The sequence below is a fragment of the Brevibacillus sp. BC25 genome (genome assembly GCF_000282075.1).
Classification (GTDB): Bacteria; Bacillota; Bacilli; order Brevibacillales; family Brevibacillaceae; genus Brevibacillus.
The window spans coordinates 1-51863 of sequence record NZ_AKIX01000088.1; the positions used below are offsets into that span (position 1 = coordinate 1).

Annotated in this window: 50 protein-coding genes, 2 riboswitches and 1 other annotated feature; of the genes, 34 read left to right on the top strand and 16 right to left on the bottom strand. The window is 48.8% G+C overall.

From position 1 onward, the window contains the following. The 4 genes from PMI05_RS21550 to PMI05_RS21565 form a co-directional block, all read right to left on the bottom strand. A partial coding sequence (locus tag PMI05_RS21550; RefSeq protein ID WP_007726278.1) for a pyrroline-5-carboxylate reductase occupies positions 1 to 401 on the bottom strand: 401 nt, incomplete at its 3' end. 20 nt (positions 402 to 421) lie between these two features. After that, positions 422 to 1690, bottom strand: coding sequence for a glutamate-5-semialdehyde dehydrogenase (locus PMI05_RS21555; RefSeq protein ID WP_007726281.1), 1269 nt, complete (start codon positions 1688 to 1690; stop codon positions 422 to 424). Positions 1691 to 1730: 40 nt separating this feature from the next. Continuing rightward, positions 1731 to 2831 (bottom strand): glutamate 5-kinase, encoded by a 1101-nt coding sequence (gene proB / locus PMI05_RS21560; RefSeq protein ID WP_007726283.1) that lies wholly within the window; start codon positions 2829 to 2831, stop codon positions 1731 to 1733. Between the two features lie 46 nt (positions 2832 to 2877). Further along, positions 2878 to 3125 (bottom strand) — a binding site (T-box leader). Positions 3126 to 3181: 56 nt separating this feature from the next. Continuing rightward, positions 3182 to 3799, bottom strand: coding sequence for a hypothetical protein (locus tag PMI05_RS21565; RefSeq protein ID WP_007726285.1), 618 nt, complete (start codon positions 3797 to 3799; stop codon positions 3182 to 3184). 152 nt (positions 3800 to 3951) lie between these two features. Between PMI05_RS21565 and PMI05_RS21570 the strand changes: the two genes are divergently transcribed. The 6 genes from PMI05_RS21570 to PMI05_RS21590 all read left to right on the top strand — a co-directional run bounded on the left by PMI05_RS21570 (position 3952) and on the right by PMI05_RS21590 (position 11707). Next, entirely contained in the window at positions 3952 to 4368 is a 417-nt protein-coding gene (locus PMI05_RS21570; RefSeq protein WP_007726287.1) for a hypothetical protein, read from the top strand. Between the two features lie 60 nt (positions 4369 to 4428). After that, the gene (locus tag PMI05_RS30890; RefSeq protein WP_193375270.1) at positions 4429 to 4587 is read left to right on the top strand and encodes a hypothetical protein; all 159 of its coding nucleotides are present in this window, start codon (positions 4429 to 4431) and stop codon (positions 4585 to 4587) included. 229 nt (positions 4588 to 4816) lie between these two features. Then, a complete protein-coding gene (locus PMI05_RS21575; RefSeq protein WP_007726290.1) occupies positions 4817 to 5938 on the top strand; it encodes an S-layer homology domain-containing protein in 1122 nt (373 codons plus the stop codon). 358 nt (positions 5939 to 6296) lie between these two features. Then, complete coding sequence (locus PMI05_RS21580) at positions 6297 to 8705, top strand: 3-hydroxyacyl-CoA dehydrogenase/enoyl-CoA hydratase family protein (RefSeq protein WP_007726305.1); 2409 nt, start codon at positions 6297 to 6299, stop codon at positions 8703 to 8705. A gap of 18 nt (positions 8706 to 8723) precedes the next feature. After that, positions 8724 to 9902, top strand: coding sequence for an acetyl-CoA C-acetyltransferase (locus PMI05_RS21585; RefSeq protein WP_007726308.1), 1179 nt, complete (start codon positions 8724 to 8726; stop codon positions 9900 to 9902). A gap of 26 nt (positions 9903 to 9928) precedes the next feature. Further along, the gene (locus PMI05_RS21590; RefSeq protein ID WP_007726310.1) at positions 9929 to 11707 is read left to right on the top strand and encodes an acyl-CoA dehydrogenase family protein; all 1779 of its coding nucleotides are present in this window, start codon (positions 9929 to 9931) and stop codon (positions 11705 to 11707) included. Positions 11708 to 11776: 69 nt separating this feature from the next. Here the strand turns inward: PMI05_RS21590 and PMI05_RS21595 are convergent, their stop codons facing one another. After that, the gene (locus tag PMI05_RS21595) at positions 11777 to 12088 is read right to left on the bottom strand and encodes a Ger(x)C family spore germination C-terminal domain-containing protein (protein WP_007726315.1); all 312 of its coding nucleotides are present in this window, start codon (positions 12086 to 12088) and stop codon (positions 11777 to 11779) included. 64 nt (positions 12089 to 12152) lie between these two features. On the opposite strand from PMI05_RS21595, the gene PMI05_RS21600 reads away from it, so the two are divergent. Genes PMI05_RS21600 through PMI05_RS21610 form a run of 3 tightly spaced genes read left to right on the top strand, consistent with a single transcriptional unit; the run spans position 12153 to position 15912 of the window. Beyond that, positions 12153 to 13697: a spore germination protein gene (locus tag PMI05_RS21600; protein ID WP_039961164.1), complete on the top strand. Its 1545-nt coding sequence runs from the start codon at positions 12153 to 12155 to the stop codon at positions 13695 to 13697. Then, positions 13697 to 14797 carry an endospore germination permease gene (locus PMI05_RS21605; protein WP_007726317.1) on the top strand — a complete coding sequence of 367 codons (1101 nt, stop codon included), beginning with the start codon at positions 13697 to 13699 and terminating at the stop codon, positions 14795 to 14797. The genes PMI05_RS21600 and PMI05_RS21605 overlap by 1 nt, the downstream gene beginning before the upstream one ends. Further along, positions 14794 to 15912, top strand: coding sequence for a Ger(x)C family spore germination protein (locus PMI05_RS21610; protein ID WP_007726318.1), 1119 nt, complete (start codon positions 14794 to 14796; stop codon positions 15910 to 15912). The genes PMI05_RS21605 and PMI05_RS21610 overlap by 4 nt, the downstream gene beginning before the upstream one ends. Before the next feature lie 52 nt (positions 15913 to 15964). Here the strand turns inward: PMI05_RS21610 and PMI05_RS21615 are convergent, their stop codons facing one another. The 4 genes from PMI05_RS21615 to PMI05_RS21630 are packed head-to-tail and all read right to left on the bottom strand — an operon-like array spanning position 15965 to position 19030. Further along, the gene (locus PMI05_RS21615; protein WP_007726319.1) at positions 15965 to 16477 is read right to left on the bottom strand and encodes an acireductone dioxygenase; all 513 of its coding nucleotides are present in this window, start codon (positions 16475 to 16477) and stop codon (positions 15965 to 15967) included. 13 nt (positions 16478 to 16490) lie between these two features. Beyond that, positions 16491 to 17147, bottom strand: a complete 657-nt coding sequence (locus PMI05_RS30570) for a methylthioribulose 1-phosphate dehydratase (RefSeq protein WP_007726322.1) — start codon at positions 17145 to 17147, stop codon at positions 16491 to 16493. A gap of 3 nt (positions 17148 to 17150) precedes the next feature. Beyond that, entirely contained in the window at positions 17151 to 17819 is a 669-nt protein-coding gene (locus PMI05_RS30575; RefSeq protein WP_007726324.1) for a 2-hydroxy-3-keto-5-methylthiopentenyl-1-phosphate phosphatase, read from the bottom strand. Further along, positions 17816 to 19030, bottom strand: a complete 1215-nt coding sequence (locus tag PMI05_RS21630) for a 2,3-diketo-5-methylthiopentyl-1-phosphate enolase (RefSeq protein WP_007726326.1) — start codon at positions 19028 to 19030, stop codon at positions 17816 to 17818. Before PMI05_RS21630 ends, PMI05_RS30575 begins: the two co-directional genes overlap by 4 nt. 85 nt (positions 19031 to 19115) lie before the next feature. Continuing rightward, positions 19116 to 19293: riboswitch (SAM riboswitch) on the bottom strand. Positions 19294 to 19421: 128 nt separating this feature from the next. Here PMI05_RS21630 and PMI05_RS21635 point away from each other — a divergent pair. From PMI05_RS21635 to PMI05_RS21670, 8 genes are all read left to right on the top strand, one after another. Beyond that, the gene (locus PMI05_RS21635) at positions 19422 to 19937 is read left to right on the top strand and encodes a sigma-70 family RNA polymerase sigma factor (RefSeq protein WP_039961166.1); all 516 of its coding nucleotides are present in this window, start codon (positions 19422 to 19424) and stop codon (positions 19935 to 19937) included. Next, positions 19937 to 21127 carry an anti-sigma factor gene (locus PMI05_RS21640; protein WP_007726328.1) on the top strand — a complete coding sequence of 397 codons (1191 nt, stop codon included), beginning with the start codon at positions 19937 to 19939 and terminating at the stop codon, positions 21125 to 21127. Before PMI05_RS21635 ends, PMI05_RS21640 begins: the two co-directional genes overlap by 1 nt. 96 nt (positions 21128 to 21223) lie before the next feature. Beyond that, positions 21224 to 21369, top strand: a riboswitch (SAM riboswitch). A 134-nt stretch (positions 21370 to 21503) separates the two neighbouring features. Continuing rightward, entirely contained in the window at positions 21504 to 22733 is a 1230-nt protein-coding gene (gene mtnK / locus PMI05_RS21645) for an S-methyl-5-thioribose kinase (RefSeq protein WP_007726329.1), read from the top strand. Continuing rightward, on the top strand, positions 22730 to 23770 hold the full coding sequence (gene mtnA / locus PMI05_RS21650; protein WP_007726330.1) for an S-methyl-5-thioribose-1-phosphate isomerase: 1041 nt from the start codon (positions 22730 to 22732) through the stop codon (positions 23768 to 23770). Before mtnK ends, mtnA begins: the two co-directional genes overlap by 4 nt. Positions 23771 to 23869: 99 nt before the next feature. Beyond that, the gene (locus tag PMI05_RS21655) at positions 23870 to 24442 is read left to right on the top strand and encodes a GNAT family N-acetyltransferase (protein WP_007726331.1); all 573 of its coding nucleotides are present in this window, start codon (positions 23870 to 23872) and stop codon (positions 24440 to 24442) included. 138 nt (positions 24443 to 24580) lie between these two features. Next, entirely contained in the window at positions 24581 to 26323 is a 1743-nt protein-coding gene (locus PMI05_RS21660) for an ABC transporter ATP-binding protein (protein ID WP_007726332.1), read from the top strand. Between the two features lie 19 nt (positions 26324 to 26342). After that, positions 26343 to 28427, top strand: a complete 2085-nt coding sequence (locus PMI05_RS21665; protein WP_007726339.1) for an ABC transporter ATP-binding protein — start codon at positions 26343 to 26345, stop codon at positions 28425 to 28427. 28 nt (positions 28428 to 28455) lie between these two features. Next, positions 28456 to 29640: an MFS transporter gene (locus PMI05_RS21670; RefSeq protein ID WP_007726342.1), complete on the top strand. Its 1185-nt coding sequence runs from the start codon at positions 28456 to 28458 to the stop codon at positions 29638 to 29640. Positions 29641 to 29991: 351 nt separating this feature from the next. Here PMI05_RS21670 and PMI05_RS21675 read toward each other — a convergent pair whose 3' ends face one another. From PMI05_RS21675 to sppA, 3 genes are all read right to left on the bottom strand, one after another. Then, positions 29992 to 31002 carry a CAP-associated domain-containing protein gene (locus tag PMI05_RS21675; RefSeq protein WP_007726344.1) on the bottom strand — a complete coding sequence of 337 codons (1011 nt, stop codon included), beginning with the start codon at positions 31000 to 31002 and terminating at the stop codon, positions 29992 to 29994. A 117-nt stretch (positions 31003 to 31119) separates the two neighbouring features. Then, on the bottom strand, positions 31120 to 31611 hold the full coding sequence (locus PMI05_RS21680) for an RDD family protein (protein ID WP_007726346.1): 492 nt from the start codon (positions 31609 to 31611) through the stop codon (positions 31120 to 31122). Between the two features lie 33 nt (positions 31612 to 31644). Then, positions 31645 to 32610 (bottom strand): signal peptide peptidase SppA, encoded by a 966-nt coding sequence (gene sppA, locus PMI05_RS21685; RefSeq protein ID WP_007726348.1) that lies wholly within the window; start codon positions 32608 to 32610, stop codon positions 31645 to 31647. 202 nt (positions 32611 to 32812) lie between these two features. Here sppA and PMI05_RS21690 point away from each other — a divergent pair, with 202 nt between their 5' ends. After that, positions 32813 to 33541, top strand: coding sequence for an amino acid ABC transporter ATP-binding protein (locus PMI05_RS21690; protein ID WP_007726350.1), 729 nt, complete (start codon positions 32813 to 32815; stop codon positions 33539 to 33541). A gap of 58 nt (positions 33542 to 33599) precedes the next feature. On the opposite strand, the gene PMI05_RS21695 is transcribed toward PMI05_RS21690, so the two are convergent. Further along, positions 33600 to 34301 carry a polysaccharide deacetylase family protein gene (locus tag PMI05_RS21695; RefSeq protein ID WP_007726352.1) on the bottom strand — a complete coding sequence of 234 codons (702 nt, stop codon included), beginning with the start codon at positions 34299 to 34301 and terminating at the stop codon, positions 33600 to 33602. 141 nt (positions 34302 to 34442) lie between these two features. Here PMI05_RS21695 and PMI05_RS21700 point away from each other — a divergent pair, with 141 nt between their 5' ends. The 6 genes from PMI05_RS21700 (at position 34443) to gcvH (ending at position 38047) form a co-directional block, all read left to right on the top strand. Further along, positions 34443 to 35255, top strand: a complete 813-nt coding sequence (locus PMI05_RS21700) for a DUF2797 domain-containing protein (protein ID WP_007726354.1) — start codon at positions 34443 to 34445, stop codon at positions 35253 to 35255. A 47-nt stretch (positions 35256 to 35302) separates the two neighbouring features. Beyond that, positions 35303 to 35476 (top strand): hypothetical protein, encoded by a 174-nt coding sequence (locus PMI05_RS31160; RefSeq protein WP_007726356.1) that lies wholly within the window; start codon positions 35303 to 35305, stop codon positions 35474 to 35476. 92 nt (positions 35477 to 35568) lie between these two features. Next, positions 35569 to 35934, top strand: a complete 366-nt coding sequence (locus PMI05_RS21705; RefSeq protein ID WP_007726358.1) for an arsenate reductase family protein — start codon at positions 35569 to 35571, stop codon at positions 35932 to 35934. Then, entirely contained in the window at positions 35931 to 37121 is a 1191-nt protein-coding gene (locus tag PMI05_RS21710; protein ID WP_007726360.1) for an aminotransferase class I/II-fold pyridoxal phosphate-dependent enzyme, read from the top strand. The genes PMI05_RS21705 and PMI05_RS21710 overlap by 4 nt, the downstream gene beginning before the upstream one ends. Positions 37122 to 37154: 33 nt before the next feature. Further along, positions 37155 to 37607 (top strand): redoxin domain-containing protein, encoded by a 453-nt coding sequence (locus PMI05_RS21715; RefSeq protein WP_007726362.1) that lies wholly within the window; start codon positions 37155 to 37157, stop codon positions 37605 to 37607. A gap of 59 nt (positions 37608 to 37666) precedes the next feature. Then, positions 37667 to 38047, top strand: coding sequence for a glycine cleavage system protein GcvH (gene gcvH / locus PMI05_RS21720; protein WP_007726364.1), 381 nt, complete (start codon positions 37667 to 37669; stop codon positions 38045 to 38047). Positions 38048 to 38102: 55 nt separating this feature from the next. Here the strand turns inward: gcvH and PMI05_RS21725 are convergent, their stop codons facing one another. Continuing rightward, positions 38103 to 40157 (bottom strand): methyl-accepting chemotaxis protein, encoded by a 2055-nt coding sequence (locus PMI05_RS21725; protein ID WP_007726366.1) that lies wholly within the window; start codon positions 40155 to 40157, stop codon positions 38103 to 38105. Positions 40158 to 40462: 305 nt separating this feature from the next. Here PMI05_RS21725 and PMI05_RS21730 point away from each other — a divergent pair, with 305 nt between their 5' ends. The 10 genes from PMI05_RS21730 to sufB all read left to right on the top strand — a co-directional run bounded on the left by PMI05_RS21730 (position 40463) and on the right by sufB (position 50904). Further along, positions 40463 to 40903, top strand: a complete 441-nt coding sequence (locus PMI05_RS21730; protein WP_007726368.1) for a hypothetical protein — start codon at positions 40463 to 40465, stop codon at positions 40901 to 40903. Positions 40904 to 40925: 22 nt separating this feature from the next. Next, positions 40926 to 41318 carry a VOC family protein gene (locus PMI05_RS21735; RefSeq protein ID WP_007726371.1) on the top strand — a complete coding sequence of 131 codons (393 nt, stop codon included), beginning with the start codon at positions 40926 to 40928 and terminating at the stop codon, positions 41316 to 41318. A 462-nt stretch (positions 41319 to 41780) separates the two neighbouring features. Beyond that, positions 41781 to 42122: an SCP2 sterol-binding domain-containing protein gene (locus PMI05_RS21740; RefSeq protein WP_007726372.1), complete on the top strand. Its 342-nt coding sequence runs from the start codon at positions 41781 to 41783 to the stop codon at positions 42120 to 42122. A 58-nt stretch (positions 42123 to 42180) separates the two neighbouring features. Continuing rightward, positions 42181 to 43323, top strand: a complete 1143-nt coding sequence (locus tag PMI05_RS21745; RefSeq protein ID WP_007726373.1) for a M20 peptidase aminoacylase family protein — start codon at positions 42181 to 42183, stop codon at positions 43321 to 43323. Between the two features lie 292 nt (positions 43324 to 43615). Then, positions 43616 to 45199, top strand: a complete 1584-nt coding sequence (gene pckA, locus PMI05_RS21750) for a phosphoenolpyruvate carboxykinase (ATP) (protein WP_007726374.1) — start codon at positions 43616 to 43618, stop codon at positions 45197 to 45199. Between the two features lie 509 nt (positions 45200 to 45708). Next, positions 45709 to 46497: a Fe-S cluster assembly ATPase SufC gene (gene sufC / locus PMI05_RS21760; RefSeq protein ID WP_007726376.1), complete on the top strand. Its 789-nt coding sequence runs from the start codon at positions 45709 to 45711 to the stop codon at positions 46495 to 46497. Between the two features lie 21 nt (positions 46498 to 46518). After that, the gene (gene sufD, locus PMI05_RS21765; protein WP_007726377.1) at positions 46519 to 47817 is read left to right on the top strand and encodes a Fe-S cluster assembly protein SufD; all 1299 of its coding nucleotides are present in this window, start codon (positions 46519 to 46521) and stop codon (positions 47815 to 47817) included. After that, complete coding sequence (locus PMI05_RS21770; protein ID WP_007726378.1) at positions 47817 to 49043, top strand: cysteine desulfurase; 1227 nt, start codon at positions 47817 to 47819, stop codon at positions 49041 to 49043. Before sufD ends, PMI05_RS21770 begins: the two co-directional genes overlap by 1 nt. Further along, a complete protein-coding gene (gene sufU, locus PMI05_RS21775) occupies positions 49030 to 49467 on the top strand; it encodes a Fe-S cluster assembly sulfur transfer protein SufU (protein WP_007726380.1) in 438 nt (145 codons plus the stop codon). The genes PMI05_RS21770 and sufU overlap by 14 nt, the downstream gene beginning before the upstream one ends. Before the next feature lie 39 nt (positions 49468 to 49506). Beyond that, positions 49507 to 50904 carry a Fe-S cluster assembly protein SufB gene (sufB, locus tag PMI05_RS21780; RefSeq protein ID WP_007726382.1) on the top strand — a complete coding sequence of 466 codons (1398 nt, stop codon included), beginning with the start codon at positions 49507 to 49509 and terminating at the stop codon, positions 50902 to 50904. A gap of 403 nt (positions 50905 to 51307) precedes the next feature. Here sufB and PMI05_RS31665 read toward each other — a convergent pair whose 3' ends face one another. Further along, complete coding sequence (locus tag PMI05_RS31665) at positions 51308 to 51433, bottom strand: hypothetical protein (RefSeq protein WP_255344513.1); 126 nt, start codon at positions 51431 to 51433, stop codon at positions 51308 to 51310. Between the two features lie 72 nt (positions 51434 to 51505). Further along, positions 51506 to 51658, bottom strand: coding sequence for an Arm DNA-binding domain-containing protein (locus PMI05_RS31670; protein ID WP_255344514.1), 153 nt, complete (start codon positions 51656 to 51658; stop codon positions 51506 to 51508). Between the last annotated feature and the right edge of the window lie 205 nt (positions 51659 to 51863).

Genomic DNA, 51863 nt, shown 5'->3' on the forward strand with positions numbered 1-51863 from the left:
GCAGACGAAGTATTGGGCATCGTGCGGATGATCGGGCACTCTGCACCGAGCCACTCTCCGATCAAGCTGGTAGAGACGCCAGCGACCACGGAAATGATCAATTGGTCGGAACGAACGACCCCACGCAAATCCTGTAAAGCTTCAGCTGTATCCTTCGGTTTGATGGCCAAAATTAAAATATCGGAAGAGCGAACTACCTCAAATTTGTCTTGGGTAGCAGTTACCCCGTAATCATTTGTCAACTGCTCCAAACGCTCCATATTGTTGCGGTTCGTAACGGAAATACGCTCAGAAGGGAGTAAGCCTTTCTTTACGATACCGGAAAGCATAGCCTCCACGATTGAGCCTGCACCGAGAAAACCGATCCGCCCTTTTGTAATCGCTGTTGCTTGGTTACTCATGGTGATTCCCTCCTATTGGACTATCGGATTTGGCCGTTTCCGCGTACGACATACTTGTAAGAAGTGAGCGCTGGCAAGCCCATTGGCCCACGAGCGTGAAGCTTTTGCGTGCTGATGCCGATCTCGGCACCGAAGCCGAATTCTCCACCATCTGTAAAGCGGGTAGAGGCGTTATGATAAACCGCTGTGGCATCGATTGCAGTCAAAAACTGACGGGCTGCGATTTCATCTTCCGTTACGATTGCCTCGGAATGGCCGGAAGTATGCGCTGTAATATGTTCAATGGCATCGCTCAGGCTATCGACAGTGCGCACTGCCAGAATTAGCGCAGAGTATTCCGTATCCCAGTCTTCTGCCGTTGCATGGTGCAATTGACCGGCGAGGTCGGAATGCAGCTCTATCGTACGCTCACAAGCACGGAGCTCAACGCCCTTCGCCAGTAGCTTTTGGAGCAAGGCTCGTTGATTTTCCTGTGGCCAACTGCGGTGCACGAGGAGTGTTTCGGCAGCATTGCATACGGCTGGCCGACTTGTTTTGGCATTGAGCACGATGCTTTCAGCCATGTCAAACTGAGCCGCTTCATCCACATAAATGTGGCAATTGCCAACGCCTGTTTCGAGTACAGGAACGCTTGCGATTTGCAGAACCCGCTGGATCAGTCCTGCACCACCTCGAGGGATGATGACATCGACGAGACCATTGGCGGTGCACAAGTAATCGACAGAGACATGTTCGGCAAAAGGCAAATACTGCACCGCTTCTGCGTCAAGTCCGGTCGCAGTGAGCGCTTGACGAATGCTAGTCACCAACGCGAGATTGCTGTAAACAGCGCTGTGGCTGCCGCGCAAGACGATCGCATTGCCTGTTTTGATGGCGATAGCTGCAGCGTCAACGGTGACGTTCGGTCTGGCTTCGTACACCATTCCAATGACACCGAGAGGGACGCGGATTTGTTCGATGAAAAGTCCGTTTGGCTGTGTCCACGAGTCAATTCGTTCCCCGACCGGATCATCGAGGGATACCAGCTGCGCCAGGCTATCCACGAGTTGTGCAATTCGCTCAGGCGTCAACAGGAGACGATCCAGATAGGAGGCAGGCTGACCGTCTGCTTCCGCGCGGGCGATGTCCTTGGCGTTTTCTGAGAGAATGACGGCTTCATCAGCCAGCAGCTGGTTGCCGATTGCGACGAGCACCTCGTCTTTTTCTTTGCGAGAGAGTATTGCCATTTTTCGTGAAGCCTGTTTGGCCAGAATTATTTGTGTATGCACTTTTTCTTTCAAGCTTTCCATGGTTTCTCCAACTCCTATCTTTCTAACTACATGGATTCGTTTAGATGACAGGCGTCCATTCATCTCGATGTATAACGGTACCGCTGTGTCGCGTTACGTTATCAGGGGAAAGAAAATCACTTAACTGTGTGGCAGTGAATCTGCTGATACCGCGACCGATCAACATACCCTCACAGTAAACCTCGATAACCTCACCTTGCTCGAACATGCCGGATACATCGCGGACACCTGCCAAGAGCAAGCTTTTGCTGTTTTCCAAAATCGCTTCCGCTGCACCGCTATCAACCGTGATTTTCCCGCGGGTAGGGGAGTGAAGCGCAATCCATTGCTTGCGTGTAGGAACGCCGTTCGTTGCAGGCGCTTCTGGATGATAGTTGACGTAGGTGCCATTCCCGTTGCCAGTAAGGACATCCACCAAATCAGTGGTATTCGTCAATTTTCCGATAAAGCTCGAAATTCCTAATGATTGGGCGGTTTTTGCTGCGATCAGCTTGGAGCGCATACCACCTGTTCCCAGTTGGGAAGCTCCGCCTGCAAGTGCCTCGATTTCGTCCGTCACACATTCGAGCCAGCCCATGTGTTTGGCATCAGCATGATAACGAGGGTCTTTATCGTACAAGCCATTCGTATCAGTCAGGATCGTGTACAAATCGGCATGGATGAGACCAGCGACGAGTGCGCCAAGCATATCATTGTCTCCGAAGGTCAATTCCGCTACGGATACCGTGTCGTTTTCGTTGATAATTGGCAAAATATTTTTATCCAATAGCAGTGACAGCGTGGAGAATGCGTGCTGATACCGTTCCTTGTGTGAAAAGTCACCTCGTGTCAGCAAGATTTGCGCCACGCTGAAATTATGGGCGCCGAACATCTGCGTATAGGTTTGCATCAACAAGCTTTGCCCGATGGCCGCTGCTGCTTGCTTGGCTGCCAAGGATCGCGGTCGCTGTTGGTAGCCGAGACTTTGATAGCCGCTGGCGACAGCTCCCGAGGAGACTAAGACAACCTGATGACCCGCTTCGCGCAATTGGCTGATAGCAGAGACGAGCAGCGACATTTTCGCCGGATCAACACCGCCTGTAGCTGCTGCAATCGAACTGCTCCCCACCTTTACTACCAAACGCAACTTCCCCTTTTTCATGCGTAAAACCCCCTTCTTGCATACAAAAAAGCCCTCTCGTCTCTTTGATAAGGACGAAAGGGCTTGATAACCTCACGCGGTACCACCTTATTTGACGTTTTGGACTGAAGGCATACTTCAGCCAAGAAACGCCCGGCTCTCTTTCTTTGATAACAGGTGAAAGAAACCTGTCCAGGTCTTCCCTGGATGCTCTGGGGTGGGTTCAAACCGATTCAAGGACGAAACCTCTCAGCCGGTGGATTTCGCTCTCTGGACCTGAAGGGCGGTTTTACTATTCCCCGTCATTGCCGCTCACTATGTGCTTATTAATTCACTATTATTCGCTTGGTCCGCAAGAAATGTCAAGAGGCTTATTGAAATTGTTCATTCCCATAAGTGCCCATCCGTGATTTGATTTCGAACCGTTTGGTCTTTTGATCGCGCACGAGTCGGTAGCGCAGCGTGCGGTCAGAAGCAAAGGAGGAATCGGTTACATCTTCCACGGTCACACTGAGTTCTCCATTGCTTTTTTGGACATTCGTGTTTCGTACCGAGATCAAAGTCGGATAGTCGACACGGGGGATCGCTACGTATACTTTTTCCTTCACCAGCTTGGTTGTCATGTTGTCGTACATGGCTTCTGCCAGTGGACGGCTCCAAAAACGACCGAAGTAACCCGTTATCTTGTCTTTACTGTCGAAGCGCTTAGGCAATTCACGAAAGACGAGACCATCCTCAAACACAGTTTTGCCCTTCGCATTGTCCGCAGCAGCATAATAGACATTTTCCAACTGATGCTCGGCTTGCTTCAAAAAGAGGACGACATCCGTTTTGTTATCGCCAAGCTTTTGGATGGCAGACTGCTTGGCAGGCTTACTCTGTGTTTTGGCCTTGGTTTTTGCATGCTCCTGCTTTACTTGTGTCAAGCATCCTGTGACGAGCAAAGAAAGAGCGAGAATAAACATCCAGTTTTTCCAGTTGACTTTCATGGCGCACCTCACTTGGGAGCAGTCGTTTTACGTTAGCGTGTGTGTCAAAAAAGACAAATAGCCCAGTTAATATATGGATAGGGGTTGTCTGACTCTCGGATTATGTCTATCATGGAGAGAGTTGGACAGATCGAACAATTGAGGTGGAATATATGTTTGGGTTTGGCAAAAAAGCAAAAAAACTGGACGGTATTGATGTTTTGATTATCAAAACCGAGGAAGCGAAAAATCGCAACTTTTATCAGGTTGCTTTTCCAAGCGTGGTAGCGAATGATATTTTGTCCATGCTGCAAAAATTGGAGAAATCAAAAATGAACAAGCAAGAGTTCCTAGGGGAAATCGGCGGTTTCCGTATCGTGACCCACTTGGAAGCCTTGACTAGTTTTGAAGTTTTGGATGAGGCGGATATGGAGGCACATCCAGTACAGATTCAAGATTTTGCCAACATGCTTCTGCGTCGTTTGGAATCGTTAGAAGAAAGTGGCAAGTTGGACGGAAACGAAGATTTAGCATTCATCATGGGCGAGTTGACTATGCTGCGTGATGGCAGCTTTGTACCACAAAACTAATCATGAGGGCCGTTGGGATAACCGACGGCTCTTTTTCTTTTCAAGCTGGTAATAGGCCTTATGGCAGGAGGCTTAGTCGTCCTCGCCAGTTTATCGTTGGGGACATCCATGTTAGGGACCGCTCTTGGGATTTTCGTCCTGTTCACTCTCATCAACATTTTCTTATATCGGCTGCTTGTGACCAAGGGACCAGGCTGGTTAGAGCAGATGGAAGGATAGTCAGCTCATAAAGAAAAAGGATATAATTGGGCCGCTCATACAAAGTGCGGCTCTTTTTCATTTGTTTTGAAAAAGTATAACAAAGTTCCGTTTTCATCCCGATACAAGAAAGGGAGAGATCAGACCCAGGAAAATAGACCAATATGGCAGGAATGGATGCTACTGGGGACGAATTCCAAAAAAAGGGAGTAAGGGAACGATCATGAAAAGAAAGGAGTTATCGTAAGTCATGGTAAAGCGTTTTGCTATCGTTTTTCTCTTGGCACTGTTAGTGGTGCAAAGCGTTTTTTCAGGGAGTGCGAATGCGGCTGCAACTGGCATGTATACAGACATACAGGAACATTGGGCGCGTGAGCAAATCAACGAAATGGCGGATCTGGGCATCGTAAAGAGGAAGGGATATCAGCCTTTTTACCCAAACAAGCCAGTTACTAGAGGCGAAGCTTTGGCTATGCTGAATCGCGTATTTGAGACGGTATATGGACCGATTGAAAAGCCAGAACGCAAGCCAAACCTGGATCACCGCTATCTACTCCGGGGGGAAGTAGATCAACTGCTGAGCAATCTAAAGACCATGATGAAAATCGAAACGGACGATCTGGGCAAGTTTGATCCAGGAGACCGGATGTTATACTATCTATATTTGGCTGAAACCGGGCACCTGATGAAAAAGCAAGAGAAGGAAAATCCGGACTGGTGGATGTCCAGTGCCGGGATGCAGTGGCCATTGACGAAAGAAGAGGCCAGCTTGATGCTGTTTCATATGCTGGCACCACAAAAATTCCGTACAGCCAATATTAAACCACAAGATACAGTCTCTTTCTTTAACAGCCATTACGAATGGAAGCGCGACCGATTCTATCGGGATACATATTCACCGTACCCACTGGCGATCCGAGAATTCAATCTGTTTCTGACGGACAAGACCTTTTCTCCGAACAAGATCCTGACGCGTGCAGAATACGTCGTTGTGATGGATCGACTGATTGATTATTACCGGATGGATGCAGCTTCGCAGTTCCGTGGTTCATCTGCGAATCAGCAGCACATCGCGCAGGTGTATTTACGAGCAGCGAATTTGGCGTACGAAACAAAAAATCAGAACCAGCTGTCTGCTCTCTTTACAGACGATGCGCTCAAAAGCATGGCAAAGCTGGAGCAAGTGCCCACGTACAACGGACCGGTAAAAGTATCGGTCAAGGCTGACGAAAACATTTCAAAAGCCCTCTGGGTGATTGCTCATTATTTAGACCCGAAAAACGGTGACTTCCAGATTGAATACCGATTGGAAGAAGACGCGTCCAACGCTTACGGACGCAAGATTACCACGCTGATTTACTCGCAAAAATAGCACAGAAAATGGGGCACTGGACAATTGATGCCCCTTTTCTTTTCTTTCATGAAGTGACGATTGCAACTGACAGAATTTTCGATTACAATAAAAACTGAACGGTGATTCAGTTGGTGGGAGCGTAACATCTCCGGGCTTGTTAGACAGCCAAAACGTGGGATGTCATTTTTTAACCCACATACTGAATGAGCATTCATTCAATGGAAGGCATGTGCTGATGTACACAGGAATATCTATGGAGAAAGTAGAAGTTTTAAAAATGATCTGCTAGTCTGAATATTAGGTATTCACTGTTGCGAGGCCATTCTTTTGACCATGAATAAGCCATGACTAGGTTTTTTAAAAGGAGGATTTGGAGATGGAACGCAAAATTCGCAAGGCGGCAGTTCTCGGTTCAGGCGTCATGGGCGCAGGGATCGCAGCACATTTAGCCAACGTCGGTATTCCCACTTATTTACTGGACATCGTGCCGCGTGAATTGACAGCAGAAGAGAGTACAAAAGGACTTACTTTGTCTGATAGCGTGGTGAAAAACCGGATAGCACAAGCGGGCCGTGACCGACTTTTGAAGGAGAAGCCGGCGCCGCTCTACGATAAAAAGAACATCGATCTGATTACAGTTGGTAACTTCGAAGACCATCTCTCTTGCTTGAGAGAGGTCGATTGGATTATTGAGGTAGTTGTCGAGAACATCGAGGTGAAGAAAAGCGTCTTCGCTATGGTAGAAGCGCATCGCAAGCCAGGGACAATCGTGTCTTCCAATACGTCTGGGGTTTCTATCAACGAAATGGCAGAGGGACGCTCTGATGACTTCCGCAAGCATTTCCTCGGCACACACTTTTTTAACCCACCGCGCTACTTGAAACTGTTGGAGCTGATTCCAGGTCTAGATACAGACCCGCAAGTCATCTCTTTCATGAAGCATTTTGGTGAGCATGTGCTCGGAAAAGGAATGGTCGTTTGCAAAGATACACCTAACTTCATCGCCAATCGCATCGGTACATATGGATTGCAGGTTTCGATCCACGAAATGGTGCGACTGGGGCTTGGGGTAGATGAGGTAGATGCGTTGACAGGACCGGTCATCGGCCGTCCGAAGAGCGCTACGTTCCGCACACTCGATGTCGTCGGACTGGATACGTACGTGCATGTGGCGGGTAACGTCAGGAACAAAAGCACGAATGAGCAGGAGCGCTCGGTTTTTGAAGTGCCGGAGTTCGTTCTACAAATGGTGGAGAAAAGATGGATCGGGCAAAAGGCTGGTCAAGGCTTTTTCAAGCAGGTGAAGACGGAGAAAGGCAAAGAGATTATGGCACTGTCGGTTGACACGTTGGAATACCGACCAAGTGTGAGGCCGAAGTTCGCTTCCCTCGAAACAGCCAAAACAGCCAAGACATTGCCTGAGAAGTTGAGAGCGCTCGCATACGGCAAGGACAAGGGCAGTGAGTTTGTCTGGAGTGTCTTCAAAAAGGTACTGCTGTACTCTGCTGAAAAGGCTCATGAGATCGCAGACGATATCGTCTCTGTTGACCAGGCCATGAAGTGGGGCTTCGGCTGGGAGATGGGGCCGTTCGAAACATGGGATGCCATCGGTCTCGAAAAGTCAGTGGCAAAAATGCGTGAGGAAAACGAGAAGATTCCGGCACTCGTGTCGGAGCTGCTCGCGAGTGGGAATACCTCCTTCTACCAAAAAGAGCAAGGAAAGCGCAGTGTGTTTTCCATCGGAGGCACCTACAAGGACGTCGAAGAGAGCAAGGAAAACATTAACTTGGCAGCACTTAAGGAGCAAGGCAAGCTGATCAAGAAAAATGCGGGTGCCGCCTTGATCGATTTGGGAGATGGAGTCGCATGTCTGGAATTCACCTCCCCGCACAATGCGCTCGGGATGGATGTCTTGCAAATGGCAAGTCAGGCCGCAGATGAAGTGCAAAAGAACTTCGCTGGCCTGGTTATCGGTAATCAAGGCAAAAACTTCTGCGTCGGTATGAATCTCGCCATGGCGTTGATGGAAGCACAGGATGAGAACTGGCTGGAGCTCGATATGCTCGTCACGAACTTCCACAAAACAGCACGGGCACTGCGCTACATGCATCGTCCAGTCGTTGCAGCACCGTTCGGCATGACGCTTGGCGGCGGTGTCGAGGTGGTCTATCTCGCGGATCGTGTACAGGTATCGGCAGAGACGTACCTTGGACTGGTAGAGGTGGGAGTAGGGCTTCTGCCAGGTGGCGGAGGAACGAAGGAGATGCTGTTCCGAGCAATGGAAAACGTTCCAGAGGGAGGCAGCATGCCAGTTGATCCTTTCCCATTCGTGGCGAAGGCGTTTGAAGCCATTGCTATGGCAAAGGTATCTACGAGTGGTCAGGAAGCCATCAATCTGGGGTACCTGCGACCGACTGACCGCATCAGCGTGAATGCCGATCATCTGTTGTACGATGCGAAGCAACTGGTGCTCGCGATGGATAAAGAGGGCTACACGCCGCCAGCGTCACGCAAAATTCGCGTCATTGGAGAAACGGGTTATGCGAACCTGCGCCAAAATATTTATGCCATGAAGAAGAGTGGATATATTTCCGAGCATGATGAGCTGATCGCAAGCAAAGTTGCCTATGTCATGTCCGGTGGTAACGTGCCAGCGGGTACAGAAGTGACAGAGAGCTACATTCTGGAGCTGGAAAAGCAAGCGTTCCTCGAACTGATCAAGACACCGAAAAGCCAGCAACGGATGCAGCACATGCTGACCAAAAACAAGCCTTTGCGTAACTAGGGAGAGGGAGGGATAACGATGAGAGAAGCAGTTATTGTCGCGGGCGCCCGCACCGCTATCGGTAAATCGAAAAAAGGAAGTCTCAAGGATTTTCACCCAGTCGATATGGGAGCCGCAGTTGTAAGCGACCTGTTGCGCCGCGTGCCACAGCTCGATCCGGCTGATATCGAGGATATCATCATGGGGACGGCTGTACCGGAAGCGGAGCAAGGCATGAATATGGCTCGCTTGATCGGACTGCGTGCCGGATTGCCGACAAATGTATCGGGAATCACGATCAATCGCTTTTGCTCCTCCGGTTTGCAGACGATTGCTTACGCTGCACAGCAGATCATGGTCGGCAGCTCCGATGTGGTTGTCGCTGGCGGGGTGGAGAGCATGAGTCTGGTGCCAATGCTCGGTCACAAAATCGCACTCAATCCGACTTTGGTGGAAACGAAGCCGGAAGCGTACATGAGCATGGGTCATACCGCTGAAGAAGTAGCGAAGAGGTACAACATTTCTCGTGAGGATCAGGATGCTTTTGCTCTGCAAAGCCATCAGCGTGCGACGGCCGCCATTGCTTCAGGGAAATTTCAGGATGAAATCGTCCGATTGACAGTCAAGCAGCATTTTGTAGATGAAGCTGGCAAGGTTCACGTCCAGGAACGTGTTTTCGACAAGGATGAAGGAGCGCGTTCGGACACGACGATGGAGGCACTCGCCAAACTCAGGCCGGTTTTTCATGTGCAAGGTAGCGTAACGGCAGGAAACTCCTCGCAAACGAGCGACGGCGCGGCGGCAGTTCTCGTGATGTCTGCCGAGAAAGCAGCCGAGCTGGGTGTCGAGCCGATTGCCAAGTTCCGTTCCTTTACGGTTGGCGGCGTAGACCCTGATGTCATGGGGATTGGTCCGGTTGTCGCGATTCCAAAAGCATTGAAGCTAGCGGGAATCAGCTTGGAGGATGTCGATCTGTTTGAGTTAAACGAAGCGTTCGCTTCTCAATCGATTGCCGTCATTCGCGAGCTGGGACTCGATCCTGAAAAGGTCAATGTAAATGGTGGGGCAATCGCATTAGGGCATCCACTCGGTTGCAGTGGTGCCAAGCTGACCGTCCAGCTTTTGAACGAAATGAAGCGCAGAGGCGGCAAATATGGAGTCGTTACGATGTGTATCGGTGGTGGAATGGGAGCCGCTGGCGTTTTTGAGATGATCTAATTTTAAAATAAGGGAGAGGGATAGTAATGGCAGAAACAAAAGATTTGATCCGCGGTGGAAGCTTTTTGATCGATGCAGGTTCAGCTGATGATGTATTCGTGCCAGAAGAATACACCGAAGAGCAAAAGATGATTGCCAAGACGACAGAGGATTTCGTCAACAAGGAAGTTCGTCCTCATCTGGAAGAGCTTGAAAACCACCAATTTGATATTTCGGTTCGTCTGTTGAAGGAAGCAGGGGAGCTCGGTCTGTTGGCTGGAGACGTTCCAGAGAAATACGAGGGACTGGGGCTGGATAAAGTCAGTACTGCACTCGTAACAGAGAAGTTCTCGCTGGCTCGCGGCTTTGCGCTCAGCTACGGCGCCCATGTCGGTATCGGGTCACTGCCGATCGTGTACTTTGGAAACGAGGAGCAAAAACAGCGCTATCTGCCTGATCTGGCATCTGGAAAACGAATCGCTGCCTATTGCCTGACAGAGCCAGGCTCTGGCTCAGATGCACTGGGTGCGAAGACGACAGCGACTCTCTCCGCAGATGGCACGCACTATATTCTTAACGGAGAGAAGCAATGGATCACAAACGCTGGCTTTGCAGATGTGTTTATCGTATACGCGAAAATTGATGGCGAGAAATTTACTGCCTTTATTGTCGAGCGCACATTCCCAGGTGTTTCGTTTGGACCGGAAGAGAAGAAGATGGGGATCAAATGCTCTTCGACACGCACGGTCATTTTGCAAGATGTACCTGTGCCGGTAGACAATCTGCTCGGTGAGCCTGGAAGAGGTCACGTGATCGCGTTCAACATCTTGAACGTTGGTCGTTACAAACTCGCGGTGGGCGCAGTCGGCTCCGCGAAAAAAGCGGTGGAACTCGCGACGAACTACGCAAAAGAGCGTAAGCAGTTCAAAACGCCAATTGCCAACTTTACCTTAATCAAAAACAAACTGGCGAACATGGCAGTGAAAACGTATGCGGCTGAAAGCTCCGTCTATCGGACAGTGGGTCTGTTCGATACAGCGCTGACTCGCTTGGGTGAAAAAGCGGATGATGGCGCGGAGGTTGCGAAGGCGATTGCCGATTATGCAATCGAATGCTCGATCAATAAAGTATTTGCCACTGAGGTCTTGGATTACTGCGTGGACGAAGGCGTGCAAATCCACGGTGGATACGGCTTTATGTCCGAGTATGAGATCGAGAACATGTACCGTGACTCTCGGATTAACCGTATTTTCGAGGGAACGAACGAAATCAACCGCATGCTCATCCCAGATACGCTCGTGAAAAAGGCGATGAAAGGCGAACTACCGCTCATGCAAGCAGCAAGCAGCCTGCAAGCAGATCTGATGAGCTATTATCCAGAAGAGATTGAAGATGCACCTTTGGCTATGGAGAAGCATCTGATCAACATCACGCGCAAAATCATTTTGATGGTGGCTGGTTCTGCGTTGATGAAATACCAACAAGCGATGTCCAAAGAACAGGAACTCTTGGCATTCGCGGCTGACATGCTGATCGAGCTGTATGCAATGGACAGCATCGTGAAGCGGACAGAGAAAGCAATGGCGGCAAATGGGCTCGAAGCCGAGCAGCAAAAGCTGGAAATGACCGCTGTCTATGTGCATGAGGCATTCGACCGTATCGAAGGCTGGGCAAAAGAAGCAATGGCGGCGATGGAAGAGGGCGACGAGCTTCGTCTGCGCCTCTCGATCCTGAAAAAACTGACCCGCCGTACGCCGATCAACACGGTGGCACTCAAACGTTCGATTGCGGATCGTGTGATTGAAGCGGGAGCATATGTGGTGTAGTTCTTAATAAAAGACGAAAAAAGGAGCAAAGCACAATGCTTTGCTCCTTTCGCATTTAACGCACTTGCTTCACCTTTGATATCCCGCCATCGTAAATTTGACATTCACCGCCTCCAGAGAAGACGACTGTAGCGGTAGCGCTTCATTTTGCTGCATTCGTTTCCATTCTTGCGGATATTTGCGATAAAGGGTGTGACCGAGCTGGAGCGTGTCCATCTGCTGCTTCCGACCTATTTCGTACAACCCCCGAATCTCCGCTTCGATTTTTTTCGCGGCTTCTTTCTCGATTTCCCCGCCAAAGTAATCTCGTACTCCCCACAGTATTTGCAGGGCATTGGGATTTATTCGATTCAGCGGTAGAATGTGCCAAGTCACATGCATATTTTGGGAAGCTCTCACGAACGCTAATGGAACATACTTCGTAAAAGGGCGGGAGCTGTAGGAGATGGCGATGAGAGGGTGGCTGAGAAGAAAAAAGACATCTGTCAAAGACAGGATGAGCCTCTCGGGTGAGCCTATCCGTGTTCGTGAGATCAGTGAGCAATTAAGTGATAACATTGCGGAGCTGAATGCGATTTTCACGCTGACACCCGATTTGGTCATTCGGACGTTTACGAGTCATCAGATAGAGGGCAAGGTTACACTCGTCTACCTGAATGGCTTGGTTGATAAAAACTCGATTAACAACAATGTGCTTCGTCCGCTTTTGTCACACCCAGACGGTGAGAAATCGAGTGTTTTTGACCTGTTATCTGTTGGAAAGGTATCAGTTGTCTACGACTTTCGGAAAGTAGAAACCGAGATTTTGCTTGGGAGCAGTCTTTTATTTATCGAGGGTCGAAAAGAAGTGCTTGTGATCGAAACGAATGGATGGCCGCAGCGGGCGATAGAAGATCCGCAGTTGGAAGCTGCGCTGAAGGGAGGCCACCAAGGGTTTGTCGAAACGGACTCGCACAACATTGCCCTCATTCGCCGCTATATTCCCCACCGTGAATTGAAAATAAAAGAAATGTGGTTAGGAGAACGAGGCCTTTCAAAGCTCTCGATCATCTATTTGGCTGATGTGGCGAATCCGGAAATATTACAGGAGTTGGAAGATCGGCTCAAGAGCATCAAGGTTGACTCGATTCTTAATGCGTCTGAACTGGAGGAGTATATCGAGGATAATCCTTACTCTCTGTTTCCGCAGTTTTTGACTTCAGAACGGCCGGATACAGTCGCCTCTCACATCTTGCAAGGGAAGATTGTTGTCGTTGTCGATCGCTCTCCAAGTGTATTAATCGGTCCGGCTACTTTCGTTTCCTTTTTTCAAAACGTTGACGATTACGGTACACGTTGGCCTGTTGCCACGTTTATCCGCTTGCTTCGGTACTTGGCTTTCTTGATTGCTACTTTTTTGCCCGCGATTTATATTGCGTTGATTTCTTTCAATTATGAGGTCATCCCACTCGATTTGATTTTGTCAGTCGGAGAGTCTCGCGAAAAGGTTCCATTCCCTCCCTTGTTAGAGGCATTCATTATGGAGCTCACACTGGAAATGCTTCGGGAATCGGGAATTCGCTTGCCGGCGCCTATCGGACAAACAGTCGGTATCGTAGGGGGTATCGTGATCGGTCAAGCGGTCGTACAAGCGGGGATTGTGAGCAACATCATGGTGATCGTCGTTGCATTTACAGCGATCTCATCCTTTATTATCCCAAACTACGATATGGCCTCGGCAGTTAGGCTTATTCGATTTCTCATGATGATCCTCGCTGCGATGTTTGGTTTTGTTGGCATTATTGTCGGATTGATGGCATTGATCGGCCATTTGATTACGCTGGAATCATTAGGTGTTCCTTATGGAAGCCCTCTTGCCCCTGTGCGTTTCGGAGATTGGAAAGATTTGTTTGTCCGCCTGCCACTATGGAAAATGAAAGATCGTCCCCTTTCAGCCCACACGATTGAGGAGCAAAGACAAGGAGATAATCGGCCAAGGGAGGACGGGTGATGAAAAAGTATACGTACAACCAATTGAGCATCCTCCAGTACATTCTCCTCATTCATGGGGCACAAGTAGGGATCGGAGTATTGACGATTCCCAGAGAATTGGCGGAGAAGGCGAGCACCGATGGATGGATATCGCTTTTGATTGGATGGCTTGCGGCAACGCTAGTCAGTCTCGTCATCACGAACATGATGAAGCAGTACCCGGAGAAGACGATTATCGATATATTTCCATTGATCCTGGGCAAGTGGCTCGGTCGTGTCGCTATTGCTTTGATGTCCATTTATTGCGGGATAGCGGCGTTCGTTTTGATGATAAATGCCACGGGAATCATTAATGTTTGGCTCCTGTCTCAGACACCGGCCTATGTCGTCGTATTCCTTTTTGCTCTGCCGACCTATCTTGTTCTCCAGGGAGGGCTTCGCGCCATTGGAAGGTACGCCGAGCTCGTGTTCTATCTTACACTTTGGATACCTTTTGTTCTCACGACAGCTTATCGAGAGGTTCATTGGTTAAACTTGCTGCCAGTAATCAAGGACGGCTGGCACCCGATATGGGAAGCAAGTAAATCCACGGTACTCTCTTTTCTGGGATTTGAGTTTGGCTATTTCGCCTATCCTTTTCTTCAAAAAAAGGAATATGCGTCACTTGGCATTGTCATTGCGAATACATTGACGATGCTCGTGTATATGTCTGTCACCATCGTTTGTTTTGCTTACTTTAGCCCCGATGAAATCACACAGTATACATGGCCTACGCTCAATTTATGGAAAGCCATTGAGTTCCGCTTTTTGGAACGTGTCGATATTCTTTTTCTCTCTTCTTATTTGTTTATATTGTCAACGACTGCCTTGCCGTACATCTATTTTTGTGTCTTCTCATTCAGTCAGTTATTCGGCATGAAGGATCACCGCAAGCATTTGCGTCTGTTCCTTCTACTGGTTCCAGTGGCGGTATGGTTTTATACGCCATCCTTTATTGATCTGAAGAAATCAACACAAATTTGGAGCTATACAGGCTTAGGCTTTGCATATGTGCTTCCTTTACTGGCTTGGGTGCTGATCAGGCTATCGAAACGAACAGAAGGGGAGGAAAAAGCATGAGGGCATTTGCTCAGATTCTGTTATTGAGCTTGCTGGTAACCATGCTGGCAGGTTGCAGGGATCAAATCAATTTGGAGGATGCCACTTTATCGTTGATGGTCGGAATTGATTTGAACGAAAAAAACGAGCTTCTCTTTTATATCTCAAGTCCGGTGTTCAGTCGGGAGGCAAAGGAAAAATCTGAGGAATACGGTATTCGGTCATCTACGATTAGAGAGTCAAGAATGGGCTTTGATGAGCGAGTGACAGGCTTGACCCAAGCAGGCAAAATTCAGGTGCTTGTGTTCGGGAAAAAGCTGCTGGCTCACCCGGACTGGTTTCGGTTGCTGGATGTCGTTTTTCGGGATGCAAAATTCAGTGTCAACGCACGCATGGCTATGCTTGATGGTCCATTGCATGAGTTATTTGATTTTAAACCAAAGGACAAGCCCCGTTTGTCCATTCATGTGACAACGCTGATAGACACAGCCAATAAAAGAAATCTGACGGTAAAGACGAGGGCACAAGAGCTCCATCGGCAAATGTATGAAAAAGGGATGACACCCACCATGACTGAGTTGAAGAAAGAAAAGCGGGCGGTCAAGGCAGTGGGGACGGCTTTGTTAAAAAAAAATGGGACGTACGCAGGCCTGATAGAACCGCGGGATACGATTCTATTGCAAACGCTACTCCATGAAAAACAAGGGGAACTGTCCGTCACCATCCCGATTAAAGATCCGAACGATCACAAGCAAATTGTGAAAGACAGGATCAGTTTTTTTATCAAGGGAGTCCAAAAAAAAATAAAAACAACCTATCAGAACGGTCGGTTTCATTTTGACGTTCATTTCAAGTTGCGAGTGTCCATATCGGAGCGAATGTTTCCGTTCGACATGGAAAAGGACTACAAAAAGATGGAGCGAATGATCAGTGACGAGTTACAGAAGGATTACATGAAGTTAATCAAGAAATGCCAGGATATCGGTGTAGACCCGTTTGGGTTTGGTATCTATGCGCGTGCCTATGAATATAAGGAATACAAAAAGGTAGAGGATGATTGGATGAAGGCTTTTTCCAATGCCACAGTTGAAATCAAGCCTGACGTATCGATTAAGGGAAATGGCGTCGTAAAGTGAAGGGTGAAAGACAAAACCCCCTGGCAATCAATAAATGCCAAGGGGTTTGTTATTAATAGATCGCTTCCCAGCCTGCAGGAGTGACGAACAAGCGAATCGCCTTAATTTTGCGGTCGTCCATCAGGGTGAAGTAGTGGCGGTAGTTCGGTGGTACGGAGATCAGATCGCCTGGCTCCAGCTCGACGTCGAAGTAGCGATCATCTTTGCCTTTGATGGCGAAAATACCGTGGCCATCGACGCAGAAACGGCACTCATCGTCGGTGTGGTGATGCTCGCCCTTGAATTTCACCAGCAGCTCGTCGAGGTTAGGCGTTTTGTCAGAGAGGACGATAATGTCCGCTGTCAAGTAACCGCGACGTTGGCTGATCGCCTCGATTTCCGGCTTGAAAGTGTCGAGAATCTCTTGTTTTTCCTCGTCTGTCGGGCTGTAGTTATCACGGTGCTTCGGATCAAGGCGATCCACGCCCCATTTTTCGTAAATGATCTCTTGGGTGTCTAGGAAGGAGACAACTTCCTCGGGTGCTGAGATGTACTCATTGTTGTCGTGAAAACGAATTTGTGCCATCGTTTATTCCTCCTTAATTGGTGGTTGTAGTGGACACGACTGCTTGGCGCAATTGCAGCCAGCGGGCGTGATACTCGAATAGGAATTCAAAAGCTTCCAGGTGGCGCTTGGCTTCGAAGTCATTGCCGCCCCACGTGTAGATACCGTGGTTACGGATGAGTACGCCGGGAACTTCTGGTGTGATTACTTTTTCAATAGCGGCAGCCAAGGTCGGAATATCGGCAAAGTTCTCAACAATCGGAACAGTAATGCGCGCGTTTTCTTCCCAGATTCCGAGTCCCTTGATCAGCTCTTGTCCTTGAATGGAGAAGGCTCGTTGTCCAAAGTACAGCTCGGAAATAAGATTGTTCCACACGGTATGGACGTGGAAGCAAGCACCCGCCTTCGGGAACGATTTGTAGACGACGGCGTGGATGAGCGTTTCGGCGGAAGGCTTGAGCGTTGTTACATCCACCGGACGCGAGTCTTGGTCCACGACCAGATAATCTTCGGGGGACAGCTTGGTTTTGTCTTTGCCGCTTGCCGTTACGGCAAATTGCAAGGGATCGTTTTGTATCTTAATGGAGAGATTGCCACTAGTGCCGGGAAACCAGTCCCGGCGGGCAAATGTCAGCTTGGCGTCATCCAGACGGCGAAAGGCATCCAGACGTTGTTCGAGTGTTGCGGTCATGAGTTAAACAACCTCCTGTTGGACTTGCTGTAAAATGCGAATCACGTCGTGGAATGTGGCAAACTTGCTATGCGGCAATTGCAGCTCTTCCGCCTTGTCAGCGAGGAAGTGACGGGCAATCACATAGTCAGCGATTTTGGCTCCAGCCAAATCAGTGATGGAGTCGCCGATGACGATTCGGAAATGGGTTGCTGGATCGTAACGGCGGATGATTGTCGTCTTGCACATGCCGCAGCCGTTTGTGCAATGCTCGTCGCAAGCGTTAGGCCACGTAATGGTGATCCGTTCTCCGCTGAAATCACTGCCGTTGCAGTAAATAGGCACATCGGAGAGATCGAAAGGTGCCAGGATAGGTTCCAGGAAAAAGTCGATGCCGCCACTCGTGATCAACAGTTCAATGCCTTGTTCGCGGCAATAGCTCACGAATTCAGCAAATCCCGGGCGAATCGTCGCTTCTTTGACAATAAAATCAATAATGTCCTGGCGCAAGGAGGAGGGCAATAGTTGAAACAGTTTGCCTACTCCTTCCTGAACGCTTATTTTTTGCGAAAGGATTTGCTCCGTCAAGGCTTCCCACTCAGGGGGAGCAAACTTTCGGACAATCGCTACAATGTTGTCTTTTTCGGTAATCGTTCCGTCGAAATCGCAGAACAGGACGAGCTTCTTGCTCATCGTGCGCCACCCCACTTTTCCAAGGCGATCGCCAGCTCTTGTGATTCCGCGGCAGCTTCTTCCAATGTTCGGCCTGCGGTGACTGCCTCAATCGCTGCAACGAATGCTTTCGCTCCTGCGGTTGCTCCACCGGGATGACCGTGAATTCCGCCTCCTGCATTGACGATTTGATCTAAACCAAAGTCTTGATACAGCTGTGGAACCAACCCTGGATGAATGCCAGCGGACGGAACCGGGAAGGAACGTCGCACTCCATTCAGTGGGTCGGTCAAATGCTTGGCGAGCTGCAACGCTTCTGTTTTGTCCAAGGCGACATTGCCATATGGAGAGGGGAAGAGCACCAAATCTGCCCCAGCTACACGCATCAACGTTCCGAGCAGAAGCGGGGTGGCGATACCGTAGTCAGGTGATGGATAGTAAGCGCCTGCCAATGCTGGATGCGCCATGATCGGTACGTGTACATCAGGATCGGCTGCCAAACGGTGCAGGGCATCGAAGCCAAAGGCCAGCACATTGAACAAGAGGCAGTCAGCACCCGCATCTACCGCACGTTTCGCTTTTTCGTTCAGCTCATGCACAGGTCCAGTCAGGTTGGCTGCATAGAGGACTGGCTTGCCTGTTTCGGCTTCTGTATCCTGAGCGATCTGCTTGAACGCTTTGATCCGTTCGATAAAAGGAGCGCGCTCATCTGCAAAGAAGATCTCGTCATCTTTCACCAGATCGACTCCGCCCAAGGCTTGTGCCCGGAATTGCGTTTTCAGGTCGTCGAAAGGAAGGCCTAGGCATGATTTGAAAATGCTCATCAAGAGCGGACGGTTATGTGCCCCTAAACGTTCGCGCAGACCATCAATACCGTACTTCGGTCCAGGAAAAGCCTGAAGGAATGAGTCAGGGAAAACGATGTCGACGAGCTTGATTTTGCCATCCATCGACAGTTTGCCGAATATTCCGGTCAACAAGGATGGAATGTCTGCTGTAAAATTGCGAGTCGGATAGCTGACGGTAATCAGACCGCGTGTTTCTCCGTTTTCTAGTGTCTCTAGTGGCGTCGAGCTCACGGCTTCACCAAGATACGGGGCTAACTCAGCTTGCTTGGCAAGCGGCAGGTCCGTCCAGGAACCGACAGTCATGCCGACAGCAATGGCTTGTGCTTTCTTGTTCAAGTCTTTTGCTTGTGTGAGATAGGTAACGAGGATACGTTGTTCACTCATGTACGTCTAATCCTCCTTGATTTAAATAAAAAAGCCTCCCCATTGAGCGGGGAGGCGGTTGTCGACTATGAAAGCGTCTCGTCTCCTCTCATCTCTCGGGTCAGTAGCCGAGACAAGCCAAAGATGCTCGATCTCGACTCTTATCCGTTGGAATTAGCACCGTTTCGCTATCCAATTGTACGCATTATCCGCGTACGATTCATGGTATAGCGCCGGTTGCCGGGCATCATAGGGCCAGTCCCTCAGCCAGCTCGCGATAAGAGTTATTCGTTTCCCCCATGATATGACGTTCATTGGCAGGAGTCAATTTTTTTTTACAGAGAATGTGCAGCAGGTTATCAGAAAAATGAGACGAAGGTGAAACTTTTTGGCACGTCCTTCGTGGTAAGGGATGAAGGGGTGTGAACGGCTTGGGAAAGTAGGTCTGGAGGATGTGTACCAGCTGCATGTAAACGATATTTACCGCTATCTTTTCCGGCTGACACGAGATGAGAGGCAGGCAGAGGATTTGACACAGGAAACCTTTTGTCGCGCCTTCTCTTCCTTGGACGACTACCGTGGGGAAAAAGTACGGCCCTGGTTGTTCAAGGTGGCCTATCACGCTTTCGTGGATGGTTATCGCAGGAAGACGAAACAACGATTTTCGTTTGTGGAAGCCCTGCCCGAGCGACGTGATCATTCGGCGGTTGATCCGGCAGAGCATGTCGTGAACAAGGAGCTATGGGAAGTGGCCCATGACTATTTGGAGAGACTTCCAGAAAAGCAGAGACAGGTCATTTTGTTGGCTGCCATGCAGTTTTCCTACACGGAAATGGCAGAGGTACTCGGGATCGAGCTGGCAGACGTCAAGCGTTCCTTGTTTCGGGGACGACAAAAGATGCGGCAGTTGTGGAGGGAGGAAAGGTAATGAGGGAGCAAGATGGCAGCAATCGCGAACAAAAGCTACTGGTTTATTTGCGTGGAGATATGTCGGGGGAAGAGGTAAAACGATTCGAAGAGGAGATTGCCGCTGACGAGGAATACGCACAGCGGTTGGAGAGGCTTTTGCTGGGGGAAGAAATGGGAGAGGACCACGCGAAAACAAAACAGCCCGAAACGCTGTCGGCTGAAAAACAGCGCACCATTGTTCGCCGGGGGAAATGGAAAAACCGGTTGTCTAACGCTGGCTTCGCCATTGTGCTTCCCTTTTTTGCCGGAGTCGTGTTGTTGTTTTTGAATGGCTGGGTTGGATCACTGATGCATGAAGATCTGTTCCGCGTTGCGAAGTCGATGGTCAATTTTACTCAACCGGGTGTGAGAGTAGGGAGTAGTGGTTCGCAGGTCGGATTGCTGTACGGAAACATCAGCATGGAACTACGCGAGCGGGTTGGGGGAGAAGAAAAGAACGCGGGCCGTTTTGAGAGTACGAATGTGCTATGGAACGTGAATGCGAAGCCGCAATGGACGAACGGGGTCAGGGAGCAAAAGCTGTTTTTCCGTTATCCGACAGAGGGGGAAACGGAGGATACCATGTCTCTCACTTCACCTGCCTGGACGACTATGGAGAAGCTGCCTGAGGGAACTGTTTCGCAGCTTGCAATATCTTTTGACCACTTTCTGACGTACGAGGAGTATTATGCACTGATTTCCCGCCATGTTACCTCTTCAGGACAAGATACAGTTTGGTTTGCGGTAGATACAGGGGTGGAGCTCAAGCAAGCAGAGAGTGATGTACCCAATCTGTTACTTGGTGCAGGGGACGTATGGGGATTTGCTCAGAGAGAACTCGATTACGGAGGTGCGCCCATCCGGGTAAATGGGGAAGGGGCAAGAAGAATGGCGACCTATCTGAACGAAATGAAGTACTTATCTGAGCAAGAAGGTCTGACTCGCGATATTGGCAAAGCCTTGGTATTTGGTAGCGACCCTCAGATAGCAGAACGATACAACTACATGCAACAAAACGGAGTGCGAATCTACGGCGCTGTCCTGACCGGACCTACAAAAGAACTACTGAAGCTCAAGGCCGAAAAGTCGATAACAGCAGCGTTTTTAGGCAAAGTAGACTGGTGGAATTGGGAGCGACCTGCGGCATCGGGAACACAACACAGCTACTAAAAGCAAGGTGCGAATTTTTGCACAAAAGGGTGTTGACATCGTGGAAGCGTTGGTTGTATGATTCAAACTAAATCAAAAACCGAATACGTTTTGGATACCTTATCCAGAGAAGGTGGAGGGACTGGCCCGATGATACCCGGCAACCGACATGACGCCATTCAGACGCGAGGAAGCGACTGATTGACAGGCGACATGCACGGTGCTAATTCCTGCAGAAACAAAAGTGGTCTGGAAGATAAGGGGGACATCAACACGGTTCTTACACGTGACGACAGCGACCTCTTTTCTTCGGGAAAAGAGGTCTTTTTTTGCTCTCATGACACAAACAAAACAAGTAGAGATAGAGGAAAAATACGCAGAGGGGAGTTTTGGAATCATGGCATATCGCGCATTGACTGAACAGGAAGCAGTGGAGTACGTAAAAGGAATACCGGGTCTTTTTAGCGAAGGAGCAGAGCTGACCAGTCGCGAAATCGGGGATGGCAACCTCAATCTGGTTTTTGACATTCAGGAGCCAGCATCCGGTAAGAGCGTCATTGTCAAGCAAGCACTGCCTTTTGCCCGCGTCGTGGGAGAATCTTGGCCGCTTACGATTGATCGGGCTCGCATCGAGAGCGAGGCACTCCGCATTCAGCACAAATACGTTCCAGACCTGGTGCCGCAGGTGTATCATTTCGACGGGGAGCTTGCGTTGACTGTCATGGAAAACGTCGGGGACCACATCATCATGCGCAAAGGTCTGATCGAAGGAAAGCGGTACCCGCTATTCGCGAAGCAAATTGGTCGTTTTCTCGCGCAAACCTTGTTCTTCACATCCGATCTGGGCGCGCATCCGTACGATAAAAAAGCGCTAGTCGGAACATTCATAAATCCAGAATTATGCAAAATCACAGAAGACCTCGTCTTTACCGATCCGTATGAAAATGCGCCTACCAACGACTTCAACCCGTTGATTCGCAGGGAAGTCGAGGCGATCTGGAACAACAGGCCGCTGAAGCTGGAAATCGCCAAGCTGAAATACGATTTCCTTACGCGCTCAGAAGCGCTGCTGCATGGTGACTTGCATACCGGAAGTATTTTCATCACAGAAAACAGCCTGAAAGCAATCGATCCAGAATTCGCTTACTACGGCCCAATCGGTTTTGACATCGGGGCGATTATTGCCAATCTGCTGCTCAACTACGCAGGACAGCACGGTTTGCAAAAAGATCAAGGAGAACGGGAAGCGTACCGCGAATACTTACTGGAAACGGTCGAGGATGTCTGGAATGAATTCGTTTCGCAATTCGTTCAGCTCTGGCACAAGCACGCCAAAGAGCGCAGCGCTCATGTCGAGGGACTGTGGCAAAGCTACGTGAAGCGCTTGATTCAGGATACAGCAGGCTATGCCGGATGCAAAATCTTGCGCCGTGTCATCGGCTTGGCGGGCGTAGCGGACCTGAATGCCATTGAAGACGACCAGACTCGCGCAGAAGCAGAGCGTCTGGCTCTCTCGATTGGAGAAGCACTGATTCTCGGTCGCGGCGGCATAGACGAATCGACAGATATCACGGACATCGTACGCACTGTGACCGAACGTTACTATCAGGAGGCTACAACAGTATGACAACCAGCACTCAATTGGCACCTGTTAAGTGGGAGAATAACGCATTGGTCTTGCTTGACCAGACGCGTCTGCCAGTAGAAACGATCTATTTGAACTTAACTACCTCCGAGCAAGTATGGGGTTCCATCCGTCGCTTGGAAGTGCGTGGCGCACCGGCGATTGGCATGGCAGCAGCTTACGGGCTTTACCTGGGCATTCGTGGCAGTGAAGCGAGTAACTACGACGAGTTTTGGCAGGAACTGAACCAGCAAGCAGACTACCTGGGCTCTTCCCGTCCGACAGCCGTGAATCTGTTCTGGGCGTTGGATCGAATCAAAGCTCGTGTTGAAAAAGAAAGCGGAGCTTCGATTGCCGAATTGAAGGCAGCAGTGCTCGATGAAGCACTGACGATTCAAAAGGAAGATGCTGAAGTATGCCGGACCATCGGAGAGCATTTGCTCACTCTGTTGCATGACGGTATGGGAATTCTCACACACTGTAATCCAGGGGCATTGGCTACAGCAGCTTACGGTACGGCTACCGCTCCATTTTATTTGGCAAAGGAACGCGGTTGGAATCTGAAGGTGTACGCAGACGAAACCCGTCCTGTCCTGCAAGGCGCTCGTCTTACTGCATTCGAATTGCAGCAAGCAGGGATTGATGTGACGCTCATCTGCGACAACATGGCGGCGATGGTTATGTCCCAAGGGAAAGTAGAGGCTGTCATTGTCGGTACAGACCGCGTAGCAGCGAATGGAGATGTCGCCAACAAAATCGGTACGTATGGGGTAGCGGTATTGGCAAAAGCTCACGGCATTCCTTTTTACGTGGCTGCTCCCTTGTCCTCTGTCGATCTGGAGACACCAACAGGCGCAGATATTCCGATTGAAGAGCGTCCAGCCGAGGAAATTACCCATGGCTTGGGCAAACAGGTAGCTCCAGACGATATCAAGGTGTACAATCCTGCGTTCGATGTAACGCCTGCGAAGTACATTACAGCGATCGTCACGGAGACAGGCATTTTCAAGCCGGAAGAGATCGGCAATAGCAAAAAATAAAAAAACGAATTTTAAGCGTTCGCCCTCTTGTTGCTGGCGGACGCTTTTTGCTCATTTTGGCGTTTTCCAGTAAAATATCCAAGAAAAGGGGAGATACGTATGCAACCGATTCAACGGATAGCAATCAATGAAGATACGTACTTGAAACAATTAGAATTAGCCGATGCTGAGGAGTTATTTTTGCTTACGGATTCGAACCGGGAGAATCTTATGGAATGGCTGCCGTGGCTGAATTATACGAAGAAGGAAGAGGATTCGCGCCAATTCATCCAAGCGACGATCCATCAGTACAACGATAATCGCGGCATCAACTACGGTATTTGGTACCAAGGACGTCTGGCTGGTACAGTCGGCGTACATACGGTGGATTGGATCAACAAAAAGACGTCCATTGGCTATTGGCTGGGTGCGCAATTTCAGGGTAAGGGCCTAATGACGGAAGCAGTGGCGACCTACTTGGACGTATTGATCTTCGGGTCATGGGATTTGGAAAAAGTAACGATTCAGGCTGCTACGGAAAACTACAAAAGTAGATCGATTCCGGAGCGATTAGGGTTTCAACTGGAGGGGATACTACGCCGGAATGAATTCCTTTACGATCATTACGTGGATCATGCCACTTACAGCTTGCTAAAAGAGGAATGGCTTGACTGGAAAACCGATAAAAAATAGTAGATTGAACTGTATGCTTCGATTGACAATGAAAATTCTGTAAATTACGATGGTGAAGACAGATCAAGAGGGCTGCGTGTGATTCGCAAGCCCTTTTTTAGTCGTGCTGTTAGGCTTAAATAAATAGAGGTGATTTACATGCAGACACTTCGGCAATTATCTTGGTTTTTCCGTGCCTATTGGAAACGGTACGTCATTGGAATCTCTGTGCTGTTTATCATCGATGTCCTCATGCTTTGGCCGCCGAAATTAATTGGGGACACGGTGGATTCGATTCGTAACAGTTCCCTGACGGACGCTGACTTGACGCAAACAGTGGTCATCTTGCTCGTTTTGGGTATTAGCTTGTACGGATTGCGGTTTCTCTGGCGGTACTTGTTAAATGGGGGAGCCTTGATACTGGAGAGGACGTTGCGCGAGCGACTGTTTGCCCATTTGACGAGAATGACTCCTTCATTTTTTCATCGCAAGCGCAGTGGGGATTTGATGGCCGTCGCTACCAACGATATTCCTGCCATTGAACAAACTGCTAGTACAGGGGTACTTACGCTTGTCGATGCGCTATTCATGACCTTGTTAACGCTGGGCGTCATGATGACCGCGATTGATTGGAAGCTGACGCTGGCTGCGCTGATCCCGATGCCGTTTTTGGCTTGGTCAACGGCGTACTATGGAAAGTTGCTGCATGAGCGTTTTTACTTGGCGCAGGAAGCCTTCGGAGAGATGAATGATCATGTCCAACAATCCGTATCGGGCGTTCGGGTATTAAGAGCATTTGTTCAGGAAAAGGCCGATATCGAGGCATATCGCCGAGTCAGTGAAAAAACGTTGGAGAGAAATGTGAGCGTTTCGCGGATCGACGCCCTGTTCGAGCCGACAATCGCGATTATTATTGGCTTCAGCTTTTTGATCGGGCTGGGCTATGGGACGTATTTGGTGTTCACTAGCGCTATCTCCTTAGGGGATTTGGTTGCGTTCAATTTATACTTGGGACTTTTAATTTGGCCGATGTTCGCCTTTGGGTGGCTGGTCAATGTATTGCAACGCGGTGGTGCTTCCCACAAGCGTTTTACAGAGCTAATGGTGGAGCAGCCAGATGTGACGGAGGCAGCGAATCCGGTCACGAGCCAAATCGCCAATACCGTAGAAGCACGCCATTTTTCCTTTACGTATCCAGGCACTGACAAGCCGGCACTCACCGATATCTCGTTTCGTTTGGGCGCAGGAGAGACGCTTGGGATTGTCGGACGGACAGGAAGCGGCAAATCGACGCTATGCCGTGCCTTATTGCATCAATATCAGATGAAGGAACAAGCTCTGTTTATCGGGGGCATCCCAATTGAGGGACTCGCTTTTGATACGTTGCGAGAAAAAATCGGCTATGTGCCTCAGGAGCATTTGCTGTTCTCACGGACGATTGCAGAAAATGTTACATTCGGGAAACCACAAGTGACGACCGAGGACGTGATGCATGCGTTGGAGCTTGCGGAGATGAAGAGAGATCTGGAGCAATTCAGAGATGGATTGCAAACCATGGTTGGAGAGAAGGGCGTCACCCTCTCGGGGGGACAAAAACAGCGCATTTCCATTGCACGCGCTCTTTTGATGGATGCGGGTATCCTGATTCTCGACGATTCTTTATCGGCTGTGGACGCGCGGACAGAGGAGAGCATCCTTTGTCATCTGAGACAGGAGCGCGCGGATAAAACGACGATTATTACCGCTCATCGTCTGTCTGCCGTACAGCACGCACAACTGATTCTCGTGCTGGATGAGGGGCAGATCGTCGAACGGGGGACACATGACGAGCTGATGCAACACAACGGCTGGTATGCAGAGCAGTACCGTCGTCAGCAAATGGAACAGGATGTGGCTGGTTGAGAGAGGGGGAAAGCGTTTCATGAGCAAAGAAAATGTATGGGGGCGTTTGACCGAGTACGCCAGACCATTTCAAAAGCAAATACTAGGCGCGCTGTTCCTACTCTTGCTGGGGACGAGTGCAGAGTTGGCGGGGCCTTTTTTAGCCAAGGTCATGATTGATAATCACATCCTGGCGATCCAGAAGCCTTGGTATCAACTGGACGAAGTGCCACCACAAGCAGCGGGGCAAGTCGCCTCACTGAACAGTACGAACTATATTCGTGAAGATGTTGCAGCAAAGACGGGTCTTGTTTTGGACAGTATCACTCAAAAAGAAGTAACCGTGCTGACAGAAGGCACGACCTATTACTTGGTTTCCGGCAAGGTGAATCCAAACACGCAGAAGCAGTTCACCCCGATTGCGCCAGAAAACGGCAGGGAACGCTTCGAGGTAACAACCAAGGATCAATCAGGTAAAATGATGACTTCCACAGGCATTCGGCTGACCGCAGAGGAAGTCAAGGCGATGTATCAAGGGGATGTCCTGCCCATTGTCTGGCTATCTGTAGGTTATGGAGCACTGATCTTGCTCTCAGCTGGTTTCAACTACGTGCAGATTTTGTGGCTGCAAAAGATCGCTCAGCGCATCATTCAGCAAATGCGGATGAAGCTGTTTATCCATTTGCAAAAGCTCCCGGTTGCCTTTTTTGACAAAACGCCAGTAGGTGCGCTCGTCTCCCGGGTGAGCAATGATACAGAAGCCATCCGTGAGCTGTATGTAAGTGTGCTCGCCACATTTGTACAGAACGCTCTTTATTTGATTGGAATCTTGATCGCGCTCTACATCTTGCAGCCTGAGCTCGCCCTCTTCTGCTTTTTGACGGTGCCAGTGCTCGTACTGTTAGTCTACGTGTATCAAAAGTACAGCTCTCGCTACTATGCGGTGATTCGCGCGAAGCTCGGTGATATGAACACAACGATTAATGAAATGATCCAGAACATGACGATCGTGCAAGCTTTTCGTCGGGAGAAGGGCGTACAAAAGGAGTTTGCTGATGTAAACGAGGTCTACTTCAAGGTGCGGATGAAAGAGATCAATCTGGAATCCTTGCTTTTACGCCCAGCGGTAGATTTGATCTGGAAAGTTTCCTTGACCCTGATCGTCTGGTATTACGGCGCGACTTCCTTCCACAGCGCGATTTCCTTCGGTGCGCTTTTTGCTTTTGTCGATTACATGGGGCGTTTTTTCGAACCGATCAACATGATCATGAATCGGTTGTCACAAATGCAGCAGGCGACCATTTCGGCGGGGCGTGTCTTCGAAATTATGGATGAGACCACGGAGAAGAAAGAAACTGGTGCACAAATCGAGCGCCCGCGTGGTGAGGTTGTTTTTGATAACGTATCTTTTGCTTATCAAGGTGATGATTACGTCTTGAAAAACGTCTCCTTTACGGCGCAGCCTGGTCAGACGATTGCATTGGTAGGACACACCGGATCGGGAAAAAGCTCTTTGATGAATTTGCTGCTCGGGTTCTATCCGGTGACGAAAGGGAGCATTTTGATCGACAGGCAAGATATGAGAGAAATTGATACGCACTCATTGCGTAGTCATGTTGGACTCGTTTTGCAGGACCCGTTCTTGTTTACAGGAAGTATTGGATTCAATATTCGTATGTACAATGATACGATTACGGATGAAGAAGTGAAGCGGGCCGCAAAAGCTGTACGTGCTGATGAATTCATTTCCAAGCTACCGGGCGGTTATGACGAGCCAGTCGTCGAGCGAGGCATGACGCTATCCGCAGGCCAACGCCAACTGATCTCTTTTGCTCGGGCATTGGCTGCTGATCCCGCGATGCTGATCTTGGATGAAGCAACGGCAAGCATTGACAGTGAAACAGAGCTAGCTATTCAGGAAGCGTTGCATGTACTATCAAAAGGTAGGACGACATTCATCATTGCACATCGATTGTCGACGATTCAGCACGCCGACCAAATTCTTGTTTTGTCCCGTGGGGAAATCATGGAGCGAGGTACACATGATGCACTCATGGCGCAAAATGGTCTTTATCAAAAAATGTATCAGCTTCAACAGGGGAGTGCTTCCGTAGAGAGTGCTTAGTAGGGAGCTAGGAAGGAGAAACAACACCATGTCACAGTCACGTTACACCTTTTGGGTGTTGATTTTGGTTGTTGGCATTGCGGGGTTAAGCCAAGGCTTGACGATCCCGATGCTGACGGTTTTATTGGAAAAACAAGGTGTTTCATCCGTGATGAACGGACTCAACGCCGCTGCCTTGTATATTGGGATGGTCATGGTCAATCCATTTTTGGAAATCCCACTGCGGCGCATTGGATACCGATCCACAATATTATGGGGATTGCTGTTGGTGACGATCGCAACAGCGCTCATCCCGATGTTCAGCCATTTGGCGGTCTGGTTCGTATTGCGCTTACTGATGGGTGTGGGCGATAGCGGTTTACATTACGCCAGCCAAATGTGGGTGACTAAGATCGCAGCTCCCGAGAATCGTGGACGCGATCTTTCCATTTACGGTCTGGCATATGGCGTGGGCTTTAGTATTGGTCCACTAGGCTTAAGCGTGCTGCATTTGGGGATTTGGGTACCTTTTGGCGGCTTGCTCGTTCTGTATCTGATTGCCTTCTTATTATTATCCCGAATCAAAAATGAATTCCCAGCACAGATTGAACAAACGGAAAAGAAGCAAAATAAATATGCATTTGTTTTGCGACTTGCCTGGCTGGCGCTGATTCCTTCGTTTTTGTTCGGATTCATGGAGACGTCACTCAACGGCAGTTTTCCCGTTTATGCCTTGCGTACTGGCTTGTCCGTTGAATGGGTTTCCTTGATCCTTCCGTCGTTTGTCGTGGGAAGTATTATCTTGCAGATGCCGTTGGGGGCATTGAGTGACCGTATAGGACGCAAGCAAGTTATGCTCGTGTGTGCGCTTGTAGGGGGATTGGCCTTCTTCCTGTTCCCGTTTGCAGGTGAAAACGTATGGCTGATGATGCTGTTGTTGGCCATTGCAGGAGCGGCAGTCGGTTCCTTTTACTCGCTGGGCTTGGCTTTTTCGGCAGATATTTTACCAGCATCGATGGTTCCTACCGCAGGAATTATCGCGGGTGTCAATTTTGGTGTCGCCAGTATTTTGGCTCCGAATGTGAATGGCCTGCTGATGGACGTGTGGGAGCCGTGGACGATCTTTTGGCTGATGGGATCGCTGCTCATTGTTTTCGCGGCAGCTTGTCTGTTTTTCAAACAAAAAGCAACCCAAGAACAGACGTATTCGATGCCGTTGCAAAAACAGGGGTAAAAACAACGATGGATAAGCTTCGCCAAGCTTTTGGCGAGGCTTTTATTTTTTTTGCCCAAAAAAGCATAAACGGGCATCAAGGAGGGAAGCGTATGAATAGTAAGTAGAACAGCATGATTGGAAGGGGTTACCCGATGCTGACACCGTGCATTTTCAGAAGAGGCATTGCCTGGATCTTATTTTTCGTGCTCAGTCTGGTAATCATCCCGTTTTTCTCAGATGACGGCCAGGCTCCGACACCGTCTGCCCCTGCCCCTGCCACTACAAATGCAACTTCGCAGCCATAGCTTTGCCCTTTTTGTTCACAAAAAAAGACACGCCACTGACGATGGCGTGTCTTTTTCTGTAGTATTAGCGAGTAACAAAATTTTGCGTGAAATACGGTCGGCCATCTTTCATAACGATACCGACACCGAGCTGCTTGAATTTTGGACTGAGCAAGTTTTGACGATGGCCTGCGGAGTTCATCCAGCTCATGTGGGCTTCGATCCCGTCTAGCTGTCCGTAGGCAATATTTTCACCAGCTGAGCTGTAACGAATGCCGGCTTGCTTCAAACGATCAAACGGACTTCCCGTAGATGGGGAGGTATGGTTGAAAAAGTTATTCTGGCCCATGTCTTGGCTGTGTGCTCTGGCTACTGCTGCAACTTGTTCATCCCAAGTGATAACAGGCAGCTTGGCACGTTGCCTTGCTACGTTGAGCAAGTCCAAATTTTGTTTCTCGTATGCGAGCGCTGCCTGCTTCATCTGTGCGTCTGTCAGTTTCGGCAGTTCCGGTAATTTCGAATAGGATATGGGATACATCAAGCCAATCGCAATAGTGGCAAAATGCTCAGGAGTAGAAATGCGCACTCCTGCGACCTTATTTCCACCTAGCTGATCGATAGAGAAGGTGATCGCCTGATTATTTTGGATATAGGTCGGATGAGTAAGGGTATTTTTTTGGATACGCAGACTTGGGATGATCGTCAGCGTGTCTTGCGGTGAACCCCAGCTATTTTGTAGGTCTTTTGTCGTAGAGCCAATCGTGATGCCATTCAGATTCAATTTGGCTCCATTGGTAAACAACGTCACGACTTTACCGTTTTGCATGCCGACTTGAATGTAGTTGTTCAAATCTTGATTGTAAATCCACCATTCCACGCCCGTATGACTAGGATCAATGCGGGCAGGCTTGCCTACTGTTTGTTCTACCTGTGCTGTGCTCATTCCTAGCTGAAGGTTATAGACGTTATTCGTTTTAATGGCTGCTGCTTGAGGGACAGCAGATGCAGCTGAAACAGGAAGGACAGGGGCAACGTGGCCGAGCAGAGCCAGCGAAAGGCTCAGGGCGAGGATGCTGGTTACTTTCTGTTTACGCATGTATCTTCCTCCTCGGTTGGGATAGGATCTGCCTTGTTGGTAATGGTATCGGCAGGAAGCGGCTACAAAAATAGGGACCAACGATGCAAAAATAAAACCCCCGCTATAGAGCGGAGGTTATGGTCGACGATCCCGGATGACATACGTTTTGGCGATCAGATCATGCCAACCTTGCTTACGTGGGTGCCATGCAACCCATAGATAGCCCAGTCCAAATACGAGTGAAGCGATGAATTTGCCGATAACTTCTCGTAATAATACCTGTCCGCCTGTCAGATTGCCTCGCGCCTGTCTGGCACTGATGACACGGATGCCTGTGATCAGCTTTCCCAAGGTTTGTCCGGTCCACCAGGTCAGCAAGATCATATAGAGGAGATCAAACAACGCCTCTACCAAATCGATGAAGTGAAAAGAGGCGTAAGGAACGGAAAAAACACGCCGTAACGGATTGAAAACGAGGTAGCTAATCCCGATCAAGAACATCGAATCAAGGAGCGATGCTACGACACGAATCCAGAAGCCTGCATATGAATGCTGTGGATGGGCTTCTGGATAGGGCTCATGGGATACAGGATCATGTGCTTTTTCATCGTCGGGAAGCTGGTTCATGAGAAAGAAGCCACTCCTTTCCTTTTTAACAGGCTAGGGCATGAACTGATACAGTAGACGAGGTGAACTTTGGCGGTCCCATATTCGATTGAGACCAAGCGGATCAGGATTGGACCAGTACTGCTTCATACTGAATAACAGCTTGCTGATGGAGAGCTGGTCTGCATAGCGTATGACCATGGCTTCATTTTCTCCAGACAAAGAGAGAGCGTAGCGTGTCGCTTCCTCCAAATCACCGAATTCATCGATGAGCCCCAGACGTTTTGCTTGCTCGCCGGAATAGACACGGCCGTCAGCGATTTCCAGCACGCGTTGACGGGAGAGGTTGCGGCCTTTTACGATGACGTCGACGAAATTGTTGTAGCTTTCGTTGACGAGTGTTTGGAAAATGTGCCGTTCTGGGTCCGTCAGTGGCCGGGATGGACTGCCGATGTCCTTGAAGCGCCCGCTTTTGATCGCGTATTGATGCACACCCAGCTTGTTCGCAGCTTCACTATAGTTAAACAGGTTGAAAATCACGCCGAGACTGCCGGTCAGTGTGTTGGGATTGGCAAAAATCGCATCGCCTGTTGTGGCCAAGTAATAGCCGCCTGAGGCTGCTGTGGAACCCATGCTGACGACAATGGGAAGATTGCGAACCTGTTTGAGCCGTAGCAAGCGTCTGTGTAATTCATCGGTAGCGACGACCTCTCCACCTGGACTATCAATACGAAGGACCACGGCTTTCACCAGCTCATCCTCTTCAATTCGGCGTAGCTGCTCAGTCAATAGCTCCGTCATCGAAGGCAGCCCAGCGCTATTTTGTTGCCCCGAAATAACGCCGTTCACAAATAGCTGCACAATTTTGCTGTTGCCATAGCCGGATACTACATTTTCTTCCCAAGCAAACCCAGGATGGTCGACGAGATCTGTATAAGTCCCGTAAATCCCCTCCACCAAAAGCCCCAAGAGAAAAACGACCAGTACAATTACGAGAGCGACCCATTTTTTTCGATGCATGAAAACCACCTCACACTTAGCATGAGCCGTCGAGGGCAGAGTTACGCATGAGACGAGCACAGGAAAAAATGGGATTGACTGATCGTTTACGAGGATGACAACCAAAGGCTGAATAGTAAATTCATGCAATCTTTTGACTATTGCGGTAAAATAGAATCACAAGAACGACCAGCTTGTTTTATCGCAATAGGGGGACAGACAAATGATTATACAGGTGTCGGATTTGACGAAGAACTACGGCGATCTGAAAGTGTTGAAGGGCATTACGACTCAGGTAGCAGAAAAGGAAGTAGTCTGTGTCATTGGTCCGTCCGGCTCGGGCAAGAGCACGTTTTTACGTTGCTTGAATCAGCTGGAGGAAATGAGCAGCGGAAAGATTGTCATCAACGGACATGATTTGTCAGACCCCAAGACCGATATGAATAAAGTCAGAGAAGAGGTCGGGATGGTCTTTCAGCGCTTTAATCTCTTTCCGCATAAAACGGTGCTGGAAAACGTCATGCTGGCTCCTGTAAAAGTGAAGAAAATGTCCCAGGAAGAAGCCCGCAAGCAAGGCTTGTCTCTCTTGCAGAAAGTAGGGCTCCAGGATAAGGCTGATGTGTATCCCGAGCGGCTGTCAGGCGGGCAGATGCAACGAGTCGCAATCGCAAGGGCGCTCGCCATGAAACCAAAGGTTATGCTGTTTGATGAGCCGACATCCGCCCTAGACCCGGAGCTGGTGGGAGAGGTGCTTGCCGTCATCAAAAATTTAGCCAAAGAAGGCATGACAATGGTGATCGTGACGCACGAAATGAATTTTGCCAAGGAAGTGGGCGACCGAATCATATTTATGGATCAAGGTATCATCATGGCAGAAGGTCATCCCAGTGAGGTTTTTGGCAAAAACGTTAATGATCGCTTGCGTTCGTTCTTGGGCAAGGTATTGGCGTAGAAAAGAAGGGCACCAGTTGCTTCGTTTCGCTTCAGGAAAACGAGGCACTGGTGCCGTATTATTTTGCTGCATCCAACAATTGACTGACCGTGACAAATCGATAGCCCTGCGAACGCAAATCCGTGATGAGCTCCCGGAGTGCAGCGACTGTTTGCCGTTGGTTTAGACCCCCATCATGAAACAGGATGATATCCCCGGAGGAGACATTGCTCTTGACGCTTTTGGCAATGACGTTAGCTGTGCGTGCCAAAGACCAATCACGAGGATCAATCGACCAGTGAATGATGTCGTAGCCACTGGATTGAACCGCATTCATGACGTCATGTGTCAGGATGCCGTAGGGTGGACGGTAGTATTGCGCCAAAATGCCGGTCGTCTTCAAAATGGAGCGTTCTGCATGCTTGATTTCTTCGTACACTTCATGCTCGGTCAGCTTGTTCAGATCAAAATGGTGGTAGCCGTGGTTGCCGATTTCATGCCCAGCTTTGTATATCCACTGCATGACCTTTGGATGCTTGTCCACTTGGGAACCAAGGACAAAAAACGTAGCGCGAACGTTGTACTGATGTAGCACCTCAAGAATTTTGGGCGTATAGATAGCATCCGGCCCATCATCAAAAGTGAGAGCGACGACCTTTTTCTCTGTGTCGATTCTGTGGATCGGCTCATACGAAGGCAGTGTTTGCTGGGCAAAAGCAGGTAGGGTGCCATAGCCAAGAAGGCAGGCGAAAAGCAAGGCGTATCGTATGCATTTGCGCATGAACAATCGCCTCCTTCTTCTGGGATGTGATTAGGTTCACCTCCTGCTAGGGAAAACATGCTACCAAAAGAAAACAGCGGTCAGAGTAGGTGGCGGTTATGTTAAAATGGAAGAACCGTACATAGGAGAGGAGAGAGTTTGGTGGAACTCCGCGGTATTTTGCAAGGACTAACACACGAGTACCATGGAGGGGACAAGCCGGTAGACTACTATTTGAATATCGGTGAAGATCGCCTTCCGCTTAATGAATGGCTGGGCAGTGAATTGACGATTTCGTTTTTAGGCGAAAAAAATTGCATTGCCTGTGGCCGCAAAACAAACAAGACGTTTAACAGCGGGTATTGCTATCCCTGTTTTACCAAACTGCCGGAAAATGACTTGTGCATCGTCAAGCCGCATGAATGTCATTTTGACTTGGGGACTTGCCGGGACGAGAGCTTCGGCGAGAGATATTGCATGATTCCTCATTTTGTCTATCTGGCAGTGTCGAGTGATATAAAGGTAGGATTGACTCGCAAGCATAATGAATTGAGACGTTGGGTGGATCAAGGGGCAATTCGCGCGATTCCGATTGCGGAGCTTCCCACTCGTCGGATGGCTGGGGAACTTGAATTCCACTTGAGTCAGTTTTTGCCAGACAAGACCAACTGGCGCAAAATGCTCAAGGGAGATGTGAAGGAAATCGACTTGCTCGCCATGCGTGACGAAGTGTACGGTCATTTTCCTGAACAGTTTAAAGCATTCCAATATCGTGAGGACGAATGGGTAGATATTGCTTATCCGATCTTGGAGTCGCTGGATAAAATTAATTCCAAGACGCTTGATAAAGAAGAACAGCTCGGCGGGCGATTGATTGGTGTGAAAGCACAGTATTTGATTTTTGAAAATGGTGTATTCCAGACGAGAAAGCACGCTGGCTACCAAGTCGAGATCAAAGCAAAACCATCTGCATAATGACGTGCAAACTCCTCACACTAGGAAAAGTGAAGGAGGATGGGCAGATGGATGAGCACATTGAGTACACCATGCCTTTAACCGGGACACTGGCTGAGGCTGTGGAAGACCAGAATGCCAAGCAACTAGGGGTGCCCTTCTCGCCGCTTTCGCAAATGTGGCAGGTAAATCCTGACCAGACGAATGAAGAAGATGATGCAAAGAGCGAGCGCACCGAATAACGGATTCCAGATGAGAAGCAAATGTATGACGACAGCCAGAAGAGAGGGACGGCTGTCGTTTTTGTCAGAAACGAAAAAGCGAGGAAATGATCATGACGATGAAAGCCTATCTATACAACAAATGTGATACATGCCGCAAAGCGAAAAAATGGCTCACGGATCAAAATATTGGCTTCGAAGAAATTCCGATTGTGGATGCACCGCCGTCCAAAGAAGAGCTGCGCCAAATTTGGCAGACAAGCGGACTCGATTTACGCAAGTTTTTCAATGTGAGTGGTGTCCATTACCGCGAGCTGGGCTTGAAGGACAAGCTTCCTACGATGTCAGAGGATGAAATGCTTGAGCTGTTGGCTTCCAATGGCAAGCTGATCAAACGGCCTCTTATTGCAAGCGATCAAACCGTAACCCTTGGTTTCAAAGAAGAAGAGCTGGAGAAGGCTTGGGGAGGGAAGGCATGATGCGCCAACCTTCCAAAAGACTGAACCATCTTTCCGCCGATATTTTTTCAGAGATGGAGGCTCGCAAAAGGGAAGTTGCCAAAACAAGAACGGTATACGACTTGAGCATTGGCAGTCCTGATCAGCAGCCTGACGAGAATCTTCTGCAAACGTTAATCCATGCTATCCAGCAACCAACTGCTTTTCGCTATCCATTGAGTGATGGAACGGCGGCCTTTCGAGAAGAGGTCGCCCGCTGGTATCAATATCGTTTTGGGGTGGAGCTAGCGCCAGATGGGGAGGTTCATTCCTTGATGGGGTCCCAGGATGGTTTGGCTCACTTTGCTTTGGCATGGACCGATCCTGGAGATATCGTTCTCGTACCCGATCCTGGGTATCCGATCTACGAAGGCAGCGTTCATTTAGCGGGAGCAGTACCTTACCGGATGCCTCTGCGGGCAGAAAATGAATTTTTGCCAAAGCTGTCAGACATTCCAGAGGAGATAGCGGCTCGTGCAACGTTCATGATTCTGAACTATCCGAATAATCCGGTTTCCGCGGTTGCTACCCTTGCCTTTTTTGAAGAGGTTGTGGCTTTTGCCAAGCGTTTTGACATTATCGTGGTTCATGATTTGGCTTATTCGGAGATGGTGTTTGACGGCTACCAAGCGCCGAGCTTTTTGCAAGTGCCAGGAGCAAAGGAAGTGGGAATTGAATTTAATTCGTTTTCCAAGAGCTTTAATATGGCAGGATGCCGGATCGCTTACGTTGCAGGGAATGCAGACATCATCAAGCCGCTTGCGATTGTAAAATCCAATATCGATTACGGTGTCTTTTTGCCTGTACAGCAAATGGCCATTGAGGCTTTGCGAAAGGATCGGGAATTGGGTGGGAAAAACACAGTCGCGCCCGTTTACCAAGAACGGCGTGATGTGCTGCTGGGGGCATTGGCAAAGGCAGGATGGAGCATTCCATCTCCAAAGGCGACCATGTTCGTCTGGGCAGCTGTACCGAACGGCTGGACGTCACGAGAGTTTGCCTTCGCTTTACTGGAGAAAGCCGGGGTCGTGGTCATACCGGGAAGTGCCTTCGGCGAAGAAGGAGAAGGGTATGTACGAATTGCTCTCGTCCAACCTCCAGAGATCCTGTTAGAGGCTGTGGCTGCCATCGATCAATCCGGGATTCTTCGCACGAAAACAAGTGTGTAGCAGTTGAAGTCAAAAAAGAGGGGATGAGCTTTCATGCGTTTGCGCGAAGAAATGCCTGACTTTTCTGGGATTACGGAGTGGATCAACGGGCAAGTAACCAAAGCTGATTTGGTTGGAAGTCCTGTCTTGGTACATATCTGGTCCGTCAGTTGCTACATGTGCAAGGAATCGATGCCAAGCATAAACGAATGGCGAGATCAATACGCTGCTAACGGTTTGAAGGTCATTGGAATTCATATGCCTCATTCGGAAAAAGATACAGACATCGAGATGATCAAGAAGGCGATTGCAGAACAACATTTGACACACCCTATTGCAATCGATAATGATAGAAAGACAGTCGATGCATTCCAGAATGAATACGTCCCCGCTTTTTATTTGTTTGACGAGGCTCTTCAGTTACGTCACTTTCAGGCAGGAGAGAAGGGTCTCCAACTGGTAAAAAAACGCTTGTTCAGAATTTTGGGGATCGAAGAGGAATCCTAGAATGTTCGTCTAATTAAGTATGTGTAATGGATTGTACCCGATAGGAGGATATGTAAACGATGGAATTCCCGAAAAATCTACGTTACAGTGAAGAGCATGAGTGGGTGCGAGTAGAAGGAAACAAGGCGTACATCGGAATCACTTCTTTTGCTCAAGCAGAGCTGGGTGACATCGTGTTTGTCGAGTTGCCTGAGGTAGGCGCGACAATCCAACAGGATGAGCCGTTTGGCAGCGTGGAATCGGTAAAAACCGTTTCTGAACTGTACGCTCCTGTAACTGGTAAAGTAGTAGAAGTAAATGGCGAACTGGAAGACGCACCTGAACTGGTTAACTCTTCGCCATACGAGCAAGCATGGATGATCGTCGTCGAATTGTCTGATACAGCTGAGTTGGACAAGCTGATGGATGCAGACAAATACGAAGCGATGGTAAAAGAATAGGAAACAAAAAAAGCCGGGGCGTTTGTGCTCCGGCTTTTCTTTATTTATGGACGGACTACTCCAACTTGAATGTTCGTACTGCATCATTGAGCTCTTCTGCCATTTTAGCCAGGATCGTTGCAGCCGAAGAGATTTCCTCCATCGAAGCGGTTTGTTCTTCCGCTGCTGCTGCAACCGTTTGAGAGTTGCCGGCTGATTGTTCTGCGATTTGTGTAATATTCGTAATGGCGGATACAATCGTCTGCATTTGCTGACTGATCTTGCTCATTTCTGTAGTCACTTCATTCATGCGGACGAGCAGCCCCGACGTGGAGCCAGTAATTTGCTCAAATGCATTTCCTGTTGAGCGAACGAGAGTCATGCCTTCTCCCAAAATAGAAGAGCCATGATTCATTGCTGCGATCGCTGAGCCTGTGTCCTCCTGAATCACCGTGACGATGTGACTGACTTGTTCGGCGGCAGAGCTGGACTGTTCGGCCAGCTTGCGTACTTCGTCTGCTACAACTGCAAAGCCTCGTCCTTGTTCTCCGGCCCGAGCTGCTTCGATAGCGGCGTTCAGAGCGAGCAAGTTGGTTTGATTGGCGATCGTCGTGATGAGTGAGATCATTTCTCCAATCTCTTGGGAGCGTTGGCCTAGCGCATTGACAATGGTAGAGGTCTTGGCCATCTGGCTATGGATCACATCCATGTGCTCGACCGTTTTGGCTGCCATCTGATTGCCATCTGTGGCTTGGCGGTTTGCTTCTTGTGTAGAGTGATTTACATCCTCAATGCCTTTTTCCATCGCTTCGATGTGTACAGCAATCTCGTTGATGACCTCATAGCCTTGAACGGTCGCATCCACTTGCTGCTCAGTACCGTAGGCAATTTCTTGAACGGATTGAGCGATCTGCTCGGTTGCTTTGCTCGTCTGTTCCGCACTTGCCATCAATTGCTCAGACGTAGCAGCAACCTGTTGAGCGTTAAAGTTGACTTGACCCAGCGTTTCGCACAAGGTTGCCGTCATGGAATTGAAACGATTTGCCATAACCCCCATCTCATCGGCTGTCTGAATATCCATGGAAGCGGTAAAATCGCCATTGGAGAGGGCATGCGCCAGCTGGTTGGCGCGATCGATTTGTTTGGTCAAGTATTTGCTGAAGTAATAAATGACAGCAACCATGATCAACAGACCGATCAGACTCACCATACAAAGCTCAAAGAACAATTCATAGAGTGGATCGGCAATTTCTTTTTCTGGCATGACGAGAGCGATTGTCCAGTTTGTATCTCCGAGCTCTTGAAAATAAACACGATTGATTCCGTTTTCATCGTTAAAGGTCTTCATTCCTGACTTCTCTTCTAGAAGAGAAGGACCGATTGCTGCCAAGGAAGCATTATCGTCAGATTGAACGGAATAATTCATCAGCTTGTCTGATTGAGGATGAGCGAGGTATCTCCCTTTTTGATCCACCAAAAAGGCCCAGCCTGTTTCGCCTACTTTTGTACTGGAGACGAGCTTTTCCACGTCAGTGAGTGTAATATCGTCTGTGGCCACACCCAGAAGCTTTTTATCTGGCGTGTAAAAAGGAGCGACTACCGTCACCATGGAGACCTTGGAAACCTCGTCAAAGTACGGCTCGGAATAATCGGTTTCCTTCTTGGTCGATATACCGACCTTGTACCAGTCTTGATTTGGATAGTTATAGGAGTCGCTGCTGTACTCATCTGTAATGTTCACCTTGCCGTCGGTCTTTGCCCCGTAAGTAGCAACGAGTTTCTTGTTCGGGTCAAAAGCGTAAGGTTCCATGAAAATTCCCATTCCAACCGTCGTATCATTAATGAGAACAGTTTTGGACAGCAGGGAATTTAACTGCTCTAGCGAATTTGTAACAGGACCCATTTCAATAAAGCGAGCCATACTCAGCGTTACTTTGCTATGGGCTTCCAGTTGCTTTTCCACATTACTGCCGACCATATCTAGTTGGAAATTCATTTTGTCCTCAATTTCCCGATTCAATTGGTCGACAGAGAACCAGAAACCGATGCCCACGACGAGCAAAAGAGTCAAGATAATGACGGGAAGGGTAATGGTCAGTGTTCGAGCACGAAGACTTTTGAAACGAAACATGGAACCGCTCTCCTTTTGAATTTTTGCTAAAATGATTATTATTCCTTATTATCGGATAGATGAAGACTATCTTGTATGATGGATTTAGGCAAATGAGGGAAAATATTCATACTAGTCAGAAAATGTTGCGGAAATCTAAGCAAATCGAGTAAAATGGATAAACCAAATCTTACTTCGATTCATTTATTGGTAGCATTTGCGGGTGGAGTGTTAGTGGGCATATAAGCTACAATGCGGATACAGACAAAGTTTCGACCAAAAAACGGACATGGACGTTTCATTTGGCGAATAGGGAGGGAGACTATATGAGTTTTTGTTGTGGTGCTGGAATGGTAGGTTCCGTAGGCTCAGTCCGTCATTATAAAACGCTTGTACACAATGTCCCGATCATGTTTTGTCCTGTATGTGACAGAATTGAGGTTCATCCCGGTATTGAGGGAGAATACGAAATTTTAGTAGAATATGCTCAGGGAGATCAGGCTCCAGAAGTGGATTTTGCTGATTTTGTGAGTGTTGACAATACATCCGAGTTGTTTGAGAATTGTACCATGACGGATGAAGCTGCCAGCTTCGCCGAAGTATTAAAGCAGCAGATCGATATTTCACTTGATCTGCTCGGGATCGCCAAGGAGTTACAGGATGATGATTGGCGGGAAGCATTGATGATTCGTTTAAGACGGTTAAGCGAGCGATTGAAGCAGTACAATAAAAGAAAAGCTAATGTCGCACAAGAGCGCATGACCTGAGTTGACGTGGGAGGCAGTGTGAATGTTTCATTTGAAAGCCGTTCACCACATCGCATTGAATTGTAGTGATGTTGTGAAGGTAGCTCGTTTTTTTAAGGACATTTTGGAAGTCCCTATCCCGGAAGAGAATATGACGGAAGGAGCACCTGTCTACTTTCAAATTGGCACATACACACGGATCGGTCTTCATCCTCATGGCGGGGAAGCTGGGAAAGGCGGCGTAGGGCAGGTCGATCATCTCGCCTTCTCTGTGCAAAGCCGAGCTGAGCTGGACTATCTGGTCGATAAGCTGGAGGCAGAGAATATTTGCTATCGTGGCCCAATTACACAGCCTACTAGCTATAATTTGTATTTTGAGACACCCGATGGTCACCACCTTGAGGTGCGACTCGATAAAGACGAGTTCGATGAGTAGTGTTTCCGAAAAGCATCTGCGTAAAGCGGATGCTTTTTTGTTTTTTGTTGTGGATGATCTTCTTTAAGTTTTAAAAGGTACCGATGAAAAACAAAGCTGTTGAGAAGAAAAAGCACAGGGCTCGCAGACCTTGACAAAGCCTCCCCAGTCGGAACTTAAAAAAGGGGACCACGCTTGTCGAACACTTCTTCCTTGAGAAACGTCCGCCCGTAGGGTGGCTTTGGCTCGACGGTCCCCTTTTTTAAGTGGAGACGATCAGTGAATCCCCCTTGCGAGCGTGTCAGAGTCGAAGAGAACTGTGCTTTTTCTTCTCCTCCACTATGTTGACTCAAAAGGTCTTTCTTACAATGTCGAGAAAAAGATGGCTCCCCTGACAACAGCCGACAGTGACTCTCATTCCTCGCCAAAGGATTCGACCTGACAGGCCGCGAACCCAATTGGGAAGAGAGGGGTGGCATGTAGATGATCGGAATGGGCAGACTGCTTTTTGAACTGGGCGAGCGACTGCAAGGAAAAGCACACTTGCGATTCATAACAGCAGGATGGGAGCGCAGGATCGGAATTGTAGTGGATGATTCACCGTCGCAGTGGCAATTGACGATAGCAAAAGGTGTTGCATCCTGGGATGTATGGACAGAAGAGCAGCCTGCCGATCTGATCATCAAGGGAGCGGAGAAACAAATGCACATGCTGTTTGGCGGCGATGAGCTCGTCTATGTTCTAGCAAAAGAAAAGGTGCAAATAGCAGGGCCATTGCGCGACCAATTGAAGCTCGATGCTATTTTGCGATTGACCTGTCGGTGAACGGTCCATTGGGTATTGTGATATAATAGGAAGAAACGGTTTTGGAGGAGGCGCTTTGATGTCTACTGTTATGTCGTTGCAACAGACGGTTGCCGCACGTAAAGATGCTATTGCCGAAACATTCCGTCATCTGCATGAGAATCCGGAGATAAGCTGGAAGGAAGTAGAAACAACTCGCTATTTGGCGGAGCGCATGCGTGCCTTGGGACTGCGTGTTACGACTTTTAACGATTGTACAGGATTAGTAGCGGAATGGGGCGAAGGGAAGCCAGTTGTTGGCTTGCGCACAGACATCGATGCACTCTGGCAAGAAGTCAACGGTGAATGGCGCGCGAATCATTCCTGCGGTCATGACGCCCATATGACATTGATCGTGGAAACGGTAGAAGCATTGGTTGCCGCTGGATATCAACCGCCGGGAACGTTAAAAATCTTGTTCCAACCAGCCGAAGAAAAAGGAACGGGAGCATTGAAGTTGGTCGAGAAGGGTGTCGTCGATGACATCGATTATTTGTACGGTGTTCACCTAAGACCGATTCAGGAGATGGCAAATGGAACGGCGGGACCCGCTATCTACAATGGAGCAGCCATGTTTCTCTACGGGGAAATCACAGGAGTCGCTGCGCACGGAGCGAGACCGCATCTCGGGATCAATGCGATTGAAGTAGCGGGAGCGATTATTTCAGGACTCGGACATATACATATCAATCCGATGGTGCCTGCCACCGTCAAAATGACCATGCTGCAAGCCGGGGGAGAGAGCTACAACATTATCCCGGACAAGGCGCGTTTTGCTCTCGATCTGCGAGCGCAGACGAATCAGGCGATGGATGACCTGGTGAATCGAGTTCGCCAAATGATCGACGGAGTTGCGGAGTCTTTTCAGGCACGCATAGAGGTAGAGGCCGGGTCGCGCATGGTAGCGGCAGAGGTCGATGATCAAGCGAAGGCACTTATGGAGCAGGCGATCGTAGATGTGCTCGGTCAAGAGAATTTGAGAGCGGCGCCTGTCAGTCCGGGAGCGGAGGATTTCCACTACTATACGGTGGAGCGCCCTCATATCAAGGCGACGATGCTGGCTCTTGGATGTGATTTGGTACCAGGGCTGCATCATCCGCTGATGCATTTTGAACGCTCTGCATTGGAAAAAGGTGTGGCGATTTTGTGTCAAACAGTAGTAAAAACGTTTGAAAATACGTAAATCTTTATGCCTTGTGAGAGCAACACTAAGAGAGTAAACTCTTGGTGTTGCTCTTTTTGTGAGGAAAATGTCTCTGTGTACTTCCCGACTAGTCGATAGACTGATTGGTTTGTGGACAAAATACTGCTGTTGGGGAATAATACGCATGAGGAGGGTTATTCACACATTCTCCATAAGAGATTATAAAATTATGTAGCTTATTTAGCTAAATGTGATATACTAATTACAAATCGAGCGACAATTAGAAAGTCACAATAAATGGTACACATTTTGGGAAGGAGATCGTTCACACATGGAAACCAATACGGTTCAAAAGCTTACTGACATTCTTGGAGCTACGAAAGTGTATCATAACTTGCCTGTGGCTAATCTTGTTGAGATGGCAGTGAAGCGTGGCGAAGGGATTTTGACCGACAAGGGGGCGCTCAATGCGCTAACAGGGAAGTTTACCGGCCGTTCGCCAAAGGACAAATTTGTGGTGGACGAAGCTTCCGTACACGATAAAATCAACTGGGGTCCGGTTAACCAACCAATCAGTACTGAAAAATTCCAAGCACTTCAACAAGACGTGCTCCAATACTTACAATCAAAAGATGAACTGTTTGTCTTCGATGGCTTTGCGGGTGCAGATACAACCTATCGTCTGCCAATCCGCGTAGTGAACGAATTCGCTTGGCATAACCTGTTTGCACGTCAGTTGTTCATCCGTCCGTTCGAAGAAGAACTGGCTGCGCACGAATCAGAATTCACGGTTATCTATGCACCTAATTTCAAGGCCAATCCTGCGGTACACGGCACGAACTCCGAGACTTTTATCGTATTGAGCTTTGAGCAAAAGACAGTGTTGATCGGTGGCACTGAGTATGCTGGCGAAATGAAAAAGTCGATCTTCAGCGTAATGAACATGCTGCTTCCAGAGCGCAACGTACTCCCGATGCACTGCTCTGCGAACGTAGGTAAAGACGGAGACGTTGCCCTGTTCTTCGGATTGTCCGGTACAGGAAAAACAACGTTGTCTGCTGACCCGGACCGTTTCTTGATCGGTGACGATGAGCACGGCTGGTCTGACAATGGCGTGTTCAATATCGAAGGCGGATGCTATGCAAAATGCGTCAAGCTGTCTGAAGAAGGCGAACCGCAAATCTGGAAAGCAATCCAGTTCGGTACCGTACTTGAAAATGTAGACGTAAACGAAGCGACTCGTGTAGCCGACTACGATAGCATCAAATATACAGAGAATACACGCGCTGCGTACCCAGTGGAAGCAATTCCGGGTGCTGTGATTCCAGGCGTAGGCGGGCAACCAAATGTCATCGTCTTTTTGACAGCCGATTCGTTCGGTGTATTGCCTCCAATTTCCAAGCTGAATAAAGAGCAAGCCATGTATCACTTCCTGTCTGGCTACACCAGCAAAATGGCAGGTACAGAGCGTGGCGTAACCGCTCCGCAAACAGAGTTTTCTACCTGCTTCGGATCTCCATTCTTGCCACTGTATCCAGTAGTATATGCAGAAATGCTCGGTAAGAAGATTGACGAGCGCAAGGTTCAAGTATACCTGGTGAACACTGGTTGGACTGGTGGTCCGGTAGGTGTTGGGCAACGTATGAAGCTGTCCTACACACGTGCGATGGTAACAGCAGCATTGAACGGTGAGCTGGAAAAGGTAGACTATACAGCTGACGAGATTTTCGGGGTACAAGTACCGACTTCTTGCCCGAACGTTCCTGCTGAAGTTCTGCAACCACGCAATACATGGGTAAACAAGGAAGATTACGATAAGCAAGCGGCTGATCTGGCTGCACGCTTCATTGAGAACTTCGAGAAGAAATTCCCGAATGCAACAGATATTGCAAATGCGGGTCCTAAAGTAAAGTAATCGAACAGGAAAGAAACGGGTAGACGATAAGGTCTATCCGTTTTTTCTTCGTGAAAACAACAAAAACCGTCAGCGTGTGACCGGCGGTTTTGAGATTTTCCATGACTTGTTGCCAGCGAGAACTTTTGAAGTATGGATTGGCAACTTTTCCATTTGACTGTCGGAATAGAGTCAGGTAAGCTTCCGAAGGGACCCCTTCTATAGAGGGATAGCGATACATAATGAGAAACTCCTGCGGCGTGCAATCGTTATCCAGTGGTGTTTTTTACAAAAAGTACCTGGAGTTTAAACGGAAATGTATGTCCAAAAGTTACAAAGGGAAAAATGCTGCGGAGACAAGAATATTTAGGAAGGATTCATGCGCAAAAACAGACTTTCTAAATATAATGATATAAAAAATACAGATATGTTTCATTCCTTGATTTATAATTATTCTTATTATAAGATAGTTATTGAGAATGGATTGAGAATTTACCAACTCACTTTTGACGTGTATGGAGGGAATTCAGATGACAGCAGTACCGCATTTGCAAATAAAAAACCTTCGCGCCAAGATCGAGGACAAAGAGATCCTCAAAGGCCTGAATTTGGAGATCAAGGGCGGCGAAGTGCACGCGATCATGGGACCAAATGGTACCGGTAAATCGACATTGGCATCCACATTGATGGGTCACCCGAAATATGAGGTAACCGGTGGCGAAGTGCTGATCAATGACGAAGACTTGTTGGAAATGGCAGTAGACGAGCGCGCACGTGCAGGTCTGTTCCTGGCGATGCAATACCCGTCCGAAATCAGCGGTGTAACCAACTCTGACTTCCTGCGTTCTGCGATCAACGCGCGCCGTGGCGAAGGAAACGAAATCTCCCTGATGAAATTCATCCGTGAGATGGACAAAAAGATGAACACGCTGGAAATGGATGAGTCTTTCTCCCACCGTTACCTGAACGAAGGTTTCTCCGGTGGTGAGAAAAAGCGTAACGAGATTCTGCAAATGATGCTCTTGGAACCAGCTATCTGTATTTTGGATGAAATCGACTCCGGTTTGGACATCGACGCATTGAAAATCGTTGCAGCTGGTGTAAACGAAATGCGCTCCGCAGACCGCGGATTCTTGATTATTACGCACTACCAGCGTTTGCTGAACTATGTAAAGCCTGACTTCGTACACGTCATGATGCAAGGTCGTATCGTGAAGTCCGGTGGTCCTGAGCTGGCTGAACGCCTGGAGGCAGAAGGCTACGACTGGATCAAGGAAGAGCTCGGCATCGAGGACGAAACCGTAAACGCCAACGTGTAGGATGAAGGAGGCAGCAGTGAAATGAGTGTGGATGTACAGCTACGCTTCGATTCCGAGGCGATCACCCAGTACTCCAAAGCTAATCAGGAGCCTGCCTGGTTCCTGGAAAAGCGCCTCGCTGGACTGAAGGCGGCGGGAGAGCTGGCGCTCCCTGCCTTGGAGAAAACGAAAATTGATAAATGGAATACCGTTGATTTCGATCCGTTCAAAACCACTGCGAAGGTGGCAGCGGCGAATGAACTCAGCGATTTGGTAAAAGCACAAATCGATGTCGACAGTGTGAAAAACCTGCTGGTACAAAAAAATGCTTCTACCGTTTTTCAAGCAGTATCCGATGAGTTGAAGGCACAAGGCGTGATCTTCACGACTTTTGCTGATGCTCTGCAATCACATGGCGATCTCGTGCAAAAATATTTGCTGAACGTTATCGCACTTGATGAGCACAAGCTGACTGCGCTGCATACTGCAGTAGTGAATGGTGGCGTATTCCTCTACGTTCCGAAAAACGTGGAAGTAGATGTTCCCCTGCAAACTGTGTATGAAATCGCAGGCGACAATGCTCTGTTGGCTCCACATGTTTTGATCGTGGCAGAAGCGAACAGCAAAGTAACCTACGTGGATACATATGTATCTGGCGAAGGCAAAAGCATGGTTGCGAACAGCGTTGTTGAAGTATATGTAGGCGCGGGCGCATCTGTGCAAGTAGCTTCTGTACGTTCTCTGTCTGTAGACGTTCACGACTACAGCTTCCGTCGTGCAACTGTTGATCGCGATGGAAAAATGGAATGGATTTTGGGTGAGATGAACGATGGCAATACCGTTGCCAACAACACCACCATCCTCAAGGGAACTGCTTCGATCGCAGAGACCAAATCCATTTCTGTAGGTACTGGTTCCCAACGCCAAAACCTCACTTCCCAAGTTCAGCATATCGGCACGCACACGGAGTCTGACATGGTGAGCAAGGCTGTTATGACGGATGAAGCAGTGAGTATCCTAAACGGTATCACGAAAATCGAAAAAGGCGCTGAAAAGGCAAACGGCGTACAGGCGGAAAACATCCTGATGCTGAGCGATAAATCTCGCGGTGATGCCAACCCGATCCTGTTGATCGACGAGGATGACGTTAAAGCGGGTCACGCAGCTTCGGTAGGACGTTTTAGTGAAGAGTCTATCTTCTACTTGATGTCTCGTGGTATTTCCCGTCAAGGCGCAGAACGTCTGATCATTCTCGGCTTCCTGGAGCCAGTTGTCGCTGAGATTCCAGTAGAAGAAGTGAAAAACAGACTCCGTCAGGCGCTTGAAAGGAAGTTAGGCTAATGAACGCCAAGGAGCTTCGGAAATATTTTCCCATCCTACACCAAGAAGTAAACGGACATCCGCTCGTTTATTTGGATAATGGTGCAACCTCTCAAAAACCGATTCAGGTTATCGAGGCGATGGATAAATACTACAGGGAGTATAACTCCAATGTGCACCGTGGCGTGCACACCTTGGGTAACATAGCGACAGATGGGTACGAGGGCGCGCGTGAAAAAGTTCGCGCCTTCATCAACGCCCGTGAAGCCGCAGAAATCGTCTTTACACGTGGTACGACATCTGCTTGTAATACGGTAGCTTATGGCTATGCTCGCAAGTACCTGGGGCCTGGAGATGAAATCGTGACCACTTTGGTGGAGCATCACGCCAATTTCATTCCATGGCAGCAGGCAGCCAAGGCGACCGGAGCGACTTTCAAGTTCATTCCGCTGGCAGAGGACGGTACCGTTACTCTGGAGGCAGTCAAGGAAACAATTACGGACAATACCAAACTCGTTGCGATTCACCATGTTTCCAATGTATTGGGGGATACTACCCCAATCAAGGAAATTGCCCAAATCGCTCATCAGCATGGCGCACTTTTGTTTGTTGATGGAGCGCAGGGTGCTCCACACAAGAAAATCGACGTCCAGGATTTGGATTGCGATTTTTATACGTTTTCAGCGCACAAGATGGCAGGCCCGACAGGCGTAGGTGTTCTGTACGGCAAGCGTGAGGTGCTGGAGCGTGTGGAGCCGATGGAGTTCGGCGGAGAAATGATCGACTATGTGGATATGTACGATTCCACGTGGAAGGAGCTTCCTTGGAAATTTGAAGGAGGAACGCCGATCATCGCAGGAGCTATCGGATTGGGAGCAGCGATTGACTTTTTGGAAGAGATCGGAATGGACAATATCGAGCGCCATGAAAAACATCTCGTCAAGTACGCGATGGAACAAATGCGCGAGATAGAAGGCTTGAAGATTTACGGCCCACAGCAGGACCGCAGCTGTTTAATTACATTCAACCTGGATACAGTACATCCGCATGACCTGGCGACGGTGCTGGACAGTTACGGAATCGCAGTTCGTGCCGGTCATCACTGCGCACAACCGCTGATGCGTTGGCTGAATGTGACGGCTACCGCTCGGGCAAGCTTCTACCTGTACAACACAGAAGAAGAAGTAGATGTGCTGATCGCGGGCTTGAAGAAGACGAAGGAGTATTTCGGCAATGTCTTCTCTTGATGATTTATACCGCCGCGTCATTATGGATCACTACCAGAAACCGCGCAACCGTGGCAAGCTGGAAGAATCCGACGGACTCATTGTGAATTTGAATAACCCGACCTGTGGCGACAGCATCTCGCTCTCCTTGAAAGTGGAGGACGGCAAGGTGGTGGACGCGAAGTTCCTCGGCGAAGGCTGCTCAATCAGTATGTCATCTGCATCCATGATGACGGATGCTGTCAAAGGCAAGCCAGTAGCAGAAGCACTGGAGCTGTCGCAAAAATTCTCCGATATGATGCAAGGCAAAGAAATCGATGACTCGATTGATCTTGGTGATATCGAAGCCCTGTCTGGCGTAGCCAAGTTCCCAGCGCGAATCAAGTGCGCGACATTGGCTTGGAAAGCATTGGAGCAAGGTGTCAAACAGGCGGAGCAAGAATAGTGATGGGTAAGGGACATGAACACGAAGGAGTGAGCAACGATGGCTGTTAAAGGCCCAGAAATACAGGAGTATCAGTACGGCTTCCACGATAAGGACGTTTCTGTATTCCGTACCAAAAAGGGTTTGACCCGCGAGATCGTCGAAGAAATTTCGAAGATCAAGGATGAGCCAGCATGGATGCTGGAATTCCGTCTAAAAGCATTGGACATCTTCAACAGCATGCCGATGCCAAAATGGGGCGGCGATCTGGACGACCTCGATTTTGACAGCATCACCTACTACGTAAAGCCTTCTGAAAAGCAAGGCCGTAGCTGGGATGAGGTGCCAGAAGAAATCAAGGCAACCTTTGACAAGCTGGGTATTCCAGAAGCAGAGCAAAAGTTCCTCGCAGGTGTATCTGCTCAGTATGAATCTGAGGTTGTATACCACAACATGCAGGAAGACCTGGAAAAACTGGGCGTTCTCTTCTGCGACATGGATTCCGCAGTAAAACTGCACCCAGAAATCGTGAAAGAATACTTCGCGACAGTGATTCCTACAGCAGACAACAAGTTTTCTGCGTTGAACTCCGCAGTATGGTCCGGTGGTTCCTTCATTTACGTACCAAAAGGCGTAAAAGTAGAAACTCCACTGCAAGCCTACTTCCGTATTAACTCGGAGAACATGGGTCAATTCGAGCGTACGCTGATCATCGCCGATGAAGATTCCTTCGTTCACTATGTAGAGGGCTGTACAGCTCCAATCTACAGCACGGATTCCTTGCACTCCGCTGTCGTAGAAATCATTGTAAAAGAACGCGCTCGTTGCCGTTACACCACGATCCAAAACTGGTCCAACAACGTATACAACCTCGTTACTAAACGTGCGGTTGCTTACGCGGATGCGAACATGGAATGGATCGATGGTAACATCGGTTCCAAGCTGACCATGAAATACCCAGCTGTTATCATGAAAGGACCTCGCGCGAAAGGTACCGTTCTTTCCATTGCTGTAGCAGGAAAAGGACAACACCAAGACGCAGGTGCGAAAATGATTCACCTGGCGCCAGATTGCACATCGACGATCATTTCCAAGTCGATTTCCCGTGATGGCGGAAAAGTAACCTACCGTGGTCTGTCGCAGTTTGGACGCAAGTCGGAAGGCTCCAAGTCCAACATCAAGTGCGATACGCTGATTCTGGATAAACTGTCCACGTCCGACACGATCCCGTACAACGAGATCATGAACGACAGCATCACGCTGGAGCACGAAGCGACTGTATCCAAGGTATCCGAGGATCAACTCTTCTACCTGATGAGCCGCGGTTTGTCAGAAGCAGAAGCGACTGAGATGATCGTAATGGGCTTCATCGAGCCATTCACAAAAGAATTGCCGATGGAGTATGCGGTAGAGATGAACCGTCTCATTAAGTTTGAGATGGAAGGTTCTATCGGTTAACCATTGCGTCACAAGGGTTTCCGAGCTTTAAAAATGGGTTTGCCCACAATTTGCCCACAATTTAGTTCTGGACGTATCGCTCATAAAGAGTGAGAGCATCGTCCTCAATCTTTTTTGTAACATGTAGATACGTGTCCGCTGTGACTTTCACGCTTGCGTGCCCAAGTCGCTCGGACACGTATTTTTATTTACCCCTGCTTCGAGTAATGGGTATGTCTGAGGGCGTGAGACGAGAGAACGGGGAGATCGACTCGTTTGCAAACTTCTTTTTGGTTGACCCTGTGGCGCCTCATTAGTTTTAGCGTGATTTCATCCAGTTTGATGGTTCTTTCACTGTTTTTGGTTTTCGGCGTTGATAAATAGGGCTGCGAATTTAATGGGTAGACGAGAGTTTTATTAACCATTAATGTCTTTGCAATCGTTTCGCCGTCCGGAGCCATTCATTGCTGAACTGAATATGCTGTGTATTCGCCGGACGTTCCTTCGCTGTAATGACCACGTAGTTCGTTGATCCATTTTTGGTAGTCATTTCGTGGGATGTCTTTTAGGCGGTAGTTTCCCCACCGAGGCAGGATGTTAAGGTGGACATTTCCCCCGTTCGCTACCGTTCCTCAGCAAAACCAAAATGGCTGATCTTTGATTCCTCTTCAATTGCTGCGAGTTGTGCCTCCTTTTTTGTTCGGAATTCTCCTTGAGACTTTTCTTTTTGTTTTCCCGTTTGTCGATCTGTGATAAGTGCCTTTGGTGTAACCATCCAAGTCTACGCCAGTGTAGGAGCGATCTCCGTAGTTCTTTTGAGTGAGTAGATTATCGAAGTCCTGGGCTTCCTTTTTCGCCTCTTCGTAGCTCAACCTGCTGATGATGACATAGGGCTCATCGCGAGTGATAGCTGCAGATGCGATATTTCCGACGAGTTATTGGCCAATAGCGGCGACTGCCGCACGTCGGAGCAGCCGCTT

What these genes read in the sequence shown, in the direction of transcription:
- sppA (WP_007726348.1), bottom strand. Translation starts at nt 32,610, where the DNA reads ATGCATCGAAAAAAATGGGTCGCTCTCGTAATTGTACTGGTCGTTTTT.
- PMI05_RS30570 (WP_007726322.1), bottom strand. Translation starts at nt 17,147, where the DNA reads ATGACCGCAACACTCGAACAACGTCTGGATGCCTTTCGCCGTCTGGAT.
- PMI05_RS21730 (WP_007726368.1), top strand. Translation starts at nt 40,463, where the DNA reads ATGAGTTTTTGTTGTGGTGCTGGAATGGTAGGTTCCGTAGGCTCAGTC.
- PMI05_RS21705 (WP_007726358.1), top strand. Translation starts at nt 35,569, where the DNA reads ATGACGATGAAAGCCTATCTATACAACAAATGTGATACATGCCGCAAA.
- PMI05_RS21745 (WP_007726373.1), top strand. Translation starts at nt 42,181, where the DNA reads ATGTCTACTGTTATGTCGTTGCAACAGACGGTTGCCGCACGTAAAGAT.
- PMI05_RS21610 (WP_007726318.1), top strand. Translation starts at nt 14,794, where the DNA reads ATGAGGGCATTTGCTCAGATTCTGTTATTGAGCTTGCTGGTAACCATG.
- PMI05_RS21710 (WP_007726360.1), top strand. Translation starts at nt 35,931, where the DNA reads ATGATGCGCCAACCTTCCAAAAGACTGAACCATCTTTCCGCCGATATT.
- PMI05_RS21585 (WP_007726308.1), top strand. Translation starts at nt 8,724, where the DNA reads ATGAGAGAAGCAGTTATTGTCGCGGGCGCCCGCACCGCTATCGGTAAA.
- PMI05_RS21680 (WP_007726346.1), bottom strand. Translation starts at nt 31,611, where the DNA reads ATGAACCAGCTTCCCGACGATGAAAAAGCACATGATCCTGTATCCCAT.
- sufB (WP_007726382.1), top strand. Translation starts at nt 49,507, where the DNA reads ATGGCTGTTAAAGGCCCAGAAATACAGGAGTATCAGTACGGCTTCCAC.
- PMI05_RS21565 (WP_007726285.1), bottom strand. Translation starts at nt 3,799, where the DNA reads ATGAAAGTCAACTGGAAAAACTGGATGTTTATTCTCGCTCTTTCTTTG.
- PMI05_RS21640 (WP_007726328.1), top strand. Translation starts at nt 19,937, where the DNA reads ATGAGGGAGCAAGATGGCAGCAATCGCGAACAAAAGCTACTGGTTTAT.
- proB (WP_007726283.1), bottom strand. Translation starts at nt 2,831, where the DNA reads ATGAAAAAGGGGAAGTTGCGTTTGGTAGTAAAGGTGGGGAGCAGTTCG.
- PMI05_RS21605 (WP_007726317.1), top strand. Translation starts at nt 13,697, where the DNA reads ATGAAAAAGTATACGTACAACCAATTGAGCATCCTCCAGTACATTCTC.
- PMI05_RS21665 (WP_007726339.1), top strand. Translation starts at nt 26,343, where the DNA reads ATGAGCAAAGAAAATGTATGGGGGCGTTTGACCGAGTACGCCAGACCA.
- gcvH (WP_007726364.1), top strand. Translation starts at nt 37,667, where the DNA reads ATGGAATTCCCGAAAAATCTACGTTACAGTGAAGAGCATGAGTGGGTG.
- PMI05_RS21630 (WP_007726326.1), bottom strand. Translation starts at nt 19,030, where the DNA reads ATGAGTGAACAACGTATCCTCGTTACCTATCTCACACAAGCAAAAGAC.
- sufU (WP_007726380.1), top strand. Translation starts at nt 49,030, where the DNA reads ATGTCTTCTCTTGATGATTTATACCGCCGCGTCATTATGGATCACTAC.
- PMI05_RS30575 (WP_007726324.1), bottom strand. Translation starts at nt 17,819, where the DNA reads ATGAGCAAGAAGCTCGTCCTGTTCTGCGATTTCGACGGAACGATTACC.
- PMI05_RS31665 (WP_255344513.1), bottom strand. Translation starts at nt 51,433, where the DNA reads ATGACTACCAAAAATGGATCAACGAACTACGTGGTCATTACAGCGAAG.
- PMI05_RS31160 (WP_007726356.1), top strand. Translation starts at nt 35,303, where the DNA reads ATGGATGAGCACATTGAGTACACCATGCCTTTAACCGGGACACTGGCT.
- PMI05_RS21590 (WP_007726310.1), top strand. Translation starts at nt 9,929, where the DNA reads ATGGCAGAAACAAAAGATTTGATCCGCGGTGGAAGCTTTTTGATCGAT.
- PMI05_RS21655 (WP_007726331.1), top strand. Translation starts at nt 23,870, where the DNA reads ATGCAACCGATTCAACGGATAGCAATCAATGAAGATACGTACTTGAAA.
- PMI05_RS21595 (WP_007726315.1), bottom strand. Translation starts at nt 12,088, where the DNA reads ATGCATGTGACTTGGCACATTCTACCGCTGAATCGAATAAATCCCAAT.
- PMI05_RS21690 (WP_007726350.1), top strand. Translation starts at nt 32,813, where the DNA reads ATGATTATACAGGTGTCGGATTTGACGAAGAACTACGGCGATCTGAAA.
- PMI05_RS31670 (WP_255344514.1), bottom strand. Translation starts at nt 51,658, where the DNA reads ATGGTTACACCAAAGGCACTTATCACAGATCGACAAACGGGAAAACAA.
- PMI05_RS21695 (WP_007726352.1), bottom strand. Translation starts at nt 34,301, where the DNA reads ATGCGCAAATGCATACGATACGCCTTGCTTTTCGCCTGCCTTCTTGGC.
- PMI05_RS21600 (WP_039961164.1), top strand. Translation starts at nt 12,153, where the DNA reads ATGGCGATGAGAGGGTGGCTGAGAAGAAAAAAGACATCTGTCAAAGAC.
- PMI05_RS21635 (WP_039961166.1), top strand. Translation starts at nt 19,422, where the DNA reads ATGAAGGGGTGTGAACGGCTTGGGAAAGTAGGTCTGGAGGATGTGTAC.
- PMI05_RS21735 (WP_007726371.1), top strand. Translation starts at nt 40,926, where the DNA reads ATGTTTCATTTGAAAGCCGTTCACCACATCGCATTGAATTGTAGTGAT.
- PMI05_RS21575 (WP_007726290.1), top strand. Translation starts at nt 4,817, where the DNA reads ATGGTAAAGCGTTTTGCTATCGTTTTTCTCTTGGCACTGTTAGTGGTG.
- PMI05_RS21770 (WP_007726378.1), top strand. Translation starts at nt 47,817, where the DNA reads ATGAACGCCAAGGAGCTTCGGAAATATTTTCCCATCCTACACCAAGAA.
- pckA (WP_007726374.1), top strand. Translation starts at nt 43,616, where the DNA reads ATGGAAACCAATACGGTTCAAAAGCTTACTGACATTCTTGGAGCTACG.
- PMI05_RS21725 (WP_007726366.1), bottom strand. Translation starts at nt 40,157, where the DNA reads ATGTTTCGTTTCAAAAGTCTTCGTGCTCGAACACTGACCATTACCCTT.
- PMI05_RS21570 (WP_007726287.1), top strand. Translation starts at nt 3,952, where the DNA reads ATGTTTGGGTTTGGCAAAAAAGCAAAAAAACTGGACGGTATTGATGTT.
- sufD (WP_007726377.1), top strand. Translation starts at nt 46,519, where the DNA reads ATGAGTGTGGATGTACAGCTACGCTTCGATTCCGAGGCGATCACCCAG.
- PMI05_RS21555 (WP_007726281.1), bottom strand. Translation starts at nt 1,690, where the DNA reads ATGGAAAGCTTGAAAGAAAAAGTGCATACACAAATAATTCTGGCCAAA.
- sufC (WP_007726376.1), top strand. Translation starts at nt 45,709, where the DNA reads ATGACAGCAGTACCGCATTTGCAAATAAAAAACCTTCGCGCCAAGATC.
- PMI05_RS30890 (WP_193375270.1), top strand. Translation starts at nt 4,429, where the DNA reads ATGGCAGGAGGCTTAGTCGTCCTCGCCAGTTTATCGTTGGGGACATCC.
- PMI05_RS21615 (WP_007726319.1), bottom strand. Translation starts at nt 16,477, where the DNA reads ATGGCACAAATTCGTTTTCACGACAACAATGAGTACATCTCAGCACCC.
- PMI05_RS21580 (WP_007726305.1), top strand. Translation starts at nt 6,297, where the DNA reads ATGGAACGCAAAATTCGCAAGGCGGCAGTTCTCGGTTCAGGCGTCATG.
- PMI05_RS21675 (WP_007726344.1), bottom strand. Translation starts at nt 31,002, where the DNA reads ATGCGTAAACAGAAAGTAACCAGCATCCTCGCCCTGAGCCTTTCGCTG.
- PMI05_RS21670 (WP_007726342.1), top strand. Translation starts at nt 28,456, where the DNA reads ATGTCACAGTCACGTTACACCTTTTGGGTGTTGATTTTGGTTGTTGGC.
- PMI05_RS21715 (WP_007726362.1), top strand. Translation starts at nt 37,155, where the DNA reads ATGCGTTTGCGCGAAGAAATGCCTGACTTTTCTGGGATTACGGAGTGG.
- mtnK (WP_007726329.1), top strand. Translation starts at nt 21,504, where the DNA reads ATGGCATATCGCGCATTGACTGAACAGGAAGCAGTGGAGTACGTAAAA.
- mtnA (WP_007726330.1), top strand. Translation starts at nt 22,730, where the DNA reads ATGACAACCAGCACTCAATTGGCACCTGTTAAGTGGGAGAATAACGCA.
- PMI05_RS21740 (WP_007726372.1), top strand. Translation starts at nt 41,781, where the DNA reads ATGATCGGAATGGGCAGACTGCTTTTTGAACTGGGCGAGCGACTGCAA.
- PMI05_RS21660 (WP_007726332.1), top strand. Translation starts at nt 24,581, where the DNA reads ATGCAGACACTTCGGCAATTATCTTGGTTTTTCCGTGCCTATTGGAAA.